Raw genomic sequence first — 57,671 nt, 5'->3', positions numbered from 1 at the left:
TCAAACCATCACGAACCATTTTGACAGTGACGGCTTTGGAATCATTTGGATGTTGGATCACAACCTCAAAGTCACTGAATGAGGTATAGCGAGTTTTGTACTCTGCTTGATCTTCTTCTTTGGTTTCTGTTGTTGATGCTCCCTGTGATGAATGTGCTGCATCTTTAAGGTCTTTGCCTTGCATCATCATGGTCATCCCTTCAGGTGTGACAAAACCATCAATCATCTTGTCTACCATGGTAGATGCAAGCATGGCACCTAGTGCTGCGAAACCATCATCTTTATGGGTTGCCATCTCTTTCATCATCATGGCATTCATTTGATCTTTGAAGCTCTGACGCACACTTGGATAGTCGATGTACTTGGACACCTTTTCGCTATCACCTACTTGTGCAGCATTCTTGATGTTATTGATGGCAATGTATGGCGAAGCATACAAGTAGCCACAGATCACTACGACTAAGGCAATGATTGCCCCTATAATTTTTTTATTCAATTCAGCCCCCTGAATGTAAAAAAGGTGAAGCCATCAAATGACTTCACCTCAAATGTTATGCAACTTCTTCTGTTTGGTATTGGACTCTGACTTCGCCGCTCATCAGCTTAGGAAGCAAGGTATCTCGTAGTTGTTCAAGTGTTTGGATTTGCTTCTTGTTAGATGAAACCTTTTGCATCGAAGGAGTAATCAACAGCGAATACTCTTCAAGGTAGTCTAAACTTGGAGTCTTAAAAGAGATATTTAACATATCTTCTGGCTTAACCCTTTGATGACTGCCACTGGTTCCCGAAGCACTCATTGCTAATTCATCAATAACATCTCTTGAATTGAATAAGCTATACAAGAACATTAAATGAGATCCTACTTTAGGCTTCAAATTCTGAAACTCTGTTGAACATACATAATTATCTTTGACATCAGTTAATAACCATATACGAGGCACTCTTGGATTCAGCTTTGAGACTAAAATTGAGTTCTCACATACTCTGTACTTATTACTCAGAATTTCCGCACCCAATTCAATAGTAGGCTTTTCTCCTGAATCAAAAGCAGGCAAACTAAAATGATAGTATGTCTTAAGAGGATCTTTTGATGGGTTCACATTGTCTTTGATATGAGTAGCTATATCACTTACTAGTAAATCATCCCAATCCTCTTTCGCTTCCTCAATAAACCATTGACGAAACAGTGTTTCAGCCATGGCTTCCAAAGTCTTGTTCTGACAGTGCAGTAAGTCGATCTTGTCATCTAATGATGAAAGGATTGAGGCTATGGCTTTTTGTTCAGGGAGAGACGGAAAGCATATCTCTTCTTGATGAACATCATTACGGTTAACTCCAGGCACCGCACTTTTGTCACTAAATTTTTCCCAATCCAATGTTTGCAAAAAGTAGTAGATGAACTTTTTGTCATTCCCCTTAAAGTCGTTTACATAAAGAGATGTGTTTAATGGCCAAAATGGTACATCACTGAAAAAAACTGAACCAATGGTTCCATATCGGCCCGTCACAACACCTGATTCATTTACTTTGGCTTCATTATGAAAATCAGCAAAACCTGAAGAAGCAATGATGGGAACACTACCAGAAACACGAGATTGCTTTGGTAAGTCATAACCACGTTTTAGGGTAAAGAAGCTATCTAATCGCCCAACCTGCCACTCACTCATACAACCACCTTTGCTAAGTTCTCAGCAATGGCTTGGTTTAGCTTGGCTTCCTCAGCAAGCTGTGCTTCAAACTCTGCCTTTAAGCTTGTAAAGCGTACCTTGAAGTCGAACTCATCTTCATCATCAGCTAAACCAACATAACGACCTGGCGTCAGTACATAATCAAGCTCAGCGACTTTCTCAAGTGGTACAGATGCACAGAAGCCTGCAACATCCTCATACTCACCACCCTTGTTACGCCAATTGTGGTAAGTGTCTGTGATGAGCTTAATATCTTCATCAGACAAGACTTTGGTTCTGCGGTTAATCAGATGACCTAGGTTACGAGCATCAATGAACAGAATCTCATTGCTACGATCTTGGTATTGGCTTGAGTTAACACGGTCACGACGCATAAACCATAAAGCAGCAGGAATCTGTGTGTTCAGGAACAGCTTGGCAGGTAGGTTCACAATACAGTCGATGACATTGGCTTCTGAAACCAAGGCTTTACGAATCTCACCTTCACCACTGGTCTTAGAGGTTAATGCACCTTTAGCAAGCACAACGCCTGCCTGACCTTTAGGACTCATGTGATACAAGAAGTGTTGCATCCATGCGAAGTTCGCATTGCCTGCAGGTGGTGTACCTAGAGACCAACGAGCATCACCCACTAACTGCTCACCGCTCCAATCAGAGACGTTGAATGGTGGATTAGCAATGATGTAATCCGCTTTCAGGTCTTTGTGTGCATCATTCAGGAATGAACCCTCAGAGTTCCATTTCACATGCTCTGAGTTAATGCCACGAATGGCTAAGTTCATCTTGGCCAAACGCCAAGTTGTCTGGTTACTTTCTTGACCATAGATGGAGATGTCGTCCACTAAACCCTGATGCGATTCTACGAATTTCTCAGACTGTACGAACATACCACCTGAACCACAGCAAGGATCGAATACACGTCCTTTGTATGGCTCTAGCATTTCAACCAATAAGCTCACGATGGATTTAGGCGTGTAGAACTGCCCACCTTGCTTACCTTCAGCTAAAGCGAACTCACCTAGGAAGTACTCGAATACGTGTCCTAAAACGTCGGCAGAGCGATCTTTTGCATCACCTAGGGCAATGTTACCAATGAGGTCTATCAGCTCACCTAGGCTCGTAGGATCGAGATTTTGACGTGCATAGACTTTAGGTAGTACACCTTTGAGCTGAGGGTTCTCATTCTCAATGGCTTCCATTGCATCGTCTACAATCTTACCAATGGTGACTTGCTTTGCTTGGTTTAACAGGTATGACCAACGTGCGATCTCAGGAACGAAGAAGACGTTGTATGCAGTGTATTCATCACGATCTTCAGGATCAGCTCCTGCAAACTCTCCCTCACCTTCAACCAATAGGTTGTAGTGAGCTTCAAATGAGTCAGAGATGTACTTGAGGAAGATCAAACCAAGGACTACATGCTTGTACTCAGCAGCATCAATGTTCTTACGAAGTTTGTCTGCAGCTTTCCAAAGAATGACCTCAATGGGTTCTTGTTTGGTTTGCTTTGGAGTACGTGCCATGGAATTGTCCTGCAATGAATAGGTTATCTAGTTTTAGTTAAACCAATAGTACCCAATAATACGCTCGTGTGTAAGTATTGATACGTCATTTCTTGTCGTACAATTTAAGTATTAAAAAAGTGTAGCAAGTTGCTACACTTTTCAGACTAATCACAAACCCCACTTTAGCGATCGTTAAAGTGGGGGTATTTTCTAAACTTCTATCGCTTATTCATAGTGATTTATTTTTAAGCGTATTGATGGCTAAAAAATACAATAAAAATTAACTTCGATAAGTGCAAGGCGATTTTCTTCAAGTTTTGTGCTGTAACTGACAGTAAACATTGCTGCGTTACTTGCATAACAGAGACCCTGTAATTATTTTGCAACGGCAAAATTCGTTCAACAGTCTCCTTATCGGGACAATATAGATGCGCGACACGTTCATGAATGATATTGAGATCAATCGCTTTGTCTATTTTACGTATAAGATAATTTTTAGGAATAAACTCTTCTAGCGTAACCATATCAATTTCAGTTTGGGTGGTATAATTTTTCGCATGTGATAATTATAAAAAATTCTCACGTAAGTGTGAGAGTTTTATGAGCAAACTGAAAAGTGTAGCAAGTTGCTACACTTTTTCACTTTTCTGAATAAGCTGTTTTAAAAAATCTTCTAGTTGTAAAAGACTAGCTTCATCAATTTCTGAAATTTTAAGAGAGATATTGAGCTGTTTTTGATTCAGTTTGATATTTCCAGCAACCTTACCATCATATTCGATTTTTCTTACCACTGATGTCGTGGTTACTTTTTCTGGATCTTGACTCAATAGTTTTTCAGCATAAGAAGTAACTTTGCTTTGCTCCAGTTTTTTTTCTTTTAATTTCTCCCAAGCACCGAGTAAAGCTGTTTCCGCCTCCGAAAGTTGCTCTATATGATCCGATAAAAATTTCTTGAACGCTGTTGCAGCAGTACGACCGACTAGACCTGGCTCCAAATCCAGGTCATTCAACATTGCTTTAGGCAGCTTTTCATACGATAGATATTTGTACATATCTTCGCGATTTAAACCCAATGAATTAGCTAAACGTTGCTTGTTCTTCTTCAACTTTTCATCAAGTGAGTTCAAACCAATAAAAATTTCATAATCTGTCAGATCTTGACGCTTTAAATTTTCAGCTAGGGTTAACAAAGATGCTTCTTCATCATTAGCATCAATGATAATGGCTTCAATCACCGACTTGCCGAGTAATTGATGCGCCCGTAAGCGTCGCTCGCCTGCAATCAGTTCATATTTCAGATTATCAAGTTTACGCACTGTAATGGGCTGCAAAAGGCCGATTTCATTAATAGAATCCGCCAGTTCTTTTAATTGAGAATCTTCAAATACTTTACGCGGTTGGTTGGGACTGCGACTGATATCCTCAATAGGAACATTACGTCTAAATTCTTTTAGCTCTTTAATATTGTCTTTCTGTGCTTGCTGATGTTTTTCTGTATTTTGTTTCAATTTTTGAGCTAAAAGCTCTTTAGTGCTTGCCATAATACTCTCAGGTTTAAACTTTCGCTACAATTTCATAAGCAAGGCTTTCAAAAGCCTTACGTACTTTTGAATTTTTTTCTACTTTCAAAAGTGGCTGTTGCAGAATTGCTGCTTGATTAACTTTAGTACTTTGAGGAATGGTAGTTTGTAAAATTTTTCCAACCTGTTTTAAAGCTTCATCCCGAATCAATTTACAAACATTCTGACGTTCATCATGTTTAATCAGTAAAGCGCCTAAAAGCTCTAAATCTGGATTAATACGTTTTATCTTTTCAAGATGGTTTAAAAGATCTGTTACCCCATACAGTCCATATTGTGATCCAGATTCGATAGGGATAATGACATGTGTTGATGATGCTAAGGCATTACTGGTTAATAGTTTAAGACTAGGTGGGCAATCAATTAATATGAAGTCGTAAAGATCTTTTAACAGTTCTAGCTTGATGCTTAATTCTTCTGAAGGACGAGGAGCTTCTTCTTTAAGCTGGTCTTCAGTTTTTCCTAAATTTAATGAGCCATAAATTAATGATACTTTTTCAAAGTTTGTTTCTTCTTGTAATGCATCAGCTAATAATGAAATATCACCAACGAGTAATTCTGCTGAAGTAACAACAATTTCGCTTGGATGTTGGATCCCAATGTGTAAACTTGCGTTTGCTTGAGGATCTAAATCAATGACTAAAACTTTATTGCCAAGATTTGCAAGTTCAGAGGCTAGATGTACAACGGTCGTTGTTTTGCCACATCCACCTTTGTGGTTAGCAACCGTAATAATTTTTGCAGACATACGTGTCAGATGCTTCCGTATTTGAATGTTTAACAATATAAATAACTTTCACTCATCATACTATAGTTTTTAAATTTATAAATCTTATTTATTTAGGTGTAAAACAACTTAAAAAACTAATTTTTAAATAAGCTAGCTTAATTAATAATTAGTATAATTATTTATTTAGCTAATTAATAATTAAGACTGTTTTTTTGCTATATAAAACAAATGCTTATAAGTTTAAAAGTGGAGGGCTTGTCACCGTAAAGTGGAAGGTTTGTCACTCAAAGGTGGAAGGTCTGTCACTCAAAGGTGGAAGGTCTGTCACTCAAAGGTGGAAGGTCTGTCACCGTAAAGTGGAAAGTTTGTCACAAGAGTGGAAGGTTTGTCACTACTATTTTTAAAAAGGTTATATTTTTTAAAAAACTCTTGCAAAAATAAATACTTAATTTGTTGATAAAGTTGGCTAAACAATCTTTAAGGGTGGAAGGTTTGTCACTATGTGTTAGCACCCTGTGGATAAATTTTTTTTATTGGATATTTCCTGATGATTATCTATTCATTTATACCTTTCAAATCTAATGAAAGGTGGAAGCCTTGTCACATCTAGGTTTCTATCTGACATAGCATACCTAAATTTGGAAGAAATAAGTGAAAATGGGTATTTTGAACTGTTAGTTTAGAGCTAAAGGTGGAAGGTCTGTCACTATATGGTGGAAATAATATATTTCATTCCACTTTAAGGACAATAAATCGTCAAAAATGCATATTTCTGATGACAAGCCTTCCACTCTTAGATTCTTGTGGTGAAAGTCTTGAAAGTTTTTCCACTTTTGTATATAAAAATAGAATTAAATATATAAATATCACGGTTATGACAGAATCAGAATCATTGCAAGAAGAATTGAATCATATTCCTTACTGTATAGGCAATATTCGTCATAATGGCGTTGTTAGCACTAGTAACCGCTTAATTCGCCCAATTGAGTTATCAGCCAATGAATATAAGGCGCTCCTATATGCAATGGCTGTTGCAAATTATAGTGAGAAAAATAGGGTAAATGGTGAAATCACAGAACAAACCTATATTTATCTGTATAAGGATGATTTGGCAGATTTACTAGGATTGAATAAACGCAATTCGATTAATGTTGCAATAGACCGGATTTATAAAGAACTTTCATCTAGGGTGGCTCATTTTATTATTGAGGAACCTACTGATGATGGTAAGAGAAAGACTAAAAAAGTACATTCTGTCGTTCCTATTATCCGTGAGTTAAGATGGGAAGATGATTCTAAAAATGCCATTCAGATTCGTTTTACCAGTGAGGTGTTACCGTATTTCACGCAGTTGGCTGGGGGGAATTTCACCACCTATCAATTGAAACATCTGTTTGCCTTGGATTCTGTTGCTAGTATGAGTCTTTATACGTATTTCATTAAAAATGAATTCAAGTACGCAAGCCAAAAGAGTTATGAAGTCCCAATGCTTTTAGAAAACTTGAAAGCTCTGATTGATATTAATGAAACTAAATATGATCGCTGGGTAGATTTTAGACGCTATGTATTAGATAAAATAGTTGCAGAAATTAACGAAAATACAGATCTACAACTAGAGTATGAAACCATAAAAAAAGGGCGCCCAATTGTGGGGGTGAATTTTAAACTGCATCAGCGTATTACTGATAAAACACTAAATGAAACTGCTGTAATTGAAAAAATTTATCTTGATGTTCCATTTGAAGAGAATGCATTAGTAAAAGAATTGGGGGCAAAATTCGATACGAATGTACGTTCCTGGTACATTTTTAATAATGATGAAAAGTATTCGCAGTTCAAGAAGTGGTTTAAAAAAATTGGTTGTCTCACTGACTCTCAAGCAAATATTGTTATTAATGACACTTTATTCCAAATGGATTTTGCTGAAGTTGGTATGAGCTTGAATGACTTTAAACGTAATATGAAGCATAAACTAAAAAATAATCCGGAATTTGTACAAAGTATTCGTGATAGGCTGAATGATATTTTTGGTAAAGAGCTTGTCTAAGGAAAAGTGTAGCAACTTGCTACACATTTTTTAATGTATCACTGAAGAATTCAAGTACTAAGAAAATTGGATACAAAATATCTGTGTGTATAGCTGAATGAAAAATAGTTAAAAGAATAGATATTATTTTTAGATTTTACACTTTTGTTGTTCCTCATATATTTTTGCAGAAAAAAGTTTTTCAGTGCTCAAAAAATGGTGTGGTTAAGATAGGGAGATCAACCAAGTTTTAAGTATATAGAGTAATTTAGATAAAAAATTACTAAATATTTTTATAGCCTTTGTATAAAGCAGCGGATCATGAAAACTATTAAAATAGCCTAAGCTTATTAGCTTTGTTGTAAAAATTTACTCTGAGATGCTTCTTAAGCTAGATATTTGATGCTGTTGCGTCTAGCCACAAATGATAAGCTAAAGACCGTTTTAGCTAAAGATGATGACGATCAACTTGGCGATACCATTGATTTGTAAGTATCCTCTAAACTCTATGCCAATCTTTTAATTTGGATCACTTTGTATGTCGGCAACTTTTGCAGTACACCATTTAAATAGGCATACAGATCTAGACCATTCAACTTTGCTGACTGGATCAATGTCATGATGTTAGCAACTCGCTGACCACTGCGCAGTGATCCAACATACAACCAGTTCTTACGACTTAAAGCCCAAGGGTGCATTTGGTTCTCCACCAAATCATTGTAAATAGATAGATTACCATCATCTGAATAGCGGCTTAAGGCTTGCCAGCGCTTTAGAGTGTAATTGATTGCCTTAGCGGTGGTAGAACTTGATGGCACCATCAGATGATGTTGGTTGAGCAATTCATATAGTTGTTGCATCACTGGTTGACTATGCCGTTGCCGGTATTCGCAGCGTTGTTGCGCTGTACCGTCGGTCTTGTGCCTTAACTCTGCTTCTATCGCATACAATTTCTGAATCAGCACCAGTGCCTGTTCAGCAATCTGACTTTTCCCAGTGATATGCAGTTCATGGAATTTACGACATGCATGTGCCATGCAACCTACTTCAATGATCTGACCTGATTTGAAATGTGCTTTATAACCACTGTAATCATCACAGACCAGATGTCCCTGCCAGCCATTCAGGAATTCTTCTGCATGCAGACCTGAACGGTTTCTTGAAAGTCATAGATCACCCCCTTGCTGCAGCACCACCTGTTTTAAGGCATTGACCAGAGGTTCAAGTGTCTACACCACAGCGACCAATCCAATCTGACAGGGTGGATCTAGATAGATCTACACCTGCGCGCAGAAAGATCTGTCGCTGACGATACAGCGGTAAGTGATCAGCATATTTGGATACCAGCACATGGCTAAGTAACTCAAGTGTCGCAATACATTTATCGATCACATAGGCAGGCATCGTTTGCTGAGTCAGGGTGTCACATTGATCACAAACCCATTTACCACGCACATGCTGTTCTTTATAGAACTGCGCTGGTCTGAAATTCAATTTTTCACTGATATTCGCCGATACGACGCAGTGTGCACCCACAGATGTATTGCGTTGATGCAGATTCATGCTCAATACGTACGGTTGCTAAATGATCTGGGAGTAGTCGACGTTTATGTTTATTTATCCAATGAGCCGTAAAACACCCTCATTTATGGAGGTGATATAAGGCTCGATTTTTAATTCTAATGAGGTGATTGTTGTTGCTCGATGTATTGTTTAATAATTTCTAATGGCGCACCACCGCAACTTGAAGCAAAGTAACTTGGCGACCATAAAGAATCACCCCAAAGTTTGTTTTTAATTTCAGGAAAGTCTTTTCTAAGGTGGCGACTAGATAGACCTTTTAAGCTATTCACTAAATTTGAAATAGCAACTTTTGGTGGGTAATTAATTAATAAATGAACATGATCATCCTCCCCATTAAATTCAATCAATACAGCATCAAAATCCAAAGCCCGATATTGGCAATAGTCACCAACATAATATACATTAAATTGTATAAATTGCTGTGTATATAAGTACAATGAAATAAACAACTTACGTTTTCAAATATTTTTTATTGGAATTAATTTTTATTAAGATCGTTTAATTGTGGTCACATAAGTTTTTAAAAATTTACCAAATTATCACCAACATAATTTTGTGATGATTAATTAGGTAAACCGAATGGTAAAAAATCAGGTTGATGGAATTATATATGGCCAGCCTAGGCTTTTATCAGCATTAATTAACTGTATAACCCCCAAAAAAAATTAAAACAGACACTCACCATTAAAACTTAGGTGTAGCACGAGAGTTAAGCAGTATCCGTTACGATGATTTATTGAAGTCATTTTATTTCTAACTGCAATTGAGCAGGCCTACCAATGCAAGCCAGATGTAAACAAAATTTAAAAGCCGGTAGTGCTTTGCCTTGTTTTAAGGAATATAGCTGTAAGCGTGCATTATTTTCTTTTGTTGTTGGGTAACCTTCTAGTTTCTGATTTGCCTTGGCAAGTTTGAGTAGATTCGGCGTAATTTCTTTGTTTAAAAAATTAACCATATCTATTCCAAGTAAATGCCACATGTTGGCAGGAAACAGATCTTTGGCCGCATAGTAGAATTTTTCCAGATTCTGAATATTTTTCCGCGTTGAATGTAAACCTGTATGTGAAGCAGTTACGTGATTAATAAAGAATTCTAAGACATACCTAATATTTTCAGGTGACTTTTGATAGCAGGCTTGTAGATAGTTAAAAAAATGTGTGACCAATAAAAGGTCCTCATTAGTATCAATCATTGACGGTTTGATGTATTGCAGTTCGGTTATATGAAAAAGTCTTGGATTGTTTTTTCTAGATTTAAGTTGTTTGAGTTGGATTGCATTGTCATACCAATACTTGATGAGCTCATGAGATAGGCAAAGTTCTTGTGCTACGCGCTCCGTATCATATTTGTATAACTCTAATAAGCAGAGTGCCTTATAAAATAGATCAAGATCGATTTTAGATTCTGGAGTCGCGACAAAATAGTCAAAAATACAATGTTCTTGCGTTTGATTTACCTCTAATTCTGCATGTAGTGTGTGAGCATTGCTCGCTATCCATTTTTCTTGATTGTTTAGAAGGAGTTTACAGAGCGTTGTAGCATGCATTTCAAAATTGAATTCAGACTGATCATTGAGCGATTTTAGAAAATGTAACTCTTGTGTTGAATTGCTTATCCCCAGCATTTTCTTAACCAAACCATTGCTTAGTAATGGGCGATATTTGGAAAATTGATAACCTGCAATAAAGTAAGCTACATGAATATAACTTTTAAAGGTCTCGATGGGTTCGAGATGCCCCAAAAGATGTGCGATGATAATCCAATGATTTTGATCAATTGAATTACGTAATAACTCAGCCCTGAGCTGATTATATTCAACTTCCGTATAGTCTGTGAGGCTATCAGACAAAAAATGATAATCACATTTAAAAATTAATGCTAAATGATTTGCTGCAGAATGTCTAAATGAATGAAATGTATAGTGATGTTGCTTGAATAACTGATCCATAAAATTTTTAAAGGGTGCAGTCAGCATGTGCTGGCTGAGTTTCTTATTCTCATTGAACTGACTGAATAAATAATCATTCGGTTTTTTTGTTAACCGCTGTTTGACAACATATTGATGAAATTGTTGATACTCAGATGCTTTGAGTAAGCAATACACGGGCACGCTACGTTGCGCGCTGTCAGTCTTTAATCTGTGTTCATTGCCTATTTTTTCTGACCCATATGGCTTGACCAATAATGATATTCTGTTTAATCCTTCAGTATCTTTGATACGTAAACCAATCATTTCATTAATTCGCATCCCAGTTCTGTAAGCAAGCGTATAAATAAGACTAAGATTTTCATAGTCATGTTGAGAGATGATATTTTGTAGATGTGCTTGTTGAAGTTTTTTGATTAACAGTTGAAATGTGACTGGGCTGATAATACGTGTGCGTGGTCTGGTTTGTTGATCCAGCGTCTCTAAAGTGAATGCTGGGGCATCGAATAGTTGTTCTTGAAATTGATGAAAACGTTTGAGTGTTTTTACAATTTGAGCAGCCGATTTTTTAACAGTATCTTCGAGCAGACTTTCAGCAATACAGTTATTTTGATAAATCTGTGCATATATTTTTTGCAGGCGTGTTTCTTCATCGTCCTCAGAAAATTGATATTGTAAAGAATAGATTAGCCAAGGCTCACCAATTCGAGTGTAGTATGTGTAAATTGAGCTTTTGGCTAACTGGCTATTGTTGGAAATGATTTTAGCAAAAATTGTAGCGCAAAAATCAAATCTCTGAGCTAGCAGATCTATATCTTCTTGAGGTGGTTTAAAGAGACTAATTAACCACAGGGTGATTCGTTTACTGTATTCATTAAAGAGTTTTGCATTCTCCATACAATAATCGATCATGAGTTGATAGATTGGGGCATCTGTTTGGCGAAGACGAATAATTTTTAATAAGTCTTTATGAATTTTTAGTACATCTTTTAGTGCATCTTGCTCATGATGCAAATAAACAGTTTGTGGAGGTAAATTCTTAGACTGATGAATGACTTCAGTAGTGAGCTCATGCTTATATTTAAATTTTGGTTGCACAAAACGCTCAAACTCTTGTTCGGGTAAACCACAACTGAGTAAATTCCCGATGAGGCATTCAGAGAGCGCCGGATCTATATCTACGTTGGGAAGCTGTAACCAGTTGTAGCGAGCATGCTGAAGTAAATGCGATAAGCTATTTTTTTTAAACTTTTTCTTTATTTTTCGAAAGATATACTCAAGATAGCCCTCTACGGGAAGATGAACATGTCGAATATCTCTCAGATTAAAATGTATTAGCCACAGACGTGTGACGGGGTCTGGAATAAAATTTCTAGATTTTCGAACAGTATATTCATCAATAAAAATATCGCCATAATGATTAGAATGGGATTCTAAAAAAAGAATATTAAGGTCTTTATAATGGCGTACTTTTACTGGATTTCTGAGGTGTTCAAGCAAGGCATTAAGTTCAGCTTTTTCATTTAAGCCACCAAATAGAATGGCAGACAATATAATATTGCCCACGATTTCCTCATTTGAGAATGAGTCACAGCTTTCAGCCAATTCCCAATAATTATAAAGCTGTTGTACGAGGTCATTTATTTCATGACCATCGGCATTCCAGCTCATGGTCACGATAGGCTTATCTCTTTTAATATCTAAAACAGCATGAGGCAGCTCTAAATCCAAGCGATGCTGAGCATTTAACTCTTTGATGTAATCTTCAAAAAAATCATATGCAAACTTGATCCACTTTTTACTCGTAGAGTTTTTCTTGATGTGGCTATAAACCTCGCCGTAATCACCTAGCAAATGTGGATTCTGATCAAACTGCTGTTCTGAAAAATATTTGCGGAGTGAAGCATGAACTTCATTTTGAATTTTTTGTTCATTTAATTGTCGAGTAAGTTCTCGTTTCTTTTCGGCAAACAGTTGATCTGCTTTTTTAAGCGATGAGGACATTTAAATTCACTCCAATAATTTCAAAATATTCCTGCATTTCATTTAAATGTGTTGCGAGCGCGCGATATTGGTTCAGAGACAAACTAGAAAATGGATGTGCGGCTTCCTGTTGGAAGGCTTCATGTCCAAAAAGTGCAAGTATTAAAGGCTCGGGGATTTGTTTGTTGGTGAGAAAGGCACGTGTTGTATGGCGGTGCCAGTTGGGATGTGCTAACCCAACTTCAGGATGAAAGTCACGCACATTGGAAGGTGTAAGCGGAGTGAGTGTGCCATTTTGTAAAAGATTTAACAGAGGCTGTTCATTATTAAATATGGCATCAATTTGGGCTGAGATTTCGCGGTTAATCGCCATGTAATGTTGTTGGATATGTTCGAGGAAACGAAGATATTTCTTTAATTCACCGATGAGAAATGCACAAAGTGGAATCAAGCGTCCAAAGCCACGTCTACCACCGACCTCTTTGTCAGACAGCATAATTGTCTGTTGCTGAAAACTTATATTATTCAAAAAACCTGGAAAGTCCCGAACAGGTCGTGCAGCGGTAAACAAAAGTAGGATATGCCACATCCAAATGCTATAAGCATTAAAACTTTCTACCCAGTCGTTATCTGAAGTCGTATAAATTTTGGTGTAAAGATAGAAAAGGATGTCCTTTATGACATTTTTACTTGGTGCTTTTTGGCTACCAAAGCAGATGGACTGATCACTATAGACAATATCACCGTAGTCATTTTCAGCGAGCTGTGTACATAGTTCAGATAAAACTTTGACATAATTTTTTTGTAATTTATTTACATTGTAATGGCAGTAAGAGCTTGAAGAAGAGTGACTTGCATCTACACCAGTGATGATGTCAGCAAGTTGCCTATTGCCTGTTTTTTGCAAAATAACATGATGCAGTAATGAGCTAGTTTTTGATAAGTTCAGCTGAGGAATTTTGACTTCATCTTTTATTATTCTAATTTTTTTCTTTAGCTCATCTTCAGTGATGATTGGTTCTGCTTTGATACGATCAATAAAGTGATTTGGGATAGGGATATCTAAATGAACGGTGTTATTGATCAGTGACTCCGGATATTCAAACGTTGCATCTTCAAAAATGCTGAATTTGGTTGAGAGATAGTATTGGTCACTTTGCAATTTAATGACTTGGCGATGATTTAATCTTTTTACACGCCTTTTTTGAAAATTTAACCAGTCTTTAAAGCCAACGCCTGTGATTAAGCAAAGTAATACAACGAGCACGCTTTTATCATTATGTTTTTTATCATCATGATACAGGTATGTAATTAGGTCAGAAATAGTATAAACACTTGGGAGTAAACAACTTGCAGTGAGCAAATGATCTTGTCGTTGCATATGTTTTGGAATTAACGAAAGTGCCATACGTTGGGCATTTTTAGAATGTCTGGCAAGTGGTGTAATCTGATCTGCTTGAACAATAACAGAGGGGTCTTCTTGCTCGTCAAGGGCTTGCTCATTAGCTAAACCTCTATTACTTTTTTTAGTCTCAATGATTTCGTTAATAGTTCCATCGGTATCCCATGTACGATATTGCAGTTTACTATCTACACTTGATTTGGCAATTTTTGGACGGCTTTTTAGTACATAATTGAATGCAATACGTAATTCATCACAGAAATTTTTCTGAAAATCATTTAGTTCTTGATCTGCTTCAGGTTGAAGAGCAGACTCTACAAATTGCTCTAATGATAGAAATAAAGCAGGGAATTTAAGAGTTAAGAATGCTTGATAATCTAATGCGTGAGCATCTTTTTTTTTTGCAAAAAAAGACTTGTTTGCAACGCGGAAACGCTGAAATAAGCGCTTAATCGTATTGAGATGCTCTGTATGTTGTTTTTCAAATAAATCTGGTTTGATCTGCGGCAATGCTAATAAATATAGTGCTGCTTTAAGGACGAGCACATTCCAGGTGAGTAGTTCCGTGTGCGCATGATAAATGCTGGCAATACTGTTGATGTAATACGTGATTGGGGAATCACCAATTTTAGATTTTCTAGACGCTTGGAGAGTAGCGGGAATGCGAGGTGGTGAACTTGTAGAAATATCAGATTCAATCTCACTGAGAACAAGCCCCTTAAGATAATCTGAGCAGTCATGGTAAACCAATAGATCTGCGATAAAGTTAATATGTGCATGAAGACACAAATCCTCTGCATTAAAAAGCTTTTTTAATAAGTCTGATAATAAAATTTTGGGTTGAGGAAGGGGCTTAGTTTCACTTTCGTGCATATGAACAATTCCAAAAATCTGTTGGATTTGGTGAAAAATCATTTTGATTTAAATAATGATCGACGACTTTTGATTGCTTGCTGACTTCGTCAAGTAGATGCTGGCGACGTGCATGGATTTTTCTGTTTCTATTGTGGAGTTGTGTATGGCTAAAATTGAGTAACTTACCAAGCCCCTCAAGACTGAGCGTTTTATGTGCTTTGAATGAATGTAAGCGATTAAAGTCGAGTAAAACTTCAGTCGAAATATATCGGTTGATCGCTTGCTGAAGATGCTGCGGATTTAAATTGTGTATATCAAAAGTATTTGCTTGCAAAAAACTTAAGAATTCAAAGCTTGCATAGTGTTTGAGTTGTTGTTGTAAGTTGGCATCAGGTGGGAACGTATATACATGTAATTCCTGAGGTGAAGGCGGAAGCTTCATGTGATGCAGGTACAAATCAAAATTATCAGCGATCCAGAAATTGGATATTCCTGCTATAGACCAAACATTGAGTTTGTTTGATGCTAAACGAAAATGAGAAGTTAATCGTAGAGCTCGAAAGGCCATGTGATAGCAGTGATGAATGCCAGCAAAATCTGGATGAGTGTTTAATGCGAGTTTAGAAAGATCTCGCTTGAAGATAATTTTGGGGTTATCAAAATTAAATGAACATTCAGAAGTTACTTGTTTACGCGTTCCACGGCACATATTTAGATTATTAAAATATAACTATGATACATTTCTACTATTTAACTGTTTACTTTTCAAGTAATCTAACGGTATTTATTGTGTAAGTGTAGAAAAGTAGACACAATTTATAGTTTTGGTGTGCATAATTTAATTTGGTTCTATTTTTATTAGTAATATTTTTAAGCTATTACCGAGGTTGGGATTGATTGATTGTATGGCTGTGATTCCTGCTACAAAGTAGTAAAAGTTAGATCATAAAAATACCCCAACCTTGGCAATAGTCACCAACATAATTTACATTAAATTGTATAAATTGCTGTGTATATAAGTACAATAACATCAATAACTTACGTTTTAAAATATTTTTATTGGAATTAATGTTTATTAAGATCGTTTAATTTTGGTCACATAAGTTTTTAAAAATTTACCAAATAATCACCAACATAATTTTGTGATGATTAATTAGGTAAACCGAATGGTAAAAAATCAGGTTGATGGAGTTATATATGGCTGAACCGTACCGGGTTTGTCGGAGACTTTTTTATTTAAGTTAGGCCACCTGACCTAACGGGTTAATCTTATGCTGCTGTTAGGGTCTAAAAATAGCAGTTTTGAAGGGCTTTATCGAGTGATTTTTTCAACACTCTACGCAATTATGGATATCATAGTATCCACTTTATGTTTTATTTCGCTATAATGGATATAACTGTATCCATTTGGTCTTTGCGGATGAATTTTACCTTACTTGATGATACCGATGTAAGCCAAGCTTATGCGGCTTATTTACGTGAGTTACGCAAGCAGGCAAAGCTGTCGCGCGCTGCATTGGCTGAGCGAAGCTGCGTACCTGCGGCCACCATTAAGAAATTTGAGCTGACCGGGCAAATTTCATTTCGTCAATTGCTGTTGCTATGGCAGACACTTGATTCGCTAGATAGGCTTTATCAGCTCACGCAACTTAGCAAAGAACGCGCTGCTATACCCATGAGTATTGATGAGGTGCTAAAAGATGAGTTTTAAACCGATTCAGAAGCTTAATGTTACTCGTACGCTAAGCTCAGGTGAGCAGATATCTGTTGGAGTCTTGGCGCAGAATCGGCAAGGCGTTTTTTTTCAGTATACTGACGACTATTTGCAGCAGTTTGGCAATTTATCACCGTTTACCTTGCAAGCGAATACGCTAGTTCAAGCCGCACCTAAAGCGCCGCACCAAGGTGTACATGGCGTATTTGGGGATTGTTTGCCCGATGGCTGGGGCATGTTGTTACAAGATCGTATTTTCCGGCAAAAGGGCATCCTACCTAATCAATTAACGGCGATGGATAGACTGGCCTTTGTCGGTGATAAAGGCATGGGAGCGCTGTCTTTTGCTCCGGTGTCTGAGTTTTCAGCCACGACATACGCGGACATTGATTTAGCAACCTTGGGCTTAGAAGCACAAACGCTGTTCGATGCTTCAATGTCAGATTATATGGATGATAATCACGATGAGTTAGATGGGCATACGCAACAGGTGTTGGCCGCATTAGTCGCCGGTGGTAGTTCGGGTGGAGCAAGGCCTAAGGCGCAGATTTATATGCCTGCAGGGGAAACTCAGCATTGTCGAACCTTTGCTCAGCCTGGAGATGAGGCTTGGCTGATTAAGTTTACCTCGAAAAATCTCGCGCTCGGGCATGAAGAAGGGTTGTGTGAAGCGGTTTATTTGCAAATGGCCGAGCTTGCCAAGTGCCAACCACCAGTCTGGCAACTCATTGAAGCACCAACTACAAGCGGTGCGTCTGCCTGGTTGGCGCTTAAGCGTTTTGATTATGTCACGGAGCAGGCCCGTTTAAGCGGTAATCGCAGTTCAGGTCGCTTGCATATGCACAGCGCTTGCGGGCTGCTGGATGCAGACTTTCGAACGCCAAGTTTAGATTATATTGACTTGATCAAAGCCAGCCGTCAGTTGTGTAAATCTCCTGCTGCTGGGCAGCTGCAATTTCGCCGTGCCGTTTTTAACCTGCTGTCGTCTAACCAAGACGACCACAGTAAAAACTGGGCGTTTTTGCAAGCGGATGACGGTCAATGGAACCCTGCACCTTTTTACGATGTTACCTACAGCCCACATCCATTCAACGAACACGCCACTGCTTTCGGCGGTTATGGCAAAGTGCCATCGCTTAAGGTGATGCAAAAACTTGCTACTAGTGCTGGCTTTGCGAATTGGAATGATGCAAAGCAAGTTATTGAAGAAGTCGCAGAAGCCATCAGCCAATTTACGTATCTTGCCAAGCAACAAGGGATCAGTAAAACAACAATGTCCGTGATTGCTAAGACATTGGAGCAGCGTAAACAAGAAAATGCAGCGCTTTTTCTATAACAATAAGAAGGGACAGTAATGAAGCTCGGCCGAAACGATCCTTGCCATTGTGGCAGTGGTAAAAAATTTAAACGTTGTTGTATGAGCAGCGTTTCCAAGCAACATGCCCAAGTCTTCGATGATGTTGAAACCATGCTGGCAATGAACCCAAATTTGAGTCTTGATGAACTCAATGCCGCTTTGCAGCACAAAGTGCAAGAACGCAATCATCAACCTCATCCCGATTTTTGTGGCGTAACGCCAACGCAAATGGCCAATTGGCTTTATGCGCCTTTTGATGAATTAAAGTGGGTGACAATTTGCACTCCCGACTCTCTTTCTGCCAGCCCAATAATGCGTTATCTAGCCCTCATTCTTGATGAGGCCATGGCGCAAGAAGGCTCCTTCAAAGCCACGAGTAAAGGCAACTTACCGGCTAAGTTGGTTAAACAGGCCAGTGAGTTATTGCCTGAGTTTGCCGTTGCTCAATTAGAACGTAGTATAAGCATCAGCGAGTTTTCGGGCAGCAATGAAGACAAATTTAATGCCTTGCACTACACCCGAGTGCTTGCCGAAATTAGCGGTATTATTTATCGGCGCAGTGGCCGCTACCATGTAAAAAAATCAGCGCAAAAGCAGTATCAAGCGCTAGGCATACAGGCCTTTTTCAAACCTATGTTAGAGGCCGCTATCAGCAAATATAACTGGGGTTATTTGGACAGTTTCGAATACGATGTCGACTTGCGCACTTTTTGGTTGTTTATGCTGTGGCGTATTCAAAGCCACAACAGTGTGGAGCAGCTTGTGAAAGAGGTGATGACAGCTTTCCCTAATCTATTGCTGGTATTCCCTACGGATGATTACTTCTCGCCAGAAAGAAACTTAAGTATGCTCATCGAATCACGATTTATTGAGCGATTTTTGCAGTTTTGGGGATTTGTAACGATTGACCCAAGACGTTATATAAACGCTGAACAAGTCGCCAGAGTGATTCAGGTACAGCCTTTGTTAAAACAAACTTTTCAATTCACAATAAATAAATAGCAAGGTCACCGTGAGCGAATTTCAATACTATAAATTTGAGCGTCTGGATGGGTATTTAGATGCTAAAGCACGTCAAGCACTCAGAGCCATTTCAAGCCGTGCCGAGATCAGCGCTACGGCCTTTCAGGTGTATTACACCTACAGTGATCTAAAGGCCGAGCCTTTTGAGCTGATGTTAAAATACTTTGATATCGGTTTTTACTATGCCGATTGGGGCTCAATCGATGTATACATCAAGCTACCAGCAGGAACGCTTCCAGATGCGTTACTTGGCTTTTCAAGTGATGGACTTCATGTTCACGAAAACGATGAGTGGCAGTTGCTGATTTTTTCCCTTGAGGAGTGTGATGAGTATTTTGACGATGAGCATGCTGACGACTTTTTCCAGCATTTAGCCGCTTTACGCGGCGGGTTAATGCAAGGGGATTGGCGCCTTGTGTACTTAATGTGGCTCAAAGCGTTTGATTTTAATGATGGCGTTGAGCGAGTGCCGTTAATTCAATTCGATTTTGAGCACCTCAGGGAAGAGGAGCAGTCGTTTGCTGCGCTGTATGATATTCCCTTAGCATTGGTTAAGGCGCTCGCCATGGTGCTGAGCGAACAACCCAGTCACCAAGCCAAACAAACTCAGCTTACGCTTGATGCGTGGATCCATAATCTCTCGCAAGCAGAGAAAGACACGCTATTACGCACGTTGTTTGAGCAAGGCCAGCTAACCCGTCACCAAGCCTTAGCGCTGACGCGAAAAGAACCTGTCAACACAGACGAGATCTATCAATACTGGTTAACTTCCGCCGTCATTTCTCCTTTCATTGAGCAAGCGCAAAGTCAATTACAGCAAGAGCAAGCCGCAGCACTCGCAAAAAAATTAGCTATCGAAAAAGCGGAAAAAGAAAAAGCGTTGACGTATATCTACAATCAACGTGAGCACTACTGGCAGCAATCACAAGAGCAAGCGGATCGAACTTGCGCCAGTGGTTACGATGCGGCATCACGCTATCTGCATCAGCTGTTTGAGGCCTATCAGTTCAAAGCTGATGAAGCGGCGTTTGAACAACGTTTTAAGCGCTTTGTTGTGGCGAATAATAGCCGTAAAGCACTGTTAAATCGCTTGAGTGATTTGCTTTAAACGATGAGGCGATAGGCTGGCCAAATGACGTTAGCAAAAAACCGATTGAGGGTTGGTTGAAAGGTTGTAAGCCCACCAAAGGTCTACAAATTGTTACCTATGAAGTCACTTTGTGTAGACCTCGGGGTCTAAGTAACGCGCTTTTACCATCTCTGTGGTAAATACTGCGTGAAATACAAAGGCATCACGATATTGGTTTGCTCTAATGCGGATGAGCCTTGTGTACCCGTTAACTTAAAGGTTTTACTTGGAGTACATTTTTCAACGTAGGATGCCAACGATTTTGCTCTTGTACGTTTACCACTTTTGACCTCCACAGGGACGATATCGCCTTCATCGGTCGCCAAAATAAATTCGATTTCGGCACGGGCGTCATTCCATGAATAGCTTGGGTCAACGCCAATGGCAGTGAGCTCTTGTTGCACAAAGTTTTCAGCCACATAACCTTTGTATTCATAGTTTTGTTGCTTAATTTCTTTATAACTGCTGCCGAGCATATGATTAAGCAGACCCACATCAAACAAAAACAGTTTCACCATATTTTCTTTTTTATAGGCCGCTAACGGAGATTTCGGCAATCCTTCAATAGGGTAGTTTGGCAAAGCTAGGCGGCAGCAGTTAAGCCAATGGATCGCGGTTTCAAAATCGCTATAACGAGATTTACGCTCATGCACATGCTTAAATTTAAAGCGTTTAACCGACTCATCGCTGACAAGTGATAGCTGGGCTGGAATGCTATTAAATACCGATTCAATCAGTGTGGTGTCGACCTTGCCCGCGTACTTACCAAAATCGCGGCGATAACCTTCCACTAAATCGGCATGAATTTTTGTGACTTTTTCAACACGCTCTAGAATGCTTGAATCCTTATACTGATACCAAGCAGAAACGGCTTCCGGCATACCACCAGTAAAAAAGTAGTCAGTGAGTTTGTCCATCAATTTGGTGTGTACTGCCGGTGTGCTTGCTTGACTATCAAACGCTTTGATCAGCGCTTGCTCGTTGGATGCGTAAATAAATTCTTGGAAGGTCAGTGGTCGTAAATTGTATTGTTCTACCTTGCCCACAGGGAAGGTGTTGAGCAAACCAATATTCGAGCCGCTGGCAGCGACAAAATAGGACGGTGCTTTTTCAGCAAAGTACTTTAGTGAGGTAACGGCACGTTCACATTCGCCAATTTCATCTAATATCAGCAGATCGGTTTCTGGGTTGAACGCTTGGTTGGTTAACAACTCAATATTCATTACTAGCTCGTCAGGTGACAGAGAGCCATCGAACGCTTCTTTGTAGGCAGGGTTTTCAAGGAAGTCGATACGAAGGATGTTGGCAAAGGTATTCCCAAATAACTCTTGTAGCAGATAGGTTTTACCTGTTTGTCTTGCACCATCGATCAATAATGGCTTGCGCACCGGTTGATTTTTCCATGTTATTAGGGCGTTTAGTAAGTTGCGCTGCATTGTCATTTCCCGCCAATTAAGACTGTTAACTGCCTGTAGTATAACTCAGCCTACACTTTTACGCGCAGAAAAGTGCGGAATTTTACATTTTTATGCGCATAAAAGTGTAATTTGATGACCTTTGGCATTCAGGGATTCACATCATCGCCTTGGCCAACGCGCAAGCTAAACCTAAAAGTAGGATATAAATCCAATTATATTGAGTAAAGTGGGAATATAGTCCCTTTGGTTGGTGATATGGCTAAGCGTGACTTACACAATATATTGTTTCCAAAGCAGCGTAAAATCCTGACGCAGTTTGGTGAAGACTTGCTGTTGGCGATGAAAAGACGTGGTTTTACCAAAAAGCTACTGTGTGAACGTACTGGTTTTGATCATAAAACCGTGAATTAAGTCTTAGCCGGTGATCCGGGCGTTGCCATAGGCACTTACTTAAAGGTGATGGCCGTTCTTGGCATGGAAAGCAACTTTGCAGAAATGGCCGCCCATGATGAAGTGGGTATCAAGCTGCAAAACATAAAATTGCTGGAAGGTTCAAGATGAGCCGTGAAATCGTTGAAGTCTATGCCGACTGGCAGCCAATTGAAGCACCTTTGCTAATAGGGCTGCTTTCTTACAGCGATTCAAGCCGAGGTGGCGTGTTTAGTTTTGCCTACGATAAAGCATTTTTAACCTCAGCCTATCGCTTGCAAATTGATCCCATCCTGACCCTCCACTCCGGTGTACTCTAAAACGATGAAGTCGATAAAAGCTTCCGCGCATTTCTTGATTCATCGCCTGATAGATGGGGGCGTATTTTAATGCAGCGGCGTGCGGCGATTGAGGCGCGCAAAGGCATTCGAGCAACAAGTCGATTAAACGAATTGGATTACCTGCTGGGCGTAAATGACTCTTACCGGATGGGTGGTATTCGATTTAAGCGAACAGGCTCGAATGCTTTTTTGGACGACAATTCTGAATTTGCTGCGCCGCCAATGGCTTCTTTGCGAGAGCTAGAGCATGCAGCAATGCAGATTGAAAAAGACGATAACATCGACAGTGACGAGTATTACCGCTGGTTGAAAATGCTGATTTCTCCAGGCTCATCATTAGGTGGTGCAAGGCCCAAAGCTTGTGTCACAGATGAACAAGACCACTTGTGGATTGCTAAGTTTCCCAATTTAAACGATACCCATGATGTGGGCGCGTGGGAGATGGTCTGTTATGAATTGGCGTTAGCGGCAGGTGTTGACATGTTTCCAAGTGAGATGAGGCAATTTTCGTCACAGCACCATACCTTCTTAACAAAACGGTTTGACCGCGACGGTGACAAGCGGCTGCATTTTTCGTCGGCCATGACACAGCTTCAATACTATGATGGTGAACAATCTCAAGGTGCCAGCTACTTAGAGATTGCTGAATTTATTTCCAATTGTGGAGCACAAACCACAGCTGATTTAGCTCAGTTTTGGCGTATGGGGGTAAAGGCATGGGGAAGTGTTTAATGAAGTGCTGCTGTTTATTTTGGCTTGGTATTTGGTGAAGGGATGTTTTCTAATTTCAATGAAGGTTGCTTGTTACTGTTGTCATCAATGTACTCAAGGGCGTACCTCATAGCCTTGTAGCTTTTCTCGCGTTTTTTAAACATGCGTTGCAGCATAGGGAGAGTGCAGTCCACATAGTCGTGAATAGTGACTTGTGTTTTGCCTTCCGATTCACGATGAATACGACCGGCATATTGAGCCAATGTTCCTTTCCATGAGATGGGCATGGCCAAAAACAACGTATCCAGTCTTGGTAGGTCAAACCCTTCGCCTACATATTTTCCTGTTGCGACGACGACTTGAGCCGATTGCAGATGATTGTCAGCGTTCTTGCGTTCCGCAGCTTTCATGGCGCCTTTAAGTACGACAGTGCTTATACCCATTTCGGTAAGTCGTGAGTGTATGGATTCTGCGTGCTCTCTACGCTCTGTAAGGACTAACGGGTGTCCGCCATTTTGAACACACTCGTAGGCGTCTGAGACGATTTTTGAAGTGCGCTGCTCATTATTGACGAGCCAGCGGTAGGCATCGCTTATTTTGGGGCGCTCATCTGTTTTTATAAGCTCTGCTGCTGGTACATCGTAGAGCTGATGAATCATCACGGTTTGAGTAAATTGCTCATCAGGGCTTTGTTTCACTTTGTAGCGAATAGGCCCTGCCGCCATAAAAATGATCTTTTGATGACCATCTTGTCGCTCTGGTGTTGCTGTAAGGCCCAATACATATTTTGCTCTTACCTCGTTGAGTACCATTTCAAACCTTGGTGCAGATAGGTGGTGGCATTCGTCAACAATAATATGGCCGTAGTCTTGAATGAGAGGAGTGATGGAATTGTCTTTTTTATTAACCAAACTTTGGTAGGTGGCTATGTCGATAATGCCACTCGGCTTTCTTTTACCTCCGCCTATACTGCCAATGGTTACTTCGGGTAGGAACGTGCGTAAGCGCTCTTGCCATTGTTCGAGCAGTTGTCGGCTATGAACCAGTATGAGGGTATTTACTTTGCGTTTTACGATCATAGCAATGGCAGTAACCGTTTTTCCAAATGCAGTTGGCGCATGCAAAATACCGAAGTCATGTTTAGATATTGCGGCCACTGCGTCACGCTGGTTCTTTCGCAAAGTGAACTCAGGGGTAAGCTTTAATAATGGTTTACCAATTTCACGCTTATCGTCAAATAGTGGCGAAATGTTTTGCTCTTGTAGCAAAGCAATCGCATCATCGAGGCAGCCTCGCGGTAGTGCTAGATAACCGTTTTCAATACGAGCACAGGAAATAAACCTCGGAATGCCATGGGTTGAAAAGCGCAACGCTTGTGTTTTAAAAAACACAGGATTAGAAAAACTAGCTAATCGCTTTAGTCCGGCCAGTAATGGCCCAGGTAACTCGCTCATCAAAAAGTAGATATGGTTGGCCAAGGTAATGGTCACGTTTTTCGGCAAAGACTCTAATTTTATTGGTGCGGCTTTGGCTGTGATTTCCCAAGGAGGGCGGTTGTCTGTTAGCCCTTGCTCGGACAGTAATAGGGTGTTGGGTGAAATAGTTGTTATGAGTTGGTCAATACTCGACTGAGTGAGCGTTTTAAGCTCAGCAAGGTACCGCCATTGATCATCGATGGCATTCAGGTCACTGTCAACAAAGCAACTACGACCTGAAAGGCGAGCCTCCTTTTGAAGTGGTAACGCAATGAGATTGCCAAACCCGCCTTCAGGAAGTACATCTTGGTTAGGAAAGAGCCTGTCATAGGAGTCAAACGATAGATTTGGAAATATTTCCATGGCTTTATCAAGCAAAGCGAAACCCAGTGCCCGAGCATGGTTCGCTGGGATATTGGTTTCAAAAAATATCCATAAGTGAGCCCCGTTGCCAGAACGCGAGATTTCTATCGCGTGCGGAATATCAAACGCTTGGCACACTTTAGACATTGCTTTGACTTCTTCTTGCCAACAGCCTTTGTCAAAATCGGCTGCCAACAAATAGCACGAATTATCTTTAAGTAGTGGATACAGACCTACCACTTGATGACCGGCAAGGTGCCTGTAAATAATGTGCTCGTTTAATTCGCTAAACTTTCGGTGTGAACAGTCTTGGCATTTAATGCGGGGTTTGTTGCATAGCCCGCTTACCCACTCATTATCACAGGCTACGGAATAGCCACTGCGCCCCTGTTGATTTTGCCAACGATTGGCAAAGATATCCTCTCTTCCACGAAATCGTTGTCTGAATAAGGCGACCTTTTGTTCTGGCGTGAATGTCTGTACTGAACGCTCGATTTGAGCGCTACGCAAAGCCTCTCTTAATGCGAGAAGCTGCTGCTTTTCATTTTCAAGCTCAGCTAGCCTGTTATCAATAGCAGAAATGTTTGGGTAGCGAGCGTCATTCATAACAAACTAATTTTGATTCGCAGCACTATAAAGCGCGAACTTGCGGTGGCTTGATCAGCGACTCTGCTGGAATACCTAACCCTTCATGAAGTTTCCAAATCATTTTTAGCGTGAGTGATCGCTTATGGTTTAGGATTTCATAAACACGATTGCTTTTACCTATCATGGGTTCAAGATCTTTAACGGTTAAGCCTTTGCGCTCCATCTCAAACTTTATTGCCTCAACAGGGTCTGGCAAATCCATTGGAAAATGCTTTGCTTCGTAGGCCTCGACTAACGTAACCAAAATGTCCAGCTTTTCGCCTTCGACGGTATCAGGCTCCGCCATCATTAGGTTTTCGATGTCGTTTAATGCCGCGCGGTAGTCGGCATCTGTTTTAATAGGTCTGATGTCCATTATATTTACCTCTTGTTACTACCTTTTGGCTTCAAATCGTTTGTACATCAATTTTATCGTATTGCGCATGGCTGCCGATAAACCGTATGTAAACCACTTTGTACGCATAATTGATCCAAGCAACTAACCGGTATTTATTACCGGCAATGTTAAACACGACACGCCCATCTTTGAGGATGCTGGCATTTCTAAAGTCCTGTTTCACATCCGCCGGTGCTCCCCAATCAGCGTTTAATGCATGCCTATACCAAGCTAACGTTGGCTCTTTAGCGTCAATGTATTCTGAGCTGTCTTCCCAAAATGTTTTTAAGGTTGATAGTGCGATAATTCTCATAAATAGATATTAGTCCCAATTTGGGACTTTTGCAAGTTTGGTATTCTTGATGCGGTTAGGAGTTGTTACCGCATCCCCAATTGCCCCATTCCTTGGGGCGGTTCACATCCCTCTTATTCACCCTCTTAAGCTCGGCATATCAAGTGTTGCCCCATTGTCCCAACTGCCACGGTAAGTGATCAAATGGGGGGCTTGCTATTTTCGCCTGATGGGCCTTTTCGACATGCGGCTGCGTTTGCCATCGAAGAAGGCCAATACTCTGAACCAATAGAGTGATTCTTCATACCCCAAGCTGTGCGTTGGACGTGCAGGCGGGATGAGCCCCAGTTTGCGTCCTAAACTGACAATCACGTAGAAGCGAACGGAAAATACCTATACGAGCCTGAAACTGTGGCTGAAGTTGAGCATATTCTAGGTGCTGTTGTTGTTCTATTAAGACAGCCGATTTATTCACTCGGTTTAGGCTGTGTGATTAATGTGTTTAGAACAGCCCAAGCTTTAAATATTGGGCTTGAAATTGGGGCAGAGAAGGATAACTTGTATCTCAAACCTGATCTGACAGTTACCCATTTTTTATTGTTTCTATCAGGTTAAATTTTCTAGATGTGTATGAAGGCTAATTGCAGAAATTTGATTGATATTGGTACACAAACTGAGTCTTTGTTGCTGTCGAAGTTGGTGCATTATATTGGGTTAAACCTTTTAAAGCACTGAAGCTTAAAGCAGCACGATCAACTACTTTTCTTGTGAAATTCGCATTGGGATCTGAATATTTAAACGAAATTTCTGCTAAAACAGGTTTTAGACTACCGTAAGGCAATAGGGTATACCATAAACTTAACTCTAAATCTGCATCGAATTCACCTAAATCAATCGTTGCACCACTATATTTTCGTTCATAGATAGTTAGACCACCAACTTGATTCAGGGCTAGACTATTATTAAAATTATAGTCATTTTTGAAGCCAGTAAATAGAATATTGATATCCTCAAAATCGTTAATGGTTCGCGAGGTTGGTACGGTTGTTGACTTGCTTGCAACTACAAGGAAACTCAAGTTATCTTTACGAGTAATGTCATCTTCTAGCTTAGTTTTTGCGCCTGATACATTGCTAGTCAAATCTTTGAAGTCAGCAATATAATGGTCATATCCACGATACTTTAAAGTTACTTCTTTTGTACCATTTTCATTACGCTCTCTGAAGCTGTATCCCATATTTTTTAAAGTACAGCTTCCTTGAGTATCGTAAAAGCGGATTTCTCTTTGTGTATCAAAGATCATAGCACCAGTTACGTCACGACTGATTTTATTTTCAATCGCATTTTTCACCGCTGAAAAATAGCTATTTATGCTGCTTGCTTCATTTCCATAATTAAAATTTATGGGATCTAATAGTACTTTGTATTCGCGAGATGTGGCTTTGGGAGATGCATAGCTCAGCGATGGTAGCACTGTAATTGCCAAGAAAGTTATCAAAGCCGATTGAGTTATTCTCATTTTTCTCTCTAGACAAAAGTTGAATTTAAAAAGCCCAAAAGTTTTAGCTTTTGGGCTTCATTCATTGTTATGGGTTGAAAAGATTTAACTTATCGGCAATATATAAGGTAGGTGTATCGACACGCATGCCCACATTATCCAAATACTTTTGCTCTAAACCATTGGTTGTCCAAAGACCCATGTCATCATCATTCACAATGCCAAGAGTTTGTCGGTTAATCAACCATAGACCTTCCATTTTGTCATGCGCATAACTTACACGTTTACCCATATCCAATACCAATGTTTTACTTACTGGCTGAATATTTAGTGCTTGTAATGCTTCCCATTTTTTATCGTTATTGATGAAATATTGCTCGAGGGTTTTACCTGCAATCGTTAAACCAAGTTTAGGATCTTGCACTAGATCGCCCTGAGTTGCGATATCCTCCAAATTGGTAGCATCCTTCAGATCAATACGATAAACATGTTTCATGATATTCGGATCGTCTTTAAGGAATTTGCCATCACGTTCCAGTACTAAAAACTCATGATCATTAATCGCAATAATAGCTGAGTTTGAGTTAGCATCAATTTCTTGACGATAGAGATACTGAGCAACTTTTCCTGTTTCAAGATTGATCGTCACAATACGTGTTAAGGTTGATTTATTAACAGCTTTAGTCGGTAAGTCCATTGTCGATTGCATAATCCCAACCAATGTTTTTTGGTCAGGTGTAATAGTTAAACCTTCCATACCACGGTTGGCACGACGATAACTAAATTCTTGCGGTAAAGTGAAGGTATTGCGCACATCATTTACAAAAGGATTAATACGACCAATTTCTTTTCCATTGGCATCATAGTGCACAATGTGAGGACCATATTCATCACTCACCCAGAATGTACCATCATTCAATGCTGCCAAACCTTCAGAATCGAGACCGTAATCATCAAGTTTGATAGGGTTCGTTATTGGGTCATAAGGCTTTGATGGATCTTTAGCGATGACCTTGCCATGAATATCGTAAGGTGTTTCGCCTGTACCACCTAGTGCAGCAGTATTCGGTAATCCACTAATATTATTTCCATCACGATCTTTTAATAAAATCGTTTTGATGAGTTTGATTGAGCCATCATCTTGTACCTCAAACAACCCAATTTTAGGTATATAGTCTGGCATTGGAAAAATCTTACCAGCACCATTCACGCCATCATTATAGTCAGCATTTGGGCCACGATCTGTGATTGCGTAAAATTGTTTATTGTTCGTAGGATGGGCAGCAACATCAGAGCCAAAGCCACCCTGTCGAAGTGTAAATGCACTCGCAATAGTTGTTCCATTCGCCTTAAAGCTTGTTAAGTTTTGGTAAGGCAATGCAACCCCTTGGGCAAATAAGTTTGGACCACACTGGATGGAGCTTTGCTGGATTTCATTCGCATCCAACTCACCATTTTGATTTTTATCCAAACCACTTTCAATACGTGTTCCAGCACTCCAGCAATCATCATTTCCAAGTACTAAAGGCGTCTGTTGAATCAAACTATTCAATCCATTTTGACCATTGTCCCCATCATCAGTACATGCGGTTAATAAAATTGTCGAAGCTAATAAAGCTAAGGTTAGTGGTTTTTTTTTCATTTTTTTGAAGCATCATGTTTAAAAAGCTTCATCATAAGAAGCAAAAATGACAATTACATGAATGAAATATGATCAATGTAAAATTTTAGCAAATTAAAAATATCAGTAGTTTGTGGGGGTTATATCTAGGTTTTCTTCATTATTTATCAAATGTGGTTTGAGGTAAAATTAAAATAAAACTTTAAACTGCCACAGTATTCTAGATATAAGCAGCCTTATTATGAAGCTGTCTCATAGGGCAGGGTTATACCAATGCTAAGTTTGAAGTGATTGAATCATCCTACTTACTAACGACACAATGTGACGTGTCGAAATTTATGTTTATTGAAAATTCCCCCAAATAATTTAAATTACTGTAATATTTTCCAATAGTTAAAACATTGCTAGTAGCATCATCAACTTAAATGTACTGTGTTGCAGGTAATAGAATTAAGACATCAGAAATAGCTTCAGCACCATGACTAAACCACAGGCAATGGTGATGACAGTGGTTCAACAGATTATCAAAAGTTACTTCCAACTGTCGCTTTAGGCTGGGATATATTACCTGAGCTTTATACTTATGCTAGCTATGGCAAAGGCTTCGAAACACCAACCTTTACCGAGATGGCCTATCTTACAGTAGGGACTTCAGGCATTAACTTTAATTTAAAACCTGCGACCAGTGATACCGTAGAACTTGGCTTAAAATCGCAGAATACCTTAGGGTTATTTACTTTTGCTGTATTTCATACTGAAACTAAAAATGACATTGTGCCTGACGATGCCAATGGCGGGCGAAGCACATTTCGTAATGCAGAAAAAACCTTACGTGAAGGCTTAGAGTTATCGTGGCAAAAACAGCTCTGGCAAGCACTCAATATTCGAACCAGTTATAGTTATTTAGATGCGACTTTTGATGCTGATATTCCAGCGACCACAACCAAACCGCTGATACAAAAAGGAACATATATTCCAGGTATTGCCAAGAATCAAGCTTTTGTAGGCTTGGCATGGCAACCTGAGCAGGGATTTCAGGCAGGCTTAGAAGCACGTTATATGGACAAGATTTATGTCGATGATATCAACTCTGATACTGCACCAAGTTATACGGTCGTTGCGGCAAATGTTGGCTATTTGTGGGTCAATAAAGACTGGAAAGTAAATACTTATGCACGACTAGATAATTTATTAGATCGAAACTATGTGGGTTCCGTGATTGTCAATGATAGTAATAATCGTTTCTTTGAGCCCGCAGATAGACGAAATTTTAATGTTGGACTATCGATAAAAAAATATTCTAACATAGGCTTTGTTGCATAAATACATAACCAACTGATTTTGTTCATTAATTTTTAGGTTGAAATTCATACAAACCTATTTAAATCAGAAGCTTACAAAATCTTTATGCAACAAAGCCGTGGAACAGCCACAAATAAACTCAGTAATAAATTTTTAAACATATTAATCCCCCGTTAAGTAACGGATTATAACAGCCGTAACTATCTAATCACATGCAAAAAGTAGCCGTTTCGCCTTTTCCTGTCCTCACATGATGCAAGCGGACCATACATCTTAATCAGATAGAAATCGAGTCGAGGTAAATCAATCCATCACAAATGGAGCAGAAATTATGCTTGATCACACTCTTGGTTAATGCTGAAAAGTCTTTGAGTTTTAATTAATAAATAAGTGTATCCATGTCTACCCTCAACTTTACTTATTTTCAGATAGCAACCAATCGAGAGCACTCATTTTTACAATACCATTATAATTCGCTTCAGTCCCTATCGTGTCTAAGGTAAGCAAATACTTGGGATACGAATCAGAAATTTTCTGTAATGGACGTAACTCTCGGCTGAGTGTCTCCTCATTGAGCGTTTCTAATGCCACCTGATAATAAGTTAAATTCTGTAAAGTATCGACAGCAACAAAATCAATTTCATATTCATCAACCCGCCCTACATAGACCGTATAACCTCGTCTGACAAGCTCAAGATAAATCACATTTTCTAAGATATGACCTTGATCAGCATTAGCATCAGGCAACATAATCCGGCGCAATCCGACATCAACTAAATAGTATTTTTCAGAGGATTGTAATAACTCACGCCCGCGTACTTTAAATTGTGCGGCACTATAAAATAACAAACTGTCCTGTAAGCCCTGAATATAGCGTTTTACTGTTTCAAATGAAATTTTAACCCCACTTGAAACAAAGGTATTTTTAATTTTATTGATGGAAATAGGTGAGCCTGTCACGCTTGCCAAATATCTTGCGACACGCTCGAGAGAGTTAATATCGGCAGTATTCAAACGGGGAATAACATCTTTAAACATTACACTGGCATAGACTGCTTGCAAGTAATCATAAGTTTCCTGCTGGCTAGTCATGGCAAGCGTATAAGGGAAACTACTGCGCGTATACATGGCATACAAATCACGATTTGATAATTGTTGGATGATCGGATTATTTTCAATATGCCACTGTTTAAATTCTTGGAATGACAGAGGTAGAACATGTTGCTCGATATAGCGTCCTGTAAGTAAAGTCGCAAGTTCTCCACTTAGAAAGAATGCATTTGAGCCTGTAATATATAAATCGATATAATCCCGAACATATAAAGAGTCGACTACTTTCTCAAAATTTGTAACATGTTGTATTTCATCTAAGAAAACATAGTTTTTTTTACTTTTATCAACTTTGGACAATACATAATCATGTAGTTTACGGTAATCGGTGAGTTCTTCAAATTCCATAAATTCGAAGTTGATGGCAATGATGTTTTCGGCTTGTACACCCTGTGCTTTTAGGATTTGTTGAAACATTGCCAATAAGGTGGATTTTCCAGAGCGACGCACACCTGAAAGTACTTTAATGACATCACGGTCTTGCCATGTATTCAGAAATTTTAAGTAGCCATCACGTCGAATATTAGCGCTTCTCATTATTTACACTTGGAATCTAAAGTTTTAATAAATTATATCAAATTTTAGAACGTATATGTAAATATATTTAATTTTAAAAAAAGTTTAAGGTTAAGTGAAACATTCAAAGCTGCTGTTGAAGTATACGGATAGTAAATGTAATAAAAATCCAGATTCTATCTTTTTTGACTCTGTACACGACAAAAAACCTAAATATGCCTAATATCGTATCTGGGTCTACTCCTTAGATGAGCAATGGTGATGCCTTGTTTTCGGATTTGTTGAGACTGTAAATAAAACTATGTAAACGCTTAAACTCCCCCAACGTTGTTGGGGTCAAACAAAAGGTGTTTACCATGAAAGATGAAGCAATGTTGGCACTCGCTAAAGAGTTAGCCAAGAACCTAAAAACCGAACTCGATCTCAATAATTTTAGTCGGGCTTTAAAGAAATTGACTGTTGAAACTGCCCTTAATGCGGAACTCACCGACCATTTAGGTTACGAAAAGAATAGTCCACGAACAGGTAAAAATGCTCGCAATGGTTACACAACGAAGCGTCTACTGACTGATGATGGTGAGTTTGAACTAGATACCCCTAGAGATCGTGAGGGTAAATTTGAGCCACAGCTTATCAAGAAAAATCAGACCCGTATCACAAAGCCAATTTCTGCTTTTGAGTGAGGTAAAGCAATTTGAACCGTTAACATATTAGTAGAAATAGGATCTAATGGTGCAGAGCAGGATAAGGCAATAAATGCAGGTTTATTCGGTGGTGGTGAGCGATCATTCTTTGGTTTACCATCAAATAAGCGAATCCATTTGGATACAAGATTTGCATTCAATCCATGTTGCAAAGCGACCGAAGCAATTGAAACGTCAGGTGCTTTACAAGCCTGAACGATCTGCTGTTTAAATTCAGCACTGTATGTTCTTCGTTTTTTCGCTAGAGATGCGATGGATGTCTGATTATTTGTCGTCATAAATTTAAGTCCCCACTTGTTTTTAAGTGGGGACTAAATTAAGGCTTATAGGATGAATTCATAAGGTGTGTTCAGCGGACGCTTACGAAAAAACAGCCAAGTGCTCATATGGTACAGTTATATCAAGAACAATGGTCAGATTGGCTATCAACGACACATGTGGCAAGTGAAGGTGTCCTGCAGAATGAAAGTTAAGTGTCTATTGAGGGGTACAATCTAATGGGAGAAATTGAAAAATAAAATACCATTGAATATTTGGTCATTATTTGTTAATTTCTGCGCAAAATTTAACATGCAATAAATTTATGTTCAAAAAAAATATAGTATTAAAAAGTATTTTGCTTACTTTGGGTGGTTTTGTTGTTACTCCTTTTGCATTTGCAGAAACATTTGATCCAGCGATAGATGGTTTGATTCGAAACCAGCAGCGCCAAGCAGAACTAGAAAAAATTATACAACCAGAACGTGATGTTAATTTAGATGTCATCCAAAAAAAAGAAGCTGTACAACTTACCGACCTTGAAGATCAGAATTGTTTTGAAATCAAGACAGTTGAACTTGATGGCGAAATGAGTAAGCATTTTGATCAATATGTGCAACAAGCGTTAAAAGATTTAAGTTTTACTCCAGGTTTATGCATGGGTGAGCAGCGAATTAATCTGTTGATGACGCAAACGCAGAACATCATCATTGGCCGAGGCTTTACTACGACACGAATATTGGCTGCACCTCAAAACTTAAGTACAGGCGTATTAAAACTCACCGTCATTCCGGGATTAGTTCGAGAAATCAAACTCGATTTAAGTGATGAGGAAAATACCCGAGCAGGCCGAATTCAATATGCCAAAAATATCTTTCCAATGAAGAGTGGCGATATTCTCAATTTACGTGACTTAGAGCAAGGCTTAGAAAACTTAAAAAGACTGCCTACAGCGGAAGCTGATATTCAAATTATTCCTGCAGATGCGCCCAATCAAAGTGATGTTATCGTCAAATGGAAACAGCGAAAAATTCCAATTCGCGTGACCTTAAGTGCTGATGATGCCGGTAGTCGTCAAACCGGTAAATACCAAGGTAACATCACCGTTTCAGTCGATAACCCTTTATTTAGAAGTGACTTATTTTACGTCACCATGGGCCGTAACTTAGCAGATCAGCAAGAGATTACGGATCAAAATGGAACCACTGTGAAGAGCGGAACCCATAACTATGCCCTTCATTATTCAGTCCCTTATAAAAACTGGCTGATCAGCGCCAATGCGAGTCGATACAATTATGACCAAGCTGTTGCAGGCACCAATAATGTCTATAACTATAATGGAGAAAGTCAGACTCAAGACTTAGGCTTGACCCGATTGCTTTATCGGGATGCCAAGCGTAAAACCTCAGCGACCTTGAAAGGCTGGCATCGAGAATCTAAAAGCTATATTGATGATGCCGAACTGACCATACAGCGCAGAGATGTTGCGGGTTGGCAGTTAAACCTTGATCATCGTGAATATATTCAATTTGCAGTGCTGGATTTGAGTCTAGGGTATAAGCGAGGCACAGGTGCATTCGATTCATTACCAGCAGTTGAGGAAGCGCTGAACGAAGGTACATCACGGATGAAGATCTGGACGCTAGATGCCAATCTGAATGTTCCGTTCCAATTTGAGAACCAGCAATATAGCTACTCAAGTGCCTTTAGAGCGCAATACAATGACACCCCGCTGACCATCCAAGACCGGCTTTCCATTGGTGGAAGGTATACAGTACGCGGTTTTGATGGTGACCTAACCCTAGCAGCAGACCGTGGCTTCTACTGGCGCAATGATTTAGCCATGTCTATTTTTCCCGCACATCAATTCTATATGGCCTTGGATGCTGGGCATGTTGATGGTCAATCTGCCCAATGGCTTTTAGGTAAAACCCTTGTGGGTGGTGCGATGGGGCTACGTGGTCAATTTAAGGTGGGTGGCACTTTTTACTACGATATATTTATCGGTAAACCAATCAAGAAGCCTGAATATTTCCAAAATTATGATTTGAATTATGGTTTTAGTGCCAGTTATTCATTCTGATCTAAAGAAAAGTACAAACTAAAAAATGAGCTCGTAGTATTAAAGCGAAAAAATCTCCCAAATAAAGACACATTGGTAATTGAAAAATGAATAAGAACTGCTATAAAACGATTTTTAGTCAAACCCGTGGTGAAATGATTGCTGTTGCAGAAAATGTCGCAGCTGCAGGACAAGCCTCAACACAGAATAATAAAGCGGTTGATCTTGAAACACCAGTCGTTGCTTCTGAAAAAAGTTTAGCTTTAAAAGTTCTTTCATTTTCATTGATGCTGATTACAGGCACTGCCCTGATCAATGCATCTATTGGTGTATCGCACAGCAATGTTGTTGCAGACTCGAATGCGGCAGGCAATCAGCGTCCAACGATATTGAACAGTGCCAATGGCACAACGCAGGTGAATATTCAAACCCCAAGCAAAGCTGGGGTATCGGTGAATCACTACCAGCAATTTGATGTGAATCAGAACGGTGTCATTTTAAATAACAGCCGCCAAAATACTCAAACGCAGCTTGGGGGTTATATCCAAGCCAATCCGTGGCTTGCAGGCGGTGAAGCCAAAGTCATTGTTAATCAGGTGAACGGCAGCAATCCAAGTCACTTAAATGGCTATGTAGAGGTCGGTGGACGTAAAGCAGATGTGATCATTGCCAACCAAGCTGGGATTAATGTCGATGGTGGCGGTTTTATCAATGCAGGTGGGGTGACTTTAAGTACCGCCAATCCGAATATTCAAAATGGACAAGTGACAGGTTATCAAGTCCGTGACGGGGTGATTAACATCACAGGTCAGGGCTTGGATGCCAGTAAAGCCGACTATACCCAGTTACTCAGCCGTGCTGCACAGATCAATGCGGGGATTTGGGCTAAAGAATTGACGGTGGTTGCTGGACAAAATGATATTGAAGTTAATCCGCAGGCTGGTGCGATACAGGCGGCTTCGGGGTTGGCAGGCACTGTGCCACAGTTTGCCATTGATACCAGTCACTTAGGCGGAATGTATGCGGGCAAAATCAGTTTAATCAGTACCGAACAAGGGGTTGGGATTAACAATGCAGGGCAAGTGTTTGCTTCAGCCGGGCATATTAAAATCAGTGCCAATGGCGAGCTGCAAAATAGCGGTGCAGTAGTTGCAGAAAATAAAGTCGATAGCACCCCAGCGAGTTTAAATCTTCAAGCAAAAGATTTAAACAATAATGGCAAGATATTAAGTCTAGGCGATCAACGCATTCAGGCTGAAAACGTCAACAATACCGGCCTCATTAATAGCCAAGGTTTAACTCGTATTGATGCCAGTCAAGGCATCCAAAACGTGGGTACAGGTCAAATCTATGGTGACCATATTGCCCTGCAAGCCGCGCATCTTCTCAATGCAGAACAGCAAACCAATGGCGATGTCAAAGCAGGCACGATTGCGGCACGTCAACGCTTAGATATTGCAGGCGGAAAAATTGAAAACCGAGAACAAGCCTTAATTGCCAGCGAAGGTGCGCTGACTGTTGGTGGACAACTCAATGCAAACCATATGGCAGAAGGCTCTGCCGCATTATTAGACAATGCCAGTGCACGTATTCAATCCGTGGGTGATATGTACTTAGGCGTGGATATTTTGACCAACCGAAATTTGCATTTCAGTTCAAGTGTCAAAGAAATACCAGAAACCCGCAAAGATGTGACCGCTTATCAAGGTGCTGGAAGCGCTGAAATTCTTGATTCATCGCATATTACAGGTCGTGGCAGTTATGACAGCATTTATCTGGATGGTCAAAAATATGAAGACTATACCCGATATATCTACAACCAGTACGAAACCCAACACTATGTGGATTCCAGTGCACCAGCGGAGATTATTTCAGGTGGCACACTGACGCTAAAAGGCCAAAGCCTGACCAATGACAAGAGCCAAATTCTAGCGACGAAAGGCATTAATATTGAACAAAATGAAGTGAATAATATTGATGCTGAGGGTGAGCATCGTGTGATTAAAACGGGGACATCACAGTATCACTATGTAGGTTGGAATACATTAGGTACAAGTAAACGAAGTAAGTGGAACAGTGTTAAACCCTATAATCCAGCTGATATCGTAACGCCAATAAAACTTGATGTGGTGAAATATGATGGTGCTCACCAAGGCACATTAAATGGTGATACCTCAGAACTCAGCTTACCGCTGCAATCCTTATACAGCGTTAATAAAGAAAATAATAACCGCCCTTTGATTGAAAGCAGCGATGCCTTTACCAATTATAAAAATTGGTTAGGCAGTGATTACATGCTGCAAATGTTCGCGACCAACCCACAAAATATGCAAAAACGTTTAGGGGATGGTTATTACGAGCAAAAACTGGTCAATGACCAAATTGCACAACTGACGGGTCAAGTTTATTTAGATGGTTATACGAACTTCGAGGATCAATTCAAAGCCTTGATGGATTCTGGGGTAAGTGCTGCCAAAGATCTTAATTTAAGTGTTGGAGTGAAGCTCTCAGAAGCACAGATTGCTCGATTGACCAGTGATATGGTGTGGCTGGTGACAGAAACCATTACCGTTGATGGCGAAAAAATCCAAGTCTTGGTACCGAAAGTGTATGTTGCGGTACAGTCGGGGGACTTAAACAACAAAGGTGCCTTGATTGCAGGCGAGACGGTCAATTTAAAACTGAGTGGGGATTTAAACAACCAAGGCAGTATTGCTGGACGCCAATTGGTGAGTCTTGAAGCCAATAACATTAATAACGTGGGTGGCTTAATACAAGGTCGAGATGTCTTTGCGACAGCACACACCGATATCAATAATATTGGTGGGACAATGACCGCCAATCAAATCCTTGCCCTTGATGCGGGCCGAGACATTAACAACATCACCACGACGATTAAAACTGAAAATAAGCACGGTTTAAGTGAATTTAGCGCTGAAAACATTGGCCGTGTTGCTGGGCTGTATGTACAAGATGCGGATGGTCAGCTGGTTGCCAATGCCAAGAATAATATCAATCTGACTGCATCAGATCTACAAAGCCAAGGTAGCATTGCGATCCAAGCGGGACAAGACCTGAATCTTTCTACGGTGAATGTCAGTCGCAGTGATTTAAGCTCAGCAGGTGACAAGGATCAGATTCTGAATGCTTCGAGTCGAGATGTAGGGACGCAGATTCAGGCGAAAGGAAATATTTCCCTGCAAAGTGGTGCCAATACTCAGATTAAAGCCAGCACCTTGAACAGTACGTCGGGCAATGTAGTGATTGATGCTGGACAAAATGTCTTGATCGAAAATGGACGAGATGAACGCAGTTCTCAGCTTGCAGCCCATGAAAAAGGTGGCTTCTCTACAACAGATAAAAAAATCCAATCTTCGACCAGTCAATCGATTGCAACCGACATCCAATCGGGTGGCAATATCCTGATCAATAGCCAAACAGGAGATATTCAAGCCACGCACCTGCAAGCTGGTGCGAAAGACAGCATTCAAATTACGGCAAACCAAGGCAATGTAAAACTTTTGTCAGATATTGATACTGATATAAAGAGCACGGAAACAGCCAAGAAAAATACAATTCAATTTAAAAACCGTCAATCAGGATATATCGACGAAGATGTTGCACAAACACAGCTCAAAGCTGGCAAAAATGTTGATATCAATGCCGGTAAAAATATCGAGCTGCAAGCCAATGATATACAAGCTCAAGACAATATTTATATTGGCAATAAACAATTCGAACGCCAAGCGGATGGCAGTTTAAAATCCAAAGATGGTAATGCCCTGCCCGAAAATGTCAGTCTGACGACATTAGAAACCAATGATCAGCAATGGGATGAAACCCAAAAAGGTTATCGTGGCATTGCCAAAGACTTAATGAAAGTGACTGCTGTTGGCTTAGCGGGTATTGAGGCTTTAGCTCCGGGATTAAAAGCACCGAAGATCACGATCGGAGAATCATCGAGCACACGGACTGAGCAAAGAACACAAACAGGGACCGATCTTGGTGCCAATAATGTCTATGTGGGTTCAGCAGGTCAAACGACACTGACCAGTAGCAACATTGATGCACAGAACACGGTCTTAGCGGGCAAAAAAGTCACGCTCGATGCAGCAGAAGAACAACACAAAACTGTTACGTCAAACAGCAAAGAAACGGTACAAGGTCTTGGGGTTAAGCTGAATAAAGACAGCATTCGAGTGGGCGGCTTTGTACTTGAAGACGCAGAGAATACCGTTAAAACTACAGCCACAACGCATAAGTCAGGCAATATCAATACTGAAAATTTAACAATTCAAGGTGCAGAAGGTGTAGATATCCTCGGCCAAAATATCACAGCGACAGGTGATACGATCATTGATCATGGTCGAGGAAATCTTAACATAGGCGGTTATGAAAATAAAACCACCACAGAAGAAAAGACTCATACTGAAACCATCAGTACAGAAGTCGGCATTCGCAATGCCTATTTAGATGCAATCTTAGCGGTAGAAGCTGTTGCAGATGCAACTAAAGCCTTATCTAAAGCTAAAGATGATTATAGCCAAGCACAACGTGACTATGCAGCGGGTCGAATTACCAAAGGAGCCTTAGATGACAGCAAAGCCAATGTCGCAATGGCAACGGCCAATGTGGCAAGTGCACAGATTGCTGTAGGGGCAGCAGCCGCATCTGCGGCTGCAAGCAGTGCAACCTATGGCTTTACTATTGGTGCCAATGGTGAAAGGATTGAAACTACGACGACCACGAATACAGAACAAAGCCAATGGCAAGGTAGCAACTTAGATTTAAATAACCTTCAGCTTAAATCAGAAGGCCAAGACATCAATATCCAAGGCAGCCGAGTGAATGCAACAGGCACCACGACCTTTGATGGCAGCAAAGACCTCAATGTGACTGCAGGCGTCGAGCATAGTAAACAGGACAGCAATAGTAAAACCAATAGCCAAAGTGTGAGCTATACCTATGGCGGTGGCGGCAGTGCTTCAATAGGCAAGCAAACCAGCCAATCACAAAACGAAAGCCTCACCCACGTAAATAGTGAAGTTGTGCTGAATCGTACTGAAGGTGCAATAGACAAACTGAATATTCAGGGCGGTGAGGTTTCTATCGCTGACCGAGGTAATCTACAAGTAAATCAGATCCATGTAGAAAGCTTGCAGGATACAGAGACTAGCAGTAATAGCAGCAAAGGCGGAAATATTGGCTTAGGTTTTGGTTCTAACGGTAAAGCCAGCAATATCAGCGCTGGCTATAACCAAAGTAAGGGCAGCATTGACAGTGCATGGGTAAATGACACTAGTAAGCTGCTGATTGGCAATGCGCAGAACGATGCTGATCTAGATGCGATGGGTGTTAAAAATATTACCAGTATTGGTGGTGTGATTGCCAATGCGACGAAGAATGAAGACGGCACATTAACGGATCACGGTAAGCTGAACTATTCAGGCGAACTTGCGCTGAAAGACATAGAAGATCATAACTACAACAGTAGCAGTGGTTTTAATGTATCAACGACGATAGGCAAAACCACGAACAACAAAGATGGAGAAAAATCCAAATATCCAAACGGTTCAACCACCATTGGCCTTAACAGCAGTGGACAAGAAACAGAACAATTGACTAAGGCAACGATGGGTCAAGGGACTGTTGCAAATGCCTCAGACAGCACCAATCGGGACATTAATAATACGCAAGAAATTACTCGTGACCAAGTGACGGGCATGCTGGATGGTTCTGTGACGGTTGATCAGCGTTTACTGAGTAAGAGTGGACGGGCGGAGATTATTCAAGAGCAGAAGGAATTACCTGAAAATTTCCGTCAAAGTGCTGAAAATATTGTGAAGCAAATGCCTGAGGGAGAATATAAAGAGAAGGCTTTACAAAGTTTAAATAATATACAAGCAAAACTTTATAGTTTACCAGCAGATTTTGAGGGTTTAGAGGAATATGGGCAGCAAGTTGCAGGGGAGCTATTGAAAAATGGTCTTGAAATTAAAGAGGTCGAAAAGATTATAGATACAGATAATTATTGGTATGCAATTCAAAAATTATCTGCTGTCCAAGAACAATTAGATATTTTGAGTCAGAATGGTAGTGGCATTGAACAGATTCTTAATTCTGAGCTCTCTAAAGAGCAACCAATAGTCAACTCAAACTCCTTAATTAGTATATTAGCTGAAAATACAGATAGTTCTCTTGCTGTAAAAGAAACGGATTTACTAGGTTTTAAATTTTTACATGCGGCAGCAGAAATTAGTAAAAATATAGAAAAAATTTCTGTAGATAGTGGTGTTGACATTGAAAAAATACAACTTGCTGCTAGCGTGTTGTTAGGAGGGCCTGTAAAAGCAACAGCAGGATATATAGTTAATCAATTTAGTGGAGAATATATTGATTATGCTACAAATGCGGTATCAGATCATTTAGTAAAATCACTCTACGGACTTTCAGATGGTCTATATGATGATTGGAGTCGGTCTGAAAAAATTAGTGAGTTGAAACAGCTTGGACTAAGCGATGATGATTTTCAACGAAGTCTTAATTATGCGGAATCACTGCAAAATGCAAAGCTAGGTGCTACTTTTATTGTTGGTATAGCTGCTGAGACACTAATTTCAGGGAAAGGAAAAGCTAAAAATAGTGATGAAATATCAGTAAAACCTACTGTTCCTGATTATGTTACTCGTAATGATCATGATTTTTCTGCTACAGAAAATTATAAAGGTAAACCAAAAGCTTACATAAATGACAAAGGTGATTTGGTTGCTGCAAACCCTGAAGGAACAGGATCTGTTCAATCTCATATTAGAGGTGGTAATTCTGAGAATACACCATACATTTCAACAAGTGATCCAGCAATAGCTATTGATTCTAAAAATTATGGTGGTGAGCAAATTAAGATTGATACGAAGCGATTGCAGGAAGATATTGATGCAGGTAAGATTTCTGGTAGTCAGATTGTGACACATACCGAAGTTAGAAAGGAATTACAATCTAAAGTCGATGCAGCTCAGGCGAAATATGATCGTAATCCTAGTAAAAAAAATCGAGATAAATTAAGAGATGCAAATAAAGATTTGAATCATGCTATTAGAGATGGGGAATGCTTAATCAAAGGTTGTGTTCCATCAGAATACATAAAGAAATAGTTTGTAAGGAGTATAGAGTTGGAACAGAAGATTATAGACTTATTAAATGAGATTCCTGATAGTGTCAATTATACAGATATAGCAGAGGACTTAGATGCTGAAGATATTTCAGTTAGCCGTATAGAACAGTTAAGAGAATTATTAACAAATTCGGATGACTATATTGTATTCCAAGCTGCTAAATTGTTGACATTTTGGGGAGATGATTATGGTTTTAATGCTTTAACTGCATTATTTGAAAACAATAAATTAAATGGTTTTATTGATCATAGGCTAAATGGTTATGATGATACATTGCAACATGTTCTTAGAGCATTTATTCGTTATTGGGCTGATAAATCTGACCATGGTCTAGGTACCTTAACAAGAAAAAAATTGTTTCCATATATTGTCAAAATAATAGAGCTTGCTAATACTCAACCTTTTGGAATAGATTCTTTATTTGGTTTAATAATCGATGAGGACTTCAAAGAATATATTCCATTTTTAAAAGAACATTTAATTTCAATCATTGATCATCCAGAAATACATGGTTGGAAAATTCATGATGTTATTGAGTTATTTTTAAAAATTGAACCTGATTTTGTATATAAATTATTGGATGAAAAAGGAAAGACGTTAAAGGATTTTAATTTTTGAAATTAATGTATCGACCAGTATTGGTATTCCACAAAAGGGAACTAAAGAAGCTTCTACAGCTCCAAAAGGTTCAACGACCATTGGTATCAATAGCAGCGGGCAAGAAACAGAACAACTGACCAAGGCAACCTTAGGTCAAGGTACTGTGACGAATGTGAAAGATACGGTAATCCCCCCTAAAAATAATAGGATCTAAAAGTAGAATTTTCTCTTAAGATACGAGCAGGAGATTCTGCATGAAAACATCTAAATTTACTGATAGTCAGATCATGTCCATCTTGAAACAGGCAGAATCTGGCACACCTGTAGCGACCCTTTGCCGTGTACACGGCATGAGTAATGCTACCTTTTATAAATGGCGTGCCAAATATGGTGGTATGGATACATCATTAATGGCTCGACTGAAAGAGCTAGAAGCCGAAAATACCAGACTTAAAAAGATGTATGCGGAAGAGCGATTAAAGGCCGAAATCATCCAGGAAGCGATGGCAAAAAAGTGGTAAAGCCATCTTGCCAGCGTAAGATGGCACAACAGGCAGTTGCCCAGCATGCCATTAGTATTCGTTTGGCTTGTAAAGCATTTGGCATTAGTGAAACCTGCTACCGCTATCAAGCCAAACTCAGCGATGACAATGCACTCATTGCTGAACAGCTCATTGAACTCACTGAGGAAAATTCCGATTGGGGCTTTGGTTTGTGCTTCTCGTATTTACGGCATGTTGAGAGTTGCTGCTGGAATCACAAGCGGGTTTACCGCATTTACTGTGAGTTGGCACTGAATCTGCGTATTAAACCGAGAAGAAGACTAAAACGGCATGCGCCTGAACCATTGAAAGAACCAATCCGAGAAAATCAGGTTTGGTCATTAGATTTTATGCATGATCAGCTTTCCGATGGTCGCAAGTTTCGATTATTGAATGTGATTGATGATTACCGCCGCGAAGGCCTAGCCATTGAAGCAGGGTTCTCATTGCCCACAATCAGGGTTATTCGTACGTTGAATCAATTGCTGGAGTGGAGAGAAAAACCGTTAGTGATCCGATGCGATAATGGTCCCGAATTTATCAGTCACGAATTTGTGCGCTGGGCTACTGAGCATGGTATTCGTATTGAATATATTCAACCGGGTAAGCCACAGCAGAATGCGTATATTGAACGCTATAATCGGACCATACGTTATAGTTGGCTGAGCAAGCATTTATTTGATACTTTGGATGAAGTACAAGATTATGCAACAAACTGGTTGTGGCATTACAACCATGAAAGACCACATCAAGCTAACAAAGGAAAGCCACCTCTAATGGCTGCTTAACCTCTGCTTTTAACTTCGGTTATTTATGGGAGGATTACCATACCACCAACCGTGATATCAACAATACCCAAGAAATTACTCGTGATCAGACCACAGGTATGCTGGATGGTTCAGTAACGATTGATCATCGATTACTGACAGAAGCTGGACGACAGGAGATTATTCAAGAACAGAAGGATTTGCCAGAGAATTTCCGTCAAAGTGCAGAAAATTTAGCACAAGCCTTACCAGCGGGTGAGTATAAAGATAAGGCTTTACAAACACTAAATAATATTCAGGCAAGGCTTTACAATTTACCAAGTGAATATAAAGAAACGGGTGTAGTTGGTGACAAAGTTGCAAGTGAATTGCTCAAACGAGGGATAGAGCCAAAAGAAGTTGAAGCTTTATTTTCTAAATTAGATTTTTTCTATGCAGCAAAAGAGTTTAGTGAAATTCAGAGTCAACTAGATACATTAGCTCAATCTGGTGTTGATTTAGAAACGATTTTTAAACAACCTAAAATAGGCGTAAATGAACAAGAAGTAATTTATGCGAAAGGAACTGACATTGAGACAAAAGTTACGACCCAAACCACAGTTGGTATGACGATATTAAGCAATATTGCTGATTTAGGAAATAATATAAAGCAGATTAGTGAAGATACTGGAGTTGATTTAGGTACTGTTCAACTTGCGGTAGGACTAATGATTTCAGGCCCAGTCCGTTTAGCAATTGAGACAGGAAAATCTTTAGCTTTAGATAGTGCGGTAGGAGCTGAAATAGCTCAAGGATTTGATGCGCTGGCGACATCATTAACTGCCGCCGCTCATGTTACCAATTCAAATACGATTAATAATTGGACTAATTCAGAGAAAGTTAAAGAAATTGAAGCCTCAACATCTGAAAATAAATTAGATGAATTGAAATTTGCAAATGAAATTGAAAAAAATAAACAAGGTGCAGAATATTTAATTAATGCTGTGGCTGGAGTTGTAGGTGCTGGAGTAGGTAAAGGTGTCACTAAGGGGAAAGATGCTGATATTGAAATAAATCAAAAGCAATCTCTTGATGTGGGATGGGTTGATAATTATGGAAATCAAAAGAAAGTCACTGGAGATGGAACCGTGGCTAGAGATCATCAGCCGTCTAAAGCTGCATTATTAAAGAGAGCTGAAGACTTAAAGGAAGCGCCCTTAACTCAAGCAGAGAAAAATCGTATTATTAATGAAGGAATGAGTGTAACTGTACCAAATGAGGTGCATGCCGCAGGTCCAACCTATGCAGGAAAAAATAATAAAGGACTCATTGAAAATGATGCAAATGATTTACAAGCAGCACAAATTAGGGATTCTGAGGCAATGATAGATAATGCAAAAAAATTAACGCCTGAGTACGTTACAAAGTTGCAAGAAGCATGTACTACATTGAGCTGTAAAAATAATGCTGATTATGATAAATTTTTGAAAAATATTATGGATGAGGAGGCGAGAAAGAATGACAAATAAGTTTATTGATCATTTAATATCACTGTTGGGTAAGTCAAATATTGATGAAAAATTAGTTGATTTTTTTGTTAAAAATCAATTTGTGAAAAGTCAAGAGGAAATTAAATTACCAATTTATGATGAAGATGGTGATTTATTGGATGAGTATAATTTTTATATTAGTAAATATGATGAGGGATTGGGTTTTATATTTACTGATGAGTCTTTTTATTTAAATCAGGAGGACAAACCCATAACTGGTGAAAAAATATACTTAACGACTATATTTTTTTATAATGATGGTGTGGAAGGCTTTTCTCAATATAAACAAGAACTGCCATTTAATTTAAAATTTTCAATGAATAAAGCTGAAATTGAAAATATGTTAGGAGTGCCATTATTTATTAAGAATGATGATGGCGTGGTTAGAAGCCAAAAATGGAAAATTGAAGATATTCCATTTACAATATATATTTCATATAACAATATAGGTGAGATTAGATATATTTCATTAAGTATTCCTTACTGATTTAGTTAAAGTCGTTCCTACCCTATTTTGAATAAAAAAGCGGTTCTTTATTTAAAATGGAGCTACATTAATAGTTTTTAAGGTAATCCTTCAATAAATAACCGAAGTTAAAAGTAGAGGTTAAGCAGCCATTAGAGGTGGCTTTCCTTTGTTAGCTTGATGTGGTCTTTCATGGTTGTAATGCCACAACCAGTTTGTTGCATAATCTTGTACTTCATCCAAAGTATCAAATAAATGCTTGCTCAGCCAACTATAACGTATGGTCCGATTATAGTGTTCAATATACGCATTCTGCTGTGGCTTACCCGGTTGAATATATTCAATACGAATACCGTGCTCAGTAGCCCAGCGCACAAATTCGTGACTGATAAATTCGGGACCTGAGATACCGTCTTGGTAGTCAATCAGGTTTTGAGATTATTCGACCACTAAATAATCTCTTCGATAGGCAGTCTGATGTTTTAAAACGCCATAACACAGATGTATAAGCTTGCGCATTGCAGCACCTAAAGCACACATTTTATTTTTACCCTGGCTTAATAATCGTTGATATAAAGCTTCAATGTGTGGATTATATTTAATCGCTGTTAATGCCGACATATACAATACTGAGCGTATTTTACTGTCACCTGCTTTTGATAAGTGACTTTGCTTGTTGACTGAACTGCCAGACAACTGATGTACTGGAACCAAACCTACATATGCAGCAGCTTGACTTGCTTTTTCAAACTTGTGCGAATGAAATAACCCCAACAGTAATAAGCCTGATCGTTCACCGATTGAAGGAATAGTTTGCAGTAATTTCAAATCCTGTTTCAATGTTGGATCTTGATCTATGTGATTATTTATTAACTTATCAATATGTTCAAGTTGCCGATTTAAATAGGCTTTGTTGCATAAACATTTTGCAAGGCACTGATTTTTAAAGGTTTGTGAAAATTTCAACCTAAGAATAAATTTAATAAAATCATATTCTTAGGTATTTGTGCAACAAAGCCGATCCGAATCGGAAGCCAAAAAGCTTTTGGGGCAGATTATTAGGACGGAAGTGAATTCATAGTAACTGTCCAAATGAAAGAAGAATCAGTGTCCTTTACGATAAGAATATGCAATTTATCTAAGAATTATATTGCTGAATAAGCTTTTAAGAATATAGGTTTGGGCAATAAAGCCTTTAAATTCTATTACTGAATAAACCCTAAGTGGCCGATTTGGAATAGGAATGAGTGGTAGGGTGCGAATAGGAATAGGTGGTAGGTTTATGCTGGAATATGCATTGAGTCCAATCCTTGATCGTGGAGACTATTGTATTAGAAACAATAGCAGACCTAAAAGGCTTTACTGGTATCCATTGATTATTCAATAACATTAAATAGAGCCGTGAGACGTTGAAAGGCTCACAGAGTGGGAGGTAAAGTATATCCTCATCTCTCGTAAAACAGCTGACGAAGTCCGAGATAGAATCATTGCGTCAAAAAAAACGTGATATTTGAGAACTAAAAAAGAAGTGGTACTCCTACTGGTTACTAAAATTAAAGTATATTGAATAATAAATTTATAAAACAATACTTTACAAATCTATATGATGCGTAGTGTACGCATCATACATAAAGCGTTCTATTTTGATATAATTGATCCAATCAACCCATTGTTAGGTTTCATTTAAATTCCATGAGTCTTACTGAAATTAAAGTTCGCCAAGCTCATTGTAAGGAAAAAACCAGTTTTTTATCCGATGAAGATGGGCTTAGCCTGAAGATTGAGCCGAGTGGAAGAAAATCTTGGTGCTATCGCTATACAGATCCACAAACTAAAAAACGTCGACGCATTCAGTTAGGTCGTTATCCTGATTTATCGCTGAAAAAGGCACGACAAGTCAGAGATGACTTTAAAGACAATGATTTCTGTTTTGAACAAGATACTGCCTCTAATGTCATCACCTTTGGTAAGGTCGGGGAGGAGTGGTTACAGTTCAAACTGAAAAATGCCTTCAACGATCTACCCCGCTGTGGTGTACTACAGTTAGCAGAAAGATGCTTACAGCAAGATATTTATCCAGACCTTCAGGATCTACCTTTTCAAAACATCAAGCGTTATGACCTGGTTTCAGTAATCAAAAAAATAGAGGGACGCCAAGTAAAAGAACCTGTCAAGAAAGCTTGTAGTTATTTGAACCAAATTTATGACTACGCTGTAGCGATGGGTTATTGTGAATTCAACATCGCGCATGGTTTAAATAAAATCGCCATTAACAGTAAAATCAAGAAAAATTATCCGTATTTGAAAGCGGAGGATATATCTGATTTTAAGTATAAATTACAAAAATTGGATGCCCATCCGATTATTAAAAAAGCACTGCTGTTCAAATTACATACTGGCGTGCGAGGGGCTGAATTGTTATTGGCTGAGCCTCATCATTTTGATTTAAATGAAAAAGTCTGGAAAATACCTGCCTTGCATATTAAACAGTTTCGACGAAAAGTCATATTAGGCCATGAGATTCCCGACTTCTTAGTTCCACTTTCAGATCAGGCTTTAGATATTTTAAAAGACGTCATGCAATGGTCATACGGTGAAAAGTACATTTTTGCTAGCCCACGGAAACATAATCAACCGATTCATTTTAATACATTAAATATGGCTATACGTAAGATGGGCTATGGAAAACATCAATTATCCTCTCATGGACTACGTTCCACTTTTAGTACCATTTTGAATGACTCAGGTTTGTTCCAGGATAACTGGATTGAGGCACAACTTTCACATATTGATAAGAACCGTACCCGTGCCAGCTATAATCACGCTGACTATTTAGCCCAGCGGACTGAAATGATGCAGTGGTGGGGTGATTATTTAAGTACTGCTAAGTGAAAATCGTACTTTTATACATAGACTTAAAACATTATGGGGTTTCAAATGGATAGTAAACAATATACTTGCCGTGTTACATGGTCAGCAGAATATAATGAGTATGTTGGGTTGTTCGAACCACAAGCACTAGCCATTTGTTGTAATTCAGCTTTAAGCGCCCTTAATTCTTTCATGCGTTTATTCACTAGTGCAAGTTGCTGATCAATTAATGCATTAACGCTAGAGCAGCTTTCTTCTGGCTTATTTTTTAATTCGATAAGACGTTTAATATCATTGAGTGATATATCTAGGCTGCGACAATGCTTTACGAATTCCAATTGTTTAAGTGCTTTGCTATCATACAGCCTGAAATTACCTTCTGAACGATTTGGATTTAACAGAAATCCTTCTCTTTCATAATATCTAATCGTTTGTATTGAACAGCCCGATTTTTTTGACAATTCGCCTATTTTCATCAATTTCCCCCAGACATTTGACTCTATAGTTACTATAGAGTCTATAGTATAAGTATGCAACGAAAAGGATATATAAAAAATGACTGAGAAATATTTAAACAATACGAATATCGTTAATTTTGAACACAAAGATATCCAATCCTTGATCGATCAACGTAGGTGGAAAAACTTGGATAACTTCAACAAAATTGGTGCCGCTTATCAGTTTGTAAAAGATGAGATTTTCTTTGGTTATAATGAAAGCGATGATATTGCAGCAAGCGATGTGCTAGCAGATGGTTATGGACAATGTAATACTAAGGGTAATCTGTTAATGGCACTATTGCGTGGACTAGGCATTCAATGCCGATTTCATGGGTTTACCATAGACCAGCAACTACAAAAAGGTGCTATCCCAAGCTATGTATTTTGGTTAGCACCTAAATACATCATTCATAGTTGGGTAGAAGTTTACTTTGAAGGGCGTTGGATAAACTTAGAGGGCTTTATATTGGATGAGCAATACTTAAGCTCTCTACAGGAGAAATTTGACCAAGTAAAAGATGATTTTTGTGGTTATGGTGTTGCAACAAAGTGCTTTTCATCACCAGATACAGATTGGCGTGGAGAAAATACCTATATTCAAAAAGAAGGTATTCATGATGACTTTGGGCTTTATGATTCCCCTGATGAGTTCTATCTCGAAAAAGGGACTAACTTGTCGGGGTTCAAACGCTGGATATATCAACGCTTGATACGTCACTTGATTAATATGAATGTATCAAAACTAAGAAATAGAAAAGTACTAGAGGTACAAAATGCACAACCATAATCATAGTCATCAACATGGTAAAGATGACCGTATTGGTTGGGCATTTTTCCTTAATGTGACATTCACTATTATCGAATTTATAGGTGGTTGGCTCACTAACAGTACGGCGATAATGGCAGATGCAGTTCACGATCTTGGTGATAGTCTTTCAATAGGTTTTGCGTGGATTTTAAGTCGTTTTTCAGATAAAGAAGCATCAGATAAGTTTAGTTATGGTTATCGTAGACTTACTCTCTTTGGCGCATTGATAAACAGTATTGTTTTAATCATTGGCTCAATTTGGATTTTATTTGAAGCAATTCCAAAGCTGTCCAATCCTGAAATGCCTGTAGTCGAGGGGATGTTAGGGCTAGCGATACTCGGCGTTGCCGTTAACGGATATGCTGTATTAAAATTAAAAGCGGGTGAAACATTAAATGAGAAAGTGCTGACATGGCACCTTCTTGAAGATGTACTTGGATGGGTTGCCGTTCTTATAGTCTCTATCGTACTGTTGTTCGCTGAACTGCCGATATTAGATCCCCTTTTATCAATAGGGTTCACGCTGTTCATCTTGTTTAATGTTTTCAAAAACCTGAAATCAACACTCGTTTTATTTCTTCAAGCTGCACCCGATAAAGAGACTCAAAAGCGTATTAAACTATCACTAATGGAATTTCCTGAAGTTAATGGTATCCACCACATGCACTTTTGGTCACTAGATGGTGAAAGTCACGTTTTAACAGCGCACCTTGAGCTGAGTGACAACTTTGACGTTAAAGAATTAATTAGGCTTAAACAAGAAGTTGCAGCTAAATTATCTTCCTATCATTTATCGCATACAACGATAGAGTTTGAGTTTTTAAATGAAAATTGTCGGGATGAAGCGCAGTAAGCTTTATCAATAAAATGTTGGGCATACAATATTAAAAGCAGCTTAATTAGGCATAACCTAGTAATTAAGCTGCTTTTTTTGATTTTAAATTTCGTCGGATTGCTGTTTGCTACTCTCAGAGCCATGCGCCCATTGATATAAAATAGGCAATACAAACAAAGTTAAAATTGTAGAAGATACAATACCGCCGATAACAACTGTTGCTAGTGGTCGTTGTACTTCTGCACCAATTCCAGTGTTTAACGCCATTGGAATAAAACCTAAACTTGCGACCAGTGCCGTCATTAAAATAGGTCTTAAACGAATGATGTGCTGAGTTTCCATCATTGTCTTGGCTTGATGCGGATCAGTCTAAAGCATTCTCAGGAATAGAGGAGCTCGTTGCTGATGTTGTCGCTGATATGATTAGCAATAATGAAAAAGTTCCTACACCACTCTCCGGGAAAATATAGTAGGCAGTTTGTTGTCCTTGTTCTCAGTGGTTCAACAAAAACTAGCCCTCGAAGCCGCAGAACGTGGCGTGGACATAAATTGTTTAGTATCAGTAAAAAGAGCGATGTAATTTTAGTACGAGTGAGTGATAGAGCAGGAACCTATGCTTCATATATTCAGTAAATGGTATGTTTTTGAATTAATAGGTATTTTTAAATAAAGCTTTCTTTGATTTAGTGCTTTTTATTTAATAAATTAATTTTAAAAACAACTTAGGCTAATTGATAAACACTATCTGGAAAGATTAAAAGAAAATATTTTTTAATTTCTGCTAATTCATTTAAGGCAGGTTCCCTTTCAAGCAGTTGAAATGTCCAAATAAGTACAGCCTGATGATTATCATAGCAAGTATTTACTCCAAGAAAATTAGCCATTCCATAACTTCTATTGATGTTCATTTCTTTAATTAATTGATTTCCTAAGTCACGAGCTTGCTGGCTGATCAATAACTCATTTGGTAACACGGCGGTCATCTCCACAAAATAATCTAATGCAGGTTCAATCCTTATATTTAAAAAGTTATAATTTAGTTGAAATGGATAAAATATACTTTCTATAAGTTGTAATAACCTGCTGTAGGTTAATTTTAGCAAAGTATTACTCAGTCAACAACTTCAAATAACCCACAGCAAGTTATTTTTTGTAAATTAATTTAAATATGATTACTTGTAAGTTATCTAGCCTCATGGGCGATAGAAAAATTTTAAAATTAAGTGAAGTGGTGCATGCAACAGGTATCAATCGCAACACGCTCACAAGTATGTATTATGACCGTGCTGTACGTATTGAATTACCAGTCGCCGATAAGTTGTGTAAGTACTTTAACTGTACGATGAATGATTTGTTTGAGTTTAAGGAAGAAGTTGAAGAAAAAGATTAACTTAATACTTCGTTTGATAAGTTTTTCGAAGAAAAAGACTAGCCAATACTTAGTTTGATAAGTTTTTCTCTGCAGATCTAATATTGAATTTTATAAAATATCATTACAAACAGAGGTGGTTCCACTTGTTTGAACAACTAAAAGCGTATTTATAAGTGATATTCCGCTCTAGTTAAGCCACCTTGTTTTGTTGGGGTAGCTGATCATAGTAAAACTCATTTGGTGTCATTTTGTCTAGACTCGAATGAGGTCGTTTCAGATTATAAAACTCAAAATATGCACTCAATTGCTTTTTCGCATCTGTGACACTGCTATAAGCTTTGAGATACACCTCTTCATATTTAACGCTCCGCCATAATCGTTCAACCATCACATTATCTACCCATCGACCTTTACCATCCATACTGATTTGAATGCCATTTGATTTCAATACATCAATAAATGCATCACTGGTGAACTGACTGCCTTGGTCTGTATTCAATATTTCAGGTGATCCATATTTTTCAATCGCTTCATTTAAAGCCGAAATACAAAAATCCACCTCCATACTAATCGATACCCTATGCGCAAGTACCTTGCGGCTATGCCAATCAATCACAGCACATAAATAAACAAAGCCTTTTGCCATAGGGATATACGTTATATCAGTAGACCACACTTGATTACTGCGCTGAATAGCCAATCCTTTGAGCAGATATGGATATTTACGGTGAGCTTGATTAGCCTGGCTTAAATTTGGTTTGCAATATAACGCCTGAATACCCATTTTCTTCATTAAAGTACGTGTATGACGTCGTCCTATATGATGCCCTTGACGATTCAACAAATCACGCATCATACGACTGCCTGCAAAAGGATATTGCATATGTAATTCATCAATACATCGCATCAGCTTCAGATCTGATGAGCTAACAGGTTTTGGGCGATAATAATAACAACCACGAGAGACTTTCAGTAACTTAGCTTGTTTAGATACTGAAATCTGAAGTGAGTGATCGATTAACTTTTGTGGTTGAAGCGGCCCAGTTTCTTCAACACACCTTCTAAAAAATCAATTTCTAATGCCTGCTCACCGATTTTTGCATGTAACTTTTTAAGATCAATGGGAGGTTCTGATGGAGCTTTTGATTGATCGAAAGCTTGTGAGGAAGCTGAGATCAATTGATTTTTCCAGTCAATAATTTGGTTTTGATGAACATCAAACTCAGAACTCAATTCAGCAAGTGTTTTTTCTGCTTTGATCGCAGCAAGTGCTACCTTAGCCTTAAAGTCGTTTGAATGATTTCTTCTTGGTCTACGTGCCATAAAATACTCCATATATTGATGTTTATAACATCATTTGAGGAGCAGAGTATCACTTATAGGAGTTGTTCAAATTTCCGGATCCATCTCTAAGTGAGGAGGAAATGACTCTTACTATTCAGATGTTGTTTCAAGCTTTTTTTGATTGATAGAGTTTTATGTATTAAACTCTATATTGAAAGTAAATATATTGTAAAAATAGTATGTTATTTACTAATTGATTAAATTATTTACACTTATTCTGTATAATGCTCTATGAATTCATTACTTATTTTTTTAAATTAAAAATCATATGCAAAGCTTAAATGATGAAGAGTGTCGCCAAGTTGAAAGTGTAAAACAGCTTTTACAAAAAAATTTTAAAGATAAGCTTTATGCTATTTATTTATATGGTTCGTATGTTGATGGTGGTTTAAAACATAAAAGTGATCTTGATATTTTAGTTATTATTGAACGTGAAATTACCGATCAGGAAAGAAAACAATTAGCGCAGAATTTTCTAAATATATCTGTTCCGATTGGTCATGCTACAGCGCGTGCCTTAGAAATTACGATATTAGAAAAAGGGAGTATTACCAATAAAAATCATCCATATACATATCAGCTACAATATGGCGAGTGGTTGAGAGAAGAATTACTCAAAGGTGAATTACTTTATAGTCAATCTGATCCAGATATTAGTATTTTACTTAAAACTGCCCAATTACATAACATTACTATCTTTGGACCTGATATTTGCGATTGGTTAAATCCAATTAGCTATGAACAATTAATATTTGCCATGCAAAAAACTTATCCACAAATTATTGCTCATTGGAAAGACGATCAGGATGAATGTAATCAAATTTTAGCGCTATGCCGTATAGCTTATACATTAGATCATAAAACAATAGTTGCCAAGGATGTTGCTGCGACATGGTTTTTAGAATTCTTAAGTCAGATAGATCAAGACATTTTGCAACTCATAATAGATGAATATATTGGGCAAGGTCATGAGCAATGTTGGTTAGTTTTACATGATCAGCTTGCTAAAATTGTTAAAGAATTACAGCATAAAATTGAACCACTACTTTTTAACTGATGTGGAAGTAATGGATATGCTTCTTAGATTATTACCTCACTATATCTCTAAATACCGAAGAGACTTGATATTGCAAAGGGGGGCGTGGTTGGAGTTGCATGAAGATTTTAAATAAAAGCGGAGGAACTAGGGTAAAAGTTGCCAAAAAGTTTCTTCTGAAATGACTTTTATATTATGACGTTTAAGCAAAGCGGAGGTAACTCCATTGCCATAGATCTTATTCCCATTAAATTGACCATCGTAAATCATTGAACTACCACATGAAGGGCTATTTTCTTTAAGCACTACCAGAGTAGCTTTTAATAATTGAACTTTTTTTAAAGTTCTATATGCCCCTTCAATATAGATTGAAGTCACATCCTTTCCTGATTTTTCAATTACACAGGCTTTTCCATCTAAGACATCATCGCCATTACCTCCCGAAATCTCGGCAGGTTCGCGTGGTGTTGATAAACCGCCAAGAATCTCTGGACATACCATAGTAGCTTTTCCATCTTTGACTAATTTTTCGATTTTTTCGTTTAAGCTATGCGTCCCGTTATAACGTACCTTTAAGCCAGCCAGACAAGAACTTACTAAAATCATATTTCCTCTATGAAAAAGATATGTATCGATTTGCTATTTAGCCAGTACCTATTATTTTTTAAAATTAATAGGTTAGTGCTATGGATAAAACAAGAATTTAAATATGATCAATGCAAAGTGAGTTATTTTTTTTCTAACCCACAAAGCTTATAGATTAGTTTGATCCTTTTTGTTTAGAAAATTTATCAACAGTGATGTGTGCTGAATTAGCAGGAGACTTTCACTTGGGAGATTCTAGGCAGCTAACCGATAAAAGTCTTCTGCCATTTGATTTGGTGTCTTAAAATCCAAGCCTTTTTGAATTCTTCGCTGATTATAAAATAACTCTATATATTTTGTAATATCCGCTTTGGCTTCTTCCCTTGTTTTGTAGTTGCGATGATGGACTAGTTCATTTTTGAGTATGCCCCAGAAACTCTCTATCGGTGCATTATCAAAGCAGTCGCCTTTTTTGCTCATTGAACCCTGAAAATCAAATTTCTCAAGTAAGTTTCGATATTCATTACTGCAATATTGGCTGCCTCTATCTGAATGTACAATGAGATCTTTAGCAGGTTTCTGATTGCGAATAGCCATATTCAATGCATCACAAACAAGCTTGGCTGTCATGCGCTCATTTAAGCTATAGCCAACAACCTGTTTCGTGTAAAGATCTTTGACAGCTGCCAAGTACAACCAGCCCTCAGCCGTCCAAATGTAGGTAATGTCACTCGACCACGCAAGATTAGGCTTCGTCATTGAAAACTGTTGCTTGAGTAAATTGTCATAAATAGAACGGTTGTGATCACTGTTCGTGGTTCTTTTGAAACGCTTATGGCGCTTACAATACAACTGATTTGATTTTTTTATTTGGCGCACAGCATACGTACTTATTTTGATACCTTGCGCTTGTAAATGCTTGGTTAATCGAACATAGCCATAGCTTTGTTTGGTTTCTTCATGGGCTATTTTGACCAAAATTGTCTGCTGATTTCGCTGAATTGATCTTTTACTCATGCCTCGCTTTAGCCAATCATAAAAGCGAGAAACGGATACACGAAGTAATCGAGCCATTAAAATAATCGGAAATAAGTGGCTTTGCGATTTCATATAGGCGTACCTCACTGACTTTCTTTGGCAAAGTACGCTGCTGCCTTTTTTAAAAATTCACGTTCCATTTCAGCTGTTTTGAGCTGTTGTTTAAGCTTCTTATTTTCTTCGAGTAAGGCGTTTAGATCGGGCGAATACTGTTTTGTGCCTGCTAAAGTTCCAGCCTTTGCTTTGTTATTCCAGTTCGAAAGGGTTTGCATTGAAATGCCAAGTTGTCTAGCGGATTCCGATACATTACCTTGGTTCTCTTCAATGGCTTTTATGGCTTCAGCTTTAAATTCTGCGGTGTAAGTCTTCTGTTTCTTGCTCATGGTAAACTCCTAATGAGTATGTATAGTTTACCAAGTTAAACCCTCCTGTTTTTTAAGCACACATCAATAGAGTGGGAGTGACGGGCACTGGCTGGCAATGTCTAGCAACGGCAGGCATTTCGGCTGAGGGTAAAAGAACTTTCCGCTAAGCGATAGACTGTATGTAAACACAGTATTGCAAGGACGCGGAACATGC

The 57,671-nt window shown here is 38.8% G+C and carries 40 protein-coding genes and 11 pseudogenes (1 of these 51 running past the window's edge); 23 read left to right on the top strand and 28 right to left on the bottom strand.

What is annotated here, in order from left to right:
* The 6 genes from FTT78_RS08335 to FTT78_RS08310 all read right to left on the bottom strand — a co-directional run.
* Positions 1 to 496, bottom strand: partial view of a DUF2939 domain-containing protein gene (locus FTT78_RS08335; RefSeq protein ID WP_167846516.1) — the 5' portion only. Its footprint begins 38 nt before the window's first position; only the first 496 of its 534 coding nucleotides appear in the window; the start codon lies at positions 494 to 496; the stop codon falls past the left edge of the window.
* A gap of 55 nt (positions 497 to 551) precedes the next feature.
* A complete protein-coding gene (locus FTT78_RS08330; protein ID WP_104915058.1) occupies positions 552 to 1,667 on the bottom strand; it encodes a restriction endonuclease subunit S in 1,116 nt (371 codons plus the stop codon).
* Entirely contained in the window at positions 1,664 to 3,211 is a 1,548-nt protein-coding gene (locus FTT78_RS08325) for a class I SAM-dependent DNA methyltransferase (protein WP_154320136.1), read from the bottom strand. The genes FTT78_RS08330 and FTT78_RS08325 overlap by 4 nt, the downstream gene beginning before the upstream one ends.
* 227 nt (positions 3,212 to 3,438) lie before the next feature.
* A complete protein-coding gene (locus FTT78_RS08320; RefSeq protein WP_070153138.1) occupies positions 3,439 to 3,717 on the bottom strand; it encodes a hypothetical protein in 279 nt (92 codons plus the stop codon).
* A 105-nt stretch (positions 3,718 to 3,822) separates the two neighbouring features.
* A complete protein-coding gene (locus FTT78_RS08315) occupies positions 3,823 to 4,734 on the bottom strand; it encodes a ParB/RepB/Spo0J family partition protein (protein ID WP_070153141.1) in 912 nt (303 codons plus the stop codon).
* A gap of 13 nt (positions 4,735 to 4,747) precedes the next feature.
* A complete protein-coding gene (locus FTT78_RS08310; RefSeq protein ID WP_094069344.1) occupies positions 4,748 to 5,521 on the bottom strand; it encodes a ParA family protein in 774 nt (257 codons plus the stop codon).
* An 856-nt stretch (positions 5,522 to 6,377) separates the two neighbouring features.
* On the opposite strand from FTT78_RS08310, the gene FTT78_RS08305 reads away from it, so the two are divergent.
* Positions 6,378 to 7,550, top strand: coding sequence for a replication initiation protein (locus tag FTT78_RS08305; protein WP_094069347.1), 1,173 nt, complete (start codon positions 6,378 to 6,380; stop codon positions 7,548 to 7,550).
* A 485-nt stretch (positions 7,551 to 8,035) separates the two neighbouring features.
* On the opposite strand, the pseudogene FTT78_RS08300 reads toward FTT78_RS08305, so the two are convergent.
* The 5 genes and pseudogenes from FTT78_RS08300 to FTT78_RS08280 all read right to left on the bottom strand — a co-directional run.
* A pseudogene (locus tag FTT78_RS08300) lies at positions 8,036 to 9,147 on the bottom strand (IS66 family transposase); the annotation flags it as partial.
* Between the two features lie 61 nt (positions 9,148 to 9,208).
* Positions 9,209 to 9,526: an IS200/IS605 family transposase gene (gene tnpA, locus FTT78_RS08295; protein WP_257229519.1), complete on the bottom strand. Its 318-nt coding sequence runs from the start codon at positions 9,524 to 9,526 to the stop codon at positions 9,209 to 9,211.
* A 329-nt stretch (positions 9,527 to 9,855) separates the two neighbouring features.
* Entirely contained in the window at positions 9,856 to 13,044 is a 3,189-nt protein-coding gene (locus FTT78_RS08290) for a tyrosine-type recombinase/integrase (protein ID WP_154320135.1), read from the bottom strand.
* On the bottom strand, positions 13,028 to 15,298 hold the full coding sequence (locus tag FTT78_RS08285; protein ID WP_070153152.1) for a hypothetical protein: 2,271 nt from the start codon (positions 15,296 to 15,298) through the stop codon (positions 13,028 to 13,030). The genes FTT78_RS08290 and FTT78_RS08285 overlap by 17 nt, the downstream gene beginning before the upstream one ends.
* A complete protein-coding gene (locus FTT78_RS08280) occupies positions 15,285 to 15,989 on the bottom strand; it encodes a hypothetical protein (RefSeq protein ID WP_094069346.1) in 705 nt (234 codons plus the stop codon). The genes FTT78_RS08285 and FTT78_RS08280 overlap by 14 nt, the downstream gene beginning before the upstream one ends.
* 711 nt (positions 15,990 to 16,700) lie before the next feature.
* On the opposite strand from FTT78_RS08280, the gene FTT78_RS08275 reads away from it, so the two are divergent.
* The 4 genes from FTT78_RS08275 to FTT78_RS08260 are packed head-to-tail and all read left to right on the top strand — an operon-like array spanning position 16,701 to position 20,482.
* Complete coding sequence (locus FTT78_RS08275) at positions 16,701 to 16,991, top strand: helix-turn-helix transcriptional regulator (protein ID WP_070153163.1); 291 nt, start codon at positions 16,701 to 16,703, stop codon at positions 16,989 to 16,991.
* A complete protein-coding gene (locus FTT78_RS08270; protein WP_179994267.1) occupies positions 16,981 to 18,330 on the top strand; it encodes a type II toxin-antitoxin system HipA family toxin in 1,350 nt (449 codons plus the stop codon). The genes FTT78_RS08275 and FTT78_RS08270 overlap by 11 nt, the downstream gene beginning before the upstream one ends.
* Positions 18,331 to 18,348: 18 nt before the next feature.
* On the top strand, positions 18,349 to 19,353 hold the full coding sequence (locus FTT78_RS08265; protein WP_070153169.1) for a YecA family protein: 1,005 nt from the start codon (positions 18,349 to 18,351) through the stop codon (positions 19,351 to 19,353).
* A 10-nt stretch (positions 19,354 to 19,363) separates the two neighbouring features.
* On the top strand, positions 19,364 to 20,482 hold the full coding sequence (locus tag FTT78_RS08260; RefSeq protein WP_179989052.1) for a hypothetical protein: 1,119 nt from the start codon (positions 19,364 to 19,366) through the stop codon (positions 20,480 to 20,482).
* Positions 20,483 to 20,625: 143 nt separating this feature from the next.
* Here FTT78_RS08260 and FTT78_RS08255 read toward each other — a convergent pair whose 3' ends face one another.
* Positions 20,626 to 21,939 carry an ATP-binding protein gene (locus FTT78_RS08255; RefSeq protein WP_070153175.1) on the bottom strand — a complete coding sequence of 438 codons (1,314 nt, stop codon included), beginning with the start codon at positions 21,937 to 21,939 and terminating at the stop codon, positions 20,626 to 20,628.
* A gap of 237 nt (positions 21,940 to 22,176) precedes the next feature.
* On the opposite strand from FTT78_RS08255, the pseudogene FTT78_RS13535 reads away from it, so the two are divergent.
* Positions 22,177 to 22,482: pseudogene (locus tag FTT78_RS13535) on the top strand (transcriptional regulator).
* Positions 22,479 to 23,393, top strand: a pseudogene (locus tag FTT78_RS08245) (type II toxin-antitoxin system HipA family toxin); the annotation flags it as partial. The pseudogenes FTT78_RS13535 and FTT78_RS08245, both read left to right, overlap by 4 nt.
* Positions 23,394 to 23,437: 44 nt before the next feature.
* Here the strand turns inward: FTT78_RS08245 and FTT78_RS08240 are convergent.
* From FTT78_RS08240 to FTT78_RS08230, 3 genes are read right to left on the bottom strand one after another with little or no spacing between them, the layout of a single operon-like run.
* On the bottom strand, positions 23,438 to 25,846 hold the full coding sequence (locus FTT78_RS08240) for a DEAD/DEAH box helicase family protein (RefSeq protein ID WP_094069352.1): 2,409 nt from the start codon (positions 25,844 to 25,846) through the stop codon (positions 23,438 to 23,440).
* Positions 25,847 to 25,871: 25 nt separating this feature from the next.
* The gene (locus FTT78_RS08235; protein WP_000354814.1) at positions 25,872 to 26,243 is read right to left on the bottom strand and encodes a type II toxin-antitoxin system HigA family antitoxin; all 372 of its coding nucleotides are present in this window, start codon (positions 26,241 to 26,243) and stop codon (positions 25,872 to 25,874) included.
* Positions 26,244 to 26,274: 31 nt separating this feature from the next.
* Positions 26,275 to 26,577, bottom strand: a complete 303-nt coding sequence (locus FTT78_RS08230) for a type II toxin-antitoxin system HigB family toxin (protein WP_154320130.1) — start codon at positions 26,575 to 26,577, stop codon at positions 26,275 to 26,277.
* A 390-nt stretch (positions 26,578 to 26,967) separates the two neighbouring features.
* Between FTT78_RS08230 and FTT78_RS08225 the strand changes: the two genes are divergently transcribed.
* Positions 26,968 to 27,171, top strand: coding sequence for a hypothetical protein (locus tag FTT78_RS08225; RefSeq protein WP_094069354.1), 204 nt, complete (start codon positions 26,968 to 26,970; stop codon positions 27,169 to 27,171).
* A gap of 22 nt (positions 27,172 to 27,193) precedes the next feature.
* On the opposite strand, the gene FTT78_RS08220 is transcribed toward FTT78_RS08225, so the two are convergent.
* The gene (locus FTT78_RS08220) at positions 27,194 to 28,075 is read right to left on the bottom strand and encodes a hypothetical protein (RefSeq protein ID WP_179989051.1); all 882 of its coding nucleotides are present in this window, start codon (positions 28,073 to 28,075) and stop codon (positions 27,194 to 27,196) included.
* Positions 28,076 to 28,142: 67 nt separating this feature from the next.
* Positions 28,143 to 29,696, bottom strand: coding sequence for an esterase-like activity of phytase family protein (locus FTT78_RS08215; protein ID WP_167846514.1), 1,554 nt, complete (start codon positions 29,694 to 29,696; stop codon positions 28,143 to 28,145).
* Between the two features lie 474 nt (positions 29,697 to 30,170).
* On the opposite strand from FTT78_RS08215, the pseudogene FTT78_RS08210 reads away from it, so the two are divergent.
* A pseudogene (locus FTT78_RS08210) lies at positions 30,171 to 30,998 on the top strand (TonB-dependent receptor domain-containing protein); the annotation flags it as partial.
* Positions 30,999 to 31,266: 268 nt separating this feature from the next.
* On the opposite strand, the pseudogene FTT78_RS13530 reads toward FTT78_RS08210, so the two are convergent.
* Positions 31,267 to 31,353: pseudogene (locus FTT78_RS13530) on the bottom strand (HNH endonuclease); the annotation flags it as partial.
* Positions 31,354 to 31,391: 38 nt separating this feature from the next.
* Positions 31,392 to 32,624: an ATP-binding protein gene (locus FTT78_RS08205; RefSeq protein ID WP_094069408.1), complete on the bottom strand. Its 1,233-nt coding sequence runs from the start codon at positions 32,622 to 32,624 to the stop codon at positions 31,392 to 31,394.
* A gap of 335 nt (positions 32,625 to 32,959) precedes the next feature.
* Here FTT78_RS08205 and FTT78_RS08200 point away from each other — a divergent pair.
* Positions 32,960 to 33,262 (top strand): annotated as a pseudogene (locus FTT78_RS08200) (transposase); the annotation flags it as partial.
* On the opposite strand, the gene FTT78_RS08195 reads toward FTT78_RS08200, so the two are convergent.
* Entirely contained in the window at positions 33,247 to 33,585 is a 339-nt protein-coding gene (locus FTT78_RS08195; RefSeq protein WP_154320127.1) for a transposase, read from the bottom strand. The pseudogene FTT78_RS08200 and the gene FTT78_RS08195 sit on opposite strands and share 16 nt — an antisense overlap.
* 305 nt (positions 33,586 to 33,890) lie before the next feature.
* Here FTT78_RS08195 and FTT78_RS08190 point away from each other — a divergent pair, with 305 nt between their 5' ends.
* The 6 genes from FTT78_RS08190 (at position 33,891) to FTT78_RS08165 (ending at position 46,724) form a co-directional block, all read left to right on the top strand.
* Positions 33,891 to 35,648 (top strand): ShlB/FhaC/HecB family hemolysin secretion/activation protein, encoded by a 1,758-nt coding sequence (locus FTT78_RS08190; RefSeq protein WP_154320126.1) that lies wholly within the window; start codon positions 33,891 to 33,893, stop codon positions 35,646 to 35,648.
* A gap of 86 nt (positions 35,649 to 35,734) precedes the next feature.
* Positions 35,735 to 42,778 (top strand): hemagglutinin repeat-containing protein, encoded by a 7,044-nt coding sequence (locus tag FTT78_RS08185; RefSeq protein WP_179994266.1) that lies wholly within the window; start codon positions 35,735 to 35,737, stop codon positions 42,776 to 42,778.
* 18 nt (positions 42,779 to 42,796) lie between these two features.
* Positions 42,797 to 43,417 (top strand): hypothetical protein, encoded by a 621-nt coding sequence (locus tag FTT78_RS08180; protein ID WP_154320123.1) that lies wholly within the window; start codon positions 42,797 to 42,799, stop codon positions 43,415 to 43,417.
* Positions 43,418 to 43,653: 236 nt separating this feature from the next.
* Positions 43,654 to 44,729 (top strand): IS3 family transposase gene (locus tag FTT78_RS08175; RefSeq protein ID WP_179991387.1). Its coding sequence is split into 2 segments (ribosomal slippage): positions 43,654 to 43,906 and positions 43,906 to 44,729, totalling 1,077 coding nucleotides; the frame shifts between segments, so codons are not numbered across the junction.
* Between the two features lie 98 nt (positions 44,730 to 44,827).
* Positions 44,828 to 46,216 carry a hypothetical protein gene (locus FTT78_RS08170; RefSeq protein ID WP_179991388.1) on the top strand — a complete coding sequence of 463 codons (1,389 nt, stop codon included), beginning with the start codon at positions 44,828 to 44,830 and terminating at the stop codon, positions 46,214 to 46,216.
* A complete protein-coding gene (locus tag FTT78_RS08165) occupies positions 46,206 to 46,724 on the top strand; it encodes a hypothetical protein (protein ID WP_179989170.1) in 519 nt (172 codons plus the stop codon). The genes FTT78_RS08170 and FTT78_RS08165 overlap by 11 nt, the downstream gene beginning before the upstream one ends.
* 120 nt (positions 46,725 to 46,844) lie before the next feature.
* On the opposite strand, the pseudogene FTT78_RS08160 reads toward FTT78_RS08165, so the two are convergent.
* A pseudogene (locus tag FTT78_RS08160) lies at positions 46,845 to 47,108 on the bottom strand (integrase core domain-containing protein); the annotation flags it as partial.
* Between the two features lie 33 nt (positions 47,109 to 47,141).
* A pseudogene (locus FTT78_RS08155) lies at positions 47,142 to 47,618 on the bottom strand (transposase); the annotation flags it as partial.
* Between the two features lie 490 nt (positions 47,619 to 48,108).
* On the opposite strand from FTT78_RS08155, the pseudogene FTT78_RS13525 reads away from it, so the two are divergent.
* Both FTT78_RS13525 and FTT78_RS08150 read left to right on the top strand, forming a co-directional pair.
* Positions 48,109 to 48,210, top strand: a pseudogene (locus tag FTT78_RS13525) (recombinase); the annotation flags it as partial.
* Positions 48,211 to 48,395: 185 nt separating this feature from the next.
* The gene (locus FTT78_RS08150) at positions 48,396 to 49,595 is read left to right on the top strand and encodes an integrase arm-type DNA-binding domain-containing protein (RefSeq protein ID WP_005245164.1); all 1,200 of its coding nucleotides are present in this window, start codon (positions 48,396 to 48,398) and stop codon (positions 49,593 to 49,595) included.
* Between the two features lie 41 nt (positions 49,596 to 49,636).
* Here the strand turns inward: FTT78_RS08150 and FTT78_RS08145 are convergent, their stop codons facing one another.
* Positions 49,637 to 50,050, bottom strand: coding sequence for a Cd(II)/Pb(II)-responsive transcriptional regulator (locus tag FTT78_RS08145; RefSeq protein WP_179989169.1), 414 nt, complete (start codon positions 50,048 to 50,050; stop codon positions 49,637 to 49,639).
* A 79-nt stretch (positions 50,051 to 50,129) separates the two neighbouring features.
* Here FTT78_RS08145 and FTT78_RS08140 point away from each other — a divergent pair, with 79 nt between their 5' ends.
* Both FTT78_RS08140 and FTT78_RS08135 read left to right on the top strand, forming a co-directional pair.
* Complete coding sequence (locus FTT78_RS08140) at positions 50,130 to 50,861, top strand: transglutaminase family protein (RefSeq protein ID WP_005245162.1); 732 nt, start codon at positions 50,130 to 50,132, stop codon at positions 50,859 to 50,861.
* Complete coding sequence (locus FTT78_RS08135) at positions 50,848 to 51,735, top strand: cation diffusion facilitator family transporter (protein WP_127800877.1); 888 nt, start codon at positions 50,848 to 50,850, stop codon at positions 51,733 to 51,735. Before FTT78_RS08140 ends, FTT78_RS08135 begins: the two co-directional genes overlap by 14 nt.
* 84 nt (positions 51,736 to 51,819) lie before the next feature.
* On the opposite strand, the pseudogene FTT78_RS08130 reads toward FTT78_RS08135, so the two are convergent.
* Positions 51,820 to 52,044 (bottom strand): annotated as a pseudogene (locus FTT78_RS08130) (efflux RND transporter permease subunit); the annotation flags it as partial.
* On the opposite strand from FTT78_RS08130, the pseudogene FTT78_RS08125 reads away from it, so the two are divergent.
* Positions 52,044 to 52,187, top strand: a pseudogene (locus FTT78_RS08125) (antitoxin HicB); the annotation flags it as partial. The pseudogenes FTT78_RS08130 and FTT78_RS08125 overlap by 1 nt on opposite strands.
* Positions 52,188 to 52,439: 252 nt before the next feature.
* Here FTT78_RS08125 and FTT78_RS08120 read toward each other — a convergent pair.
* Entirely contained in the window at positions 52,440 to 52,691 is a 252-nt protein-coding gene (locus tag FTT78_RS08120; RefSeq protein ID WP_004658363.1) for a hypothetical protein, read from the bottom strand.
* A 194-nt stretch (positions 52,692 to 52,885) separates the two neighbouring features.
* Here FTT78_RS08120 and FTT78_RS08115 point away from each other — a divergent pair, with 194 nt between their 5' ends.
* Positions 52,886 to 53,107, top strand: coding sequence for a helix-turn-helix transcriptional regulator (locus FTT78_RS08115; RefSeq protein ID WP_004658364.1), 222 nt, complete (start codon positions 52,886 to 52,888; stop codon positions 53,105 to 53,107).
* Between the two features lie 172 nt (positions 53,108 to 53,279).
* Here the strand turns inward: FTT78_RS08115 and FTT78_RS08110 are convergent.
* A protein-coding gene (locus FTT78_RS08110) for an IS3-like element ISAba14 family transposase (RefSeq protein ID WP_099046175.1) occupies positions 53,280 to 54,424 on the bottom strand; the annotation gives its coding sequence in 2 pieces (ribosomal slippage) (positions 53,280 to 54,160 and positions 54,160 to 54,424; 1,146 coding nt in all).
* A 277-nt stretch (positions 54,425 to 54,701) separates the two neighbouring features.
* Here FTT78_RS08110 and FTT78_RS08105 point away from each other — a divergent pair.
* Positions 54,702 to 55,490, top strand: a complete 789-nt coding sequence (locus FTT78_RS08105; protein WP_038350081.1) for an aminoglycoside adenylyltransferase domain-containing protein — start codon at positions 54,702 to 54,704, stop codon at positions 55,488 to 55,490.
* Positions 55,491 to 55,616: 126 nt separating this feature from the next.
* On the opposite strand, the gene FTT78_RS08100 is transcribed toward FTT78_RS08105, so the two are convergent.
* Positions 55,617 to 56,075 carry a DUF523 domain-containing protein gene (locus tag FTT78_RS08100; RefSeq protein ID WP_077170035.1) on the bottom strand — a complete coding sequence of 153 codons (459 nt, stop codon included), beginning with the start codon at positions 56,073 to 56,075 and terminating at the stop codon, positions 55,617 to 55,619.
* 234 nt (positions 56,076 to 56,309) lie between these two features.
* Positions 56,310 to 57,475, bottom strand: a protein-coding gene (locus FTT78_RS08095; protein ID WP_119285041.1) for an IS3 family transposase whose coding sequence is annotated in 2 segments (ribosomal slippage) — positions 56,310 to 57,217 and positions 57,217 to 57,475 — 1,167 coding nt in all. Because the reading frame shifts where the segments join, the coding sequence is not laid out codon by codon here.
* Positions 57,476 to 57,671: the final 196 nt, after the last annotated feature.

Origin of the sequence: Acinetobacter sp. YH01011 (assembly GCF_013420785.1) — a bacterium.
Classification (GTDB): domain Bacteria; phylum Pseudomonadota; class Gammaproteobacteria; order Pseudomonadales; family Moraxellaceae; genus Acinetobacter; species Acinetobacter towneri.
Note: the sequence above shows the minus strand (reverse complement) of the source record. Positions and strands in the feature narration are given on the sequence as shown.

Coding starts and splice junctions, on each gene's coding strand:
- FTT78_RS08330 (WP_104915058.1), bottom strand. CDS start 1,667: ATGAGTGAGTGGCAGGTTGGGCGATTAGATAGCTTCTTTACCCTAAAA.
- FTT78_RS08325 (WP_154320136.1), bottom strand. CDS start 3,211: ATGGCACGTACTCCAAAGCAAACCAAACAAGAACCCATTGAGGTCATT.
- FTT78_RS08320 (WP_070153138.1), bottom strand. CDS start 3,717: ATGGTTACGCTAGAAGAGTTTATTCCTAAAAATTATCTTATACGTAAA.
- FTT78_RS08315 (WP_070153141.1), bottom strand. CDS start 4,734: ATGGCAAGCACTAAAGAGCTTTTAGCTCAAAAATTGAAACAAAATACA.
- FTT78_RS08310 (WP_094069344.1), bottom strand. CDS start 5,521: ATGTCTGCAAAAATTATTACGGTTGCTAACCACAAAGGTGGATGTGGC.
- FTT78_RS08305 (WP_094069347.1), top strand. CDS start 6,378: ATGACAGAATCAGAATCATTGCAAGAAGAATTGAATCATATTCCTTAC.
- FTT78_RS08290 (WP_154320135.1), bottom strand. CDS start 13,044: ATGTCCTCATCGCTTAAAAAAGCAGATCAACTGTTTGCCGAAAAGAAA.
- FTT78_RS08285 (WP_070153152.1), bottom strand. CDS start 15,298: ATGCACGAAAGTGAAACTAAGCCCCTTCCTCAACCCAAAATTTTATTA.
- FTT78_RS08280 (WP_094069346.1), bottom strand. CDS start 15,989: ATGTGCCGTGGAACGCGTAAACAAGTAACTTCTGAATGTTCATTTAAT.
- FTT78_RS08275 (WP_070153163.1), top strand. CDS start 16,701: ATGAATTTTACCTTACTTGATGATACCGATGTAAGCCAAGCTTATGCG.
- FTT78_RS08270 (WP_179994267.1), top strand. CDS start 16,981: ATGAGTTTTAAACCGATTCAGAAGCTTAATGTTACTCGTACGCTAAGC.
- FTT78_RS08265 (WP_070153169.1), top strand. CDS start 18,349: ATGAAGCTCGGCCGAAACGATCCTTGCCATTGTGGCAGTGGTAAAAAA.
- FTT78_RS08255 (WP_070153175.1), bottom strand. CDS start 21,939: ATGCAGCGCAACTTACTAAACGCCCTAATAACATGGAAAAATCAACCG.
- FTT78_RS08240 (WP_094069352.1), bottom strand. CDS start 25,846: ATGAATGACGCTCGCTACCCAAACATTTCTGCTATTGATAACAGGCTA.
- FTT78_RS08235 (WP_000354814.1), bottom strand. CDS start 26,243: ATGGACATCAGACCTATTAAAACAGATGCCGACTACCGCGCGGCATTA.
- FTT78_RS08230 (WP_154320130.1), bottom strand. CDS start 26,577: ATGAGAATTATCGCACTATCAACCTTAAAAACATTTTGGGAAGACAGC.
- FTT78_RS08220 (WP_179989051.1), bottom strand. CDS start 28,075: ATGAGAATAACTCAATCGGCTTTGATAACTTTCTTGGCAATTACAGTG.
- FTT78_RS08215 (WP_167846514.1), bottom strand. CDS start 29,696: ATGAAAAAAAAACCACTAACCTTAGCTTTATTAGCTTCGACAATTTTA.
- FTT78_RS08205 (WP_094069408.1), bottom strand. CDS start 32,624: ATGAGAAGCGCTAATATTCGACGTGATGGCTACTTAAAATTTCTGAAT.
- FTT78_RS08195 (WP_154320127.1), bottom strand. CDS start 33,585: ATGACGACAAATAATCAGACATCCATCGCATCTCTAGCGAAAAAACGA.
- FTT78_RS08190 (WP_154320126.1), top strand. CDS start 33,891: ATGTTCAAAAAAAATATAGTATTAAAAAGTATTTTGCTTACTTTGGGT.
- FTT78_RS08185 (WP_179994266.1), top strand. CDS start 35,735: ATGAATAAGAACTGCTATAAAACGATTTTTAGTCAAACCCGTGGTGAA.
- FTT78_RS08170 (WP_179991388.1), top strand. CDS start 44,828: ATGCTGGATGGTTCAGTAACGATTGATCATCGATTACTGACAGAAGCT.
- FTT78_RS08165 (WP_179989170.1), top strand. CDS start 46,206: ATGACAAATAAGTTTATTGATCATTTAATATCACTGTTGGGTAAGTCA.
- FTT78_RS08150 (WP_005245164.1), top strand. CDS start 48,396: ATGAGTCTTACTGAAATTAAAGTTCGCCAAGCTCATTGTAAGGAAAAA.
- FTT78_RS08145 (WP_179989169.1), bottom strand. CDS start 50,050: ATGAAAATAGGCGAATTGTCAAAAAAATCGGGCTGTTCAATACAAACG.
- FTT78_RS08140 (WP_005245162.1), top strand. CDS start 50,130: ATGACTGAGAAATATTTAAACAATACGAATATCGTTAATTTTGAACAC.
- FTT78_RS08135 (WP_127800877.1), top strand. CDS start 50,848: ATGCACAACCATAATCATAGTCATCAACATGGTAAAGATGACCGTATT.
- FTT78_RS08115 (WP_004658364.1), top strand. CDS start 52,886: ATGATTACTTGTAAGTTATCTAGCCTCATGGGCGATAGAAAAATTTTA.
- FTT78_RS08105 (WP_038350081.1), top strand. CDS start 54,702: ATGCAAAGCTTAAATGATGAAGAGTGTCGCCAAGTTGAAAGTGTAAAA.
- FTT78_RS08100 (WP_077170035.1), bottom strand. CDS start 56,075: ATGATTTTAGTAAGTTCTTGTCTGGCTGGCTTAAAGGTACGTTATAAC.